At 64.3% G+C, this 53,525-nt stretch carries 58 protein-coding genes (2 of these 58 cut by a window edge); 28 read left to right on the top strand and 30 right to left on the bottom strand.

The genetic code is table 11. From position 1 onward, the window contains the following. From J4P02_RS27010 to J4P02_RS26975, 8 genes are all read right to left on the bottom strand, one after another. Positions 1-539 carry the 5' end (the start) of a TPM domain-containing protein gene (locus tag J4P02_RS27010; RefSeq protein ID WP_426196120.1) on the bottom strand. Its footprint begins 691 nt before the window's first position, so 539 of the gene's 1,230 nt are visible here — the first part of the coding sequence; it begins with the start codon at positions 537-539; its stop codon lies beyond the left edge, outside the window. A gap of 155 nt (positions 540-694) precedes the next feature. Continuing rightward, positions 695-2,101: an aldehyde dehydrogenase family protein gene (locus J4P02_RS27005; RefSeq protein WP_426196118.1), complete on the bottom strand. Its 1,407-nt coding sequence runs from the start codon at positions 2,099-2,101 to the stop codon at positions 695-697. A 10-nt stretch (positions 2,102-2,111) separates the two neighbouring features. Beyond that, the gene (locus J4P02_RS27000; protein ID WP_426196116.1) at positions 2,112-3,155 is read right to left on the bottom strand and encodes a homoserine dehydrogenase; all 1,044 of its coding nucleotides are present in this window, start codon (positions 3,153-3,155) and stop codon (positions 2,112-2,114) included. A 177-nt stretch (positions 3,156-3,332) separates the two neighbouring features. Further along, positions 3,333-3,770, bottom strand: coding sequence for an Lrp/AsnC family transcriptional regulator (locus J4P02_RS26995; RefSeq protein WP_426196114.1), 438 nt, complete (start codon positions 3,768-3,770; stop codon positions 3,333-3,335). A gap of 22 nt (positions 3,771-3,792) precedes the next feature. Next, a complete protein-coding gene (thrC, locus tag J4P02_RS26990) occupies positions 3,793-5,169 on the bottom strand; it encodes a threonine synthase (RefSeq protein WP_426196112.1) in 1,377 nt (458 codons plus the stop codon). Positions 5,170-5,185: 16 nt separating this feature from the next. Next, positions 5,186-6,076: a LysR substrate-binding domain-containing protein gene (locus J4P02_RS26985; protein ID WP_426196110.1), complete on the bottom strand. Its 891-nt coding sequence runs from the start codon at positions 6,074-6,076 to the stop codon at positions 5,186-5,188. 41 nt (positions 6,077-6,117) lie between these two features. After that, positions 6,118-7,554 (bottom strand): amino acid permease, encoded by a 1,437-nt coding sequence (locus J4P02_RS26980; protein ID WP_426196108.1) that lies wholly within the window; start codon positions 7,552-7,554, stop codon positions 6,118-6,120. Between the two features lie 152 nt (positions 7,555-7,706). Beyond that, positions 7,707-8,981 carry a cystathionine gamma-synthase family protein gene (locus J4P02_RS26975; RefSeq protein WP_426196106.1) on the bottom strand — a complete coding sequence of 425 codons (1,275 nt, stop codon included), beginning with the start codon at positions 8,979-8,981 and terminating at the stop codon, positions 7,707-7,709. Between the two features lie 224 nt (positions 8,982-9,205). Here J4P02_RS26975 and J4P02_RS26970 point away from each other — a divergent pair, with 224 nt between their 5' ends. Further along, positions 9,206-9,742 carry a DinB family protein gene (locus tag J4P02_RS26970; RefSeq protein ID WP_426196104.1) on the top strand — a complete coding sequence of 179 codons (537 nt, stop codon included), beginning with the start codon at positions 9,206-9,208 and terminating at the stop codon, positions 9,740-9,742. Here the strand turns inward: J4P02_RS26970 and J4P02_RS26965 are convergent, their stop codons facing one another. Then, the gene (locus J4P02_RS26965; RefSeq protein ID WP_426196102.1) at positions 9,743-10,051 is read right to left on the bottom strand and encodes a hypothetical protein; all 309 of its coding nucleotides are present in this window, start codon (positions 10,049-10,051) and stop codon (positions 9,743-9,745) included. Between the two features lie 116 nt (positions 10,052-10,167). Between J4P02_RS26965 and J4P02_RS26960 the strand changes: the two genes are divergently transcribed. The 3 genes from J4P02_RS26960 (at position 10,168) to J4P02_RS26950 (ending at position 11,272) form a co-directional block, all read left to right on the top strand. Further along, positions 10,168-10,428 (top strand): YceK/YidQ family lipoprotein, encoded by a 261-nt coding sequence (locus J4P02_RS26960; RefSeq protein ID WP_426196100.1) that lies wholly within the window; start codon positions 10,168-10,170, stop codon positions 10,426-10,428. Between the two features lie 38 nt (positions 10,429-10,466). After that, a complete protein-coding gene (locus tag J4P02_RS26955; protein ID WP_426196098.1) occupies positions 10,467-10,868 on the top strand; it encodes a YceK/YidQ family lipoprotein in 402 nt (133 codons plus the stop codon). 116 nt (positions 10,869-10,984) lie between these two features. Further along, positions 10,985-11,272, top strand: coding sequence for a hypothetical protein (locus J4P02_RS26950; protein ID WP_426196096.1), 288 nt, complete (start codon positions 10,985-10,987; stop codon positions 11,270-11,272). A gap of 54 nt (positions 11,273-11,326) precedes the next feature. Here J4P02_RS26950 and J4P02_RS26945 read toward each other — a convergent pair whose 3' ends face one another. Further along, positions 11,327-12,100: an EAL domain-containing protein gene (locus J4P02_RS26945; protein ID WP_426196094.1), complete on the bottom strand. Its 774-nt coding sequence runs from the start codon at positions 12,098-12,100 to the stop codon at positions 11,327-11,329. Positions 12,101-12,313: 213 nt separating this feature from the next. Between J4P02_RS26945 and J4P02_RS26940 the strand changes: the two genes are divergently transcribed. Next, complete coding sequence (locus J4P02_RS26940) at positions 12,314-13,315, top strand: AraC family transcriptional regulator (protein WP_426196092.1); 1,002 nt, start codon at positions 12,314-12,316, stop codon at positions 13,313-13,315. A gap of 46 nt (positions 13,316-13,361) precedes the next feature. Here J4P02_RS26940 and J4P02_RS26935 read toward each other — a convergent pair whose 3' ends face one another. Further along, positions 13,362-13,883 carry an SgcJ/EcaC family oxidoreductase gene (locus J4P02_RS26935; RefSeq protein ID WP_426196090.1) on the bottom strand — a complete coding sequence of 174 codons (522 nt, stop codon included), beginning with the start codon at positions 13,881-13,883 and terminating at the stop codon, positions 13,362-13,364. 173 nt (positions 13,884-14,056) lie between these two features. On the opposite strand from J4P02_RS26935, the gene J4P02_RS26930 reads away from it, so the two are divergent. The 4 genes from J4P02_RS26930 to J4P02_RS26915 are packed head-to-tail and all read left to right on the top strand — an operon-like array spanning position 14,057 to position 18,655. After that, a complete protein-coding gene (locus J4P02_RS26930; protein ID WP_426196087.1) occupies positions 14,057-15,217 on the top strand; it encodes a sensor histidine kinase in 1,161 nt (386 codons plus the stop codon). Continuing rightward, entirely contained in the window at positions 15,214-15,882 is a 669-nt protein-coding gene (locus J4P02_RS26925; RefSeq protein WP_426196085.1) for a response regulator, read from the top strand. The genes J4P02_RS26930 and J4P02_RS26925 overlap by 4 nt, the downstream gene beginning before the upstream one ends. Further along, entirely contained in the window at positions 15,879-18,206 is a 2,328-nt protein-coding gene (locus tag J4P02_RS26920) for an ATP-binding protein (RefSeq protein WP_426196083.1), read from the top strand. Before J4P02_RS26925 ends, J4P02_RS26920 begins: the two co-directional genes overlap by 4 nt. Further along, the gene (locus J4P02_RS26915) at positions 18,203-18,655 is read left to right on the top strand and encodes a response regulator (RefSeq protein ID WP_426196081.1); all 453 of its coding nucleotides are present in this window, start codon (positions 18,203-18,205) and stop codon (positions 18,653-18,655) included. The genes J4P02_RS26920 and J4P02_RS26915 overlap by 4 nt, the downstream gene beginning before the upstream one ends. Positions 18,656-18,721: 66 nt before the next feature. Here J4P02_RS26915 and J4P02_RS26910 read toward each other — a convergent pair whose 3' ends face one another. Next, complete coding sequence (locus J4P02_RS26910; protein WP_426196079.1) at positions 18,722-19,519, bottom strand: AraC family transcriptional regulator; 798 nt, start codon at positions 19,517-19,519, stop codon at positions 18,722-18,724. An 85-nt stretch (positions 19,520-19,604) separates the two neighbouring features. Here J4P02_RS26910 and J4P02_RS26905 point away from each other — a divergent pair, with 85 nt between their 5' ends. The 3 genes from J4P02_RS26905 to J4P02_RS26895 all read left to right on the top strand — a co-directional run bounded on the left by J4P02_RS26905 (position 19,605) and on the right by J4P02_RS26895 (position 22,530). Next, positions 19,605-20,603: a bile acid:sodium symporter family protein gene (locus J4P02_RS26905; protein ID WP_426196077.1), complete on the top strand. Its 999-nt coding sequence runs from the start codon at positions 19,605-19,607 to the stop codon at positions 20,601-20,603. Positions 20,604-20,707: 104 nt separating this feature from the next. Continuing rightward, positions 20,708-21,736 carry a hypothetical protein gene (locus J4P02_RS26900; protein WP_426196075.1) on the top strand — a complete coding sequence of 343 codons (1,029 nt, stop codon included), beginning with the start codon at positions 20,708-20,710 and terminating at the stop codon, positions 21,734-21,736. Positions 21,737-21,909: 173 nt separating this feature from the next. Further along, positions 21,910-22,530: a LysE family translocator gene (locus J4P02_RS26895; protein WP_426196072.1), complete on the top strand. Its 621-nt coding sequence runs from the start codon at positions 21,910-21,912 to the stop codon at positions 22,528-22,530. Positions 22,531-22,542: 12 nt separating this feature from the next. On the opposite strand, the gene J4P02_RS26890 is transcribed toward J4P02_RS26895, so the two are convergent. Next, positions 22,543-22,785, bottom strand: a complete 243-nt coding sequence (locus J4P02_RS26890; RefSeq protein WP_426196070.1) for a hypothetical protein — start codon at positions 22,783-22,785, stop codon at positions 22,543-22,545. Positions 22,786-22,882: 97 nt separating this feature from the next. Beyond that, positions 22,883-23,761 (bottom strand): putrescine utilization regulator PtrR, encoded by an 879-nt coding sequence (gene ptrR, locus J4P02_RS26885; RefSeq protein WP_426196068.1) that lies wholly within the window; start codon positions 23,759-23,761, stop codon positions 22,883-22,885. Positions 23,762-23,861: 100 nt separating this feature from the next. On the opposite strand from ptrR, the gene J4P02_RS26880 reads away from it, so the two are divergent. Both J4P02_RS26880 and J4P02_RS26875 read left to right on the top strand, forming a co-directional pair. Next, complete coding sequence (locus tag J4P02_RS26880; protein ID WP_426196066.1) at positions 23,862-25,253, top strand: aldehyde dehydrogenase family protein; 1,392 nt, start codon at positions 23,862-23,864, stop codon at positions 25,251-25,253. Between the two features lie 282 nt (positions 25,254-25,535). Then, the gene (locus J4P02_RS26875; protein WP_426196064.1) at positions 25,536-27,719 is read left to right on the top strand and encodes a TonB-dependent siderophore receptor; all 2,184 of its coding nucleotides are present in this window, start codon (positions 25,536-25,538) and stop codon (positions 27,717-27,719) included. A 598-nt stretch (positions 27,720-28,317) separates the two neighbouring features. On the opposite strand, the gene J4P02_RS26870 is transcribed toward J4P02_RS26875, so the two are convergent. The 3 genes from J4P02_RS26870 to J4P02_RS26860 form a co-directional block, all read right to left on the bottom strand. Beyond that, the gene (locus tag J4P02_RS26870) at positions 28,318-28,800 is read right to left on the bottom strand and encodes a DUF4265 domain-containing protein (RefSeq protein ID WP_426196062.1); all 483 of its coding nucleotides are present in this window, start codon (positions 28,798-28,800) and stop codon (positions 28,318-28,320) included. Positions 28,801-28,883: 83 nt separating this feature from the next. Further along, complete coding sequence (locus tag J4P02_RS26865; protein WP_426196060.1) at positions 28,884-29,570, bottom strand: hypothetical protein; 687 nt, start codon at positions 29,568-29,570, stop codon at positions 28,884-28,886. Further along, positions 29,570-30,538: a hypothetical protein gene (locus J4P02_RS26860; protein WP_426196058.1), complete on the bottom strand. Its 969-nt coding sequence runs from the start codon at positions 30,536-30,538 to the stop codon at positions 29,570-29,572. The genes J4P02_RS26865 and J4P02_RS26860 overlap by 1 nt, the downstream gene beginning before the upstream one ends. Before the next feature lie 347 nt (positions 30,539-30,885). On the opposite strand from J4P02_RS26860, the gene J4P02_RS26855 reads away from it, so the two are divergent. The 3 genes from J4P02_RS26855 (at position 30,886) to J4P02_RS26845 (ending at position 34,003) form a co-directional block, all read left to right on the top strand. Further along, a complete protein-coding gene (locus J4P02_RS26855; RefSeq protein WP_426196056.1) occupies positions 30,886-31,269 on the top strand; it encodes a nucleotide pyrophosphohydrolase in 384 nt (127 codons plus the stop codon). A 24-nt stretch (positions 31,270-31,293) separates the two neighbouring features. Continuing rightward, entirely contained in the window at positions 31,294-33,168 is a 1,875-nt protein-coding gene (locus J4P02_RS26850; protein WP_426196054.1) for a DNA/RNA helicase domain-containing protein, read from the top strand. 442 nt (positions 33,169-33,610) lie between these two features. Continuing rightward, positions 33,611-34,003, top strand: a complete 393-nt coding sequence (locus J4P02_RS26845) for a DUF6124 family protein (protein ID WP_426196052.1) — start codon at positions 33,611-33,613, stop codon at positions 34,001-34,003. Between the two features lie 77 nt (positions 34,004-34,080). Here the strand turns inward: J4P02_RS26845 and J4P02_RS26840 are convergent, their stop codons facing one another. Both J4P02_RS26840 and J4P02_RS26835 read right to left on the bottom strand, forming a co-directional pair. Further along, on the bottom strand, positions 34,081-34,272 hold the full coding sequence (locus J4P02_RS26840) for a type II toxin-antitoxin system RelE/ParE family toxin (RefSeq protein ID WP_426196049.1): 192 nt from the start codon (positions 34,270-34,272) through the stop codon (positions 34,081-34,083). Between the two features lie 89 nt (positions 34,273-34,361). After that, entirely contained in the window at positions 34,362-34,628 is a 267-nt protein-coding gene (locus J4P02_RS26835; RefSeq protein ID WP_426196047.1) for a CopG family ribbon-helix-helix protein, read from the bottom strand. Positions 34,629-34,809: 181 nt separating this feature from the next. Here J4P02_RS26835 and J4P02_RS26830 point away from each other — a divergent pair, with 181 nt between their 5' ends. Then, positions 34,810-35,295, top strand: a complete 486-nt coding sequence (locus tag J4P02_RS26830; RefSeq protein ID WP_426196045.1) for a hypothetical protein — start codon at positions 34,810-34,812, stop codon at positions 35,293-35,295. A gap of 105 nt (positions 35,296-35,400) precedes the next feature. Then, entirely contained in the window at positions 35,401-36,441 is a 1,041-nt protein-coding gene (locus J4P02_RS26825; protein ID WP_426196043.1) for a hypothetical protein, read from the top strand. Between the two features lie 23 nt (positions 36,442-36,464). On the opposite strand, the gene J4P02_RS26820 is transcribed toward J4P02_RS26825, so the two are convergent. The 8 genes from J4P02_RS26820 to J4P02_RS26785 all read right to left on the bottom strand — a co-directional run bounded on the left by J4P02_RS26820 (position 36,465) and on the right by J4P02_RS26785 (position 44,406). Continuing rightward, positions 36,465-37,238 carry a 1,6-dihydroxycyclohexa-2,4-diene-1-carboxylate dehydrogenase gene (locus J4P02_RS26820; protein WP_426196041.1) on the bottom strand — a complete coding sequence of 258 codons (774 nt, stop codon included), beginning with the start codon at positions 37,236-37,238 and terminating at the stop codon, positions 36,465-36,467. Between the two features lie 406 nt (positions 37,239-37,644). Then, a complete protein-coding gene (benC, locus tag J4P02_RS26815; RefSeq protein WP_426196039.1) occupies positions 37,645-38,658 on the bottom strand; it encodes a benzoate 1,2-dioxygenase electron transfer component BenC in 1,014 nt (337 codons plus the stop codon). 10 nt (positions 38,659-38,668) lie between these two features. Beyond that, complete coding sequence (benB, locus tag J4P02_RS26810) at positions 38,669-39,157, bottom strand: benzoate 1,2-dioxygenase small subunit (protein ID WP_426196037.1); 489 nt, start codon at positions 39,155-39,157, stop codon at positions 38,669-38,671. Then, positions 39,154-40,518, bottom strand: coding sequence for a benzoate 1,2-dioxygenase large subunit (benA, locus tag J4P02_RS26805; protein ID WP_426196035.1), 1,365 nt, complete (start codon positions 40,516-40,518; stop codon positions 39,154-39,156). Before benA ends, benB begins: the two co-directional genes overlap by 4 nt. Before the next feature lie 377 nt (positions 40,519-40,895). Further along, complete coding sequence (locus J4P02_RS26800; protein ID WP_426196033.1) at positions 40,896-41,852, bottom strand: AraC family transcriptional regulator; 957 nt, start codon at positions 41,850-41,852, stop codon at positions 40,896-40,898. A gap of 122 nt (positions 41,853-41,974) precedes the next feature. After that, entirely contained in the window at positions 41,975-42,904 is a 930-nt protein-coding gene (catA, locus tag J4P02_RS26795; RefSeq protein WP_426196031.1) for a catechol 1,2-dioxygenase, read from the bottom strand. Between the two features lie 52 nt (positions 42,905-42,956). Next, complete coding sequence (gene catC, locus J4P02_RS26790; RefSeq protein WP_426196029.1) at positions 42,957-43,247, bottom strand: muconolactone Delta-isomerase; 291 nt, start codon at positions 43,245-43,247, stop codon at positions 42,957-42,959. A 10-nt stretch (positions 43,248-43,257) separates the two neighbouring features. After that, positions 43,258-44,406 (bottom strand): muconate cycloisomerase family protein, encoded by a 1,149-nt coding sequence (locus tag J4P02_RS26785; RefSeq protein WP_426196027.1) that lies wholly within the window; start codon positions 44,404-44,406, stop codon positions 43,258-43,260. A 125-nt stretch (positions 44,407-44,531) separates the two neighbouring features. Here J4P02_RS26785 and J4P02_RS26780 point away from each other — a divergent pair, with 125 nt between their 5' ends. The 3 genes from J4P02_RS26780 (at position 44,532) to J4P02_RS26770 (ending at position 46,910) form a co-directional block, all read left to right on the top strand. Beyond that, positions 44,532-45,440, top strand: a complete 909-nt coding sequence (locus J4P02_RS26780) for a LysR family transcriptional regulator (RefSeq protein ID WP_426196025.1) — start codon at positions 44,532-44,534, stop codon at positions 45,438-45,440. Positions 45,441-45,570: 130 nt separating this feature from the next. Further along, positions 45,571-46,071 (top strand): RDD family protein, encoded by a 501-nt coding sequence (locus tag J4P02_RS26775; RefSeq protein ID WP_426196023.1) that lies wholly within the window; start codon positions 45,571-45,573, stop codon positions 46,069-46,071. A 134-nt stretch (positions 46,072-46,205) separates the two neighbouring features. Then, the gene (locus J4P02_RS26770) at positions 46,206-46,910 is read left to right on the top strand and encodes a YoaK family protein (RefSeq protein WP_426196021.1); all 705 of its coding nucleotides are present in this window, start codon (positions 46,206-46,208) and stop codon (positions 46,908-46,910) included. A gap of 15 nt (positions 46,911-46,925) precedes the next feature. On the opposite strand, the gene J4P02_RS26765 is transcribed toward J4P02_RS26770, so the two are convergent. Beyond that, on the bottom strand, positions 46,926-47,675 hold the full coding sequence (locus tag J4P02_RS26765) for an SDR family oxidoreductase (RefSeq protein WP_426196019.1): 750 nt from the start codon (positions 47,673-47,675) through the stop codon (positions 46,926-46,928). 168 nt (positions 47,676-47,843) lie between these two features. Here J4P02_RS26765 and tusD point away from each other — a divergent pair, with 168 nt between their 5' ends. From tusD to J4P02_RS26735, 6 genes are all read left to right on the top strand, one after another. After that, positions 47,844-48,236: a sulfurtransferase complex subunit TusD gene (tusD, locus tag J4P02_RS26760; RefSeq protein ID WP_426196017.1), complete on the top strand. Its 393-nt coding sequence runs from the start codon at positions 47,844-47,846 to the stop codon at positions 48,234-48,236. A gap of 1 nt (position 48,237) precedes the next feature. After that, positions 48,238-48,600 (top strand): sulfurtransferase complex subunit TusC, encoded by a 363-nt coding sequence (tusC, locus tag J4P02_RS26755; RefSeq protein WP_426196015.1) that lies wholly within the window; start codon positions 48,238-48,240, stop codon positions 48,598-48,600. Further along, a complete protein-coding gene (gene tusB, locus J4P02_RS26750; RefSeq protein WP_426196013.1) occupies positions 48,600-48,896 on the top strand; it encodes a sulfurtransferase complex subunit TusB in 297 nt (98 codons plus the stop codon). The genes tusC and tusB overlap by 1 nt, the downstream gene beginning before the upstream one ends. After that, on the top strand, positions 48,893-49,228 hold the full coding sequence (locus J4P02_RS26745; protein ID WP_426196011.1) for a TusE/DsrC/DsvC family sulfur relay protein: 336 nt from the start codon (positions 48,893-48,895) through the stop codon (positions 49,226-49,228). Before tusB ends, J4P02_RS26745 begins: the two co-directional genes overlap by 4 nt. Continuing rightward, positions 49,225-50,226, top strand: a complete 1,002-nt coding sequence (locus J4P02_RS26740; RefSeq protein WP_426196009.1) for a glycosyl transferase family protein — start codon at positions 49,225-49,227, stop codon at positions 50,224-50,226. Before J4P02_RS26745 ends, J4P02_RS26740 begins: the two co-directional genes overlap by 4 nt. 88 nt (positions 50,227-50,314) lie before the next feature. Then, positions 50,315-51,316, top strand: coding sequence for a glutathione S-transferase family protein (locus tag J4P02_RS26735; RefSeq protein ID WP_426196007.1), 1,002 nt, complete (start codon positions 50,315-50,317; stop codon positions 51,314-51,316). 82 nt (positions 51,317-51,398) lie between these two features. Here J4P02_RS26735 and cysG read toward each other — a convergent pair whose 3' ends face one another. After that, on the bottom strand, positions 51,399-52,793 hold the full coding sequence (gene cysG / locus J4P02_RS26730; RefSeq protein ID WP_426196005.1) for a siroheme synthase CysG: 1,395 nt from the start codon (positions 52,791-52,793) through the stop codon (positions 51,399-51,401). Beyond that, positions 52,794-53,525: the 3' portion of a serine--tRNA ligase gene (gene serS, locus J4P02_RS26725; protein ID WP_426196003.1), read on the bottom strand. The gene runs 549 nt beyond the window's last position; only the last 732 of its 1,281 coding nucleotides appear in the window; the start codon falls outside the window, past its right edge — the gene reads right to left on this strand; it ends in the stop codon at positions 52,794-52,796.

Genomic DNA, 53,525 nt, shown 5'->3' with positions numbered 1-53,525 from the left:
TCCGGCGACAGCGCCGGCAGCTCACCACCCTCCACCAGCACAATCAGGTGATCCAGGGCACTATCGATGCCCCCGGCAAAATCCCCCTGGCGAAAGGCCGGGGCCAGGTCCTGGGCGATGATCTGCCCGGCCAGCAGGTCGGTGATCACCGGTTCCAGGCCATAGCCCACCTCGATGCGCATCTGCCGGTCGTTCTTTGCCACCAGCAGCAGGACGCCGTCGTCGACCCCTTTGCGCCCCAGTTTCCAGGCGCGAAACAGTTGGTTGCCCAGCGCCTCGATGCTCTGCTGGCCCAGGTTGGGCACCAGCATCACCGCGATCTGCGCCCCGCGCCGCTGCTCCAGGGCCGCCAGTTTGTGCTCCATGCGCTGTTGCGTAGCGGCATCCAGGGTGCCGCTCAGGTCGATCACCCGCCGGTCCAGGGTCAGTTTCAGGGCTTCAGTGGGCGCCGGCTCGGCCAGCGCCAGCAGCGGCAACAGCAGCCCGATAAACAACACCCGCCACAGCCCACGTCCTTGTTGCCAGTACCGCTTGATCATCGCCCCACTACCCGCGTCGCTCATTCTCAAGGGGCGAACTCTACCACCGCCCTCGGCGCTGCCGATGGGCCGCTGCCTGATGCCAAGAAAAAAACACCGGGCAGGTGACCAAACCTGCCCGGTGCCCGACGACCTGTCGTATTGCCGCGCCCACCTCAACCCAGGCGGTTCAGGCACACCACCTTGGGCTGGGTCATTTCCTCATAGGCGAAACGCACGCCTTCGCGGCCCAGGCTGCCGTACTTGAAGCCACCGAAAGGCATGGCATCGAAACGGTAGTCGGAGGAATCGTTGATCATCACCCCACCCGCCTCGATGCGCCGCGCGGCGTCCAGGGCCTGGCCCAGGTCGTTGGTGAAAATCCCGGCGTGCAGGCTGTACTCGGGCTGGTTGGCCAAGGCGATGGCTTCGTCCAGGTCGCTGAACGGCTGCAACACCACCACCGGAGCGAACACCTCGTCCTGCCACAGGCGGCTGCCGTGGTCGACATGCTCCAGCACCGTGGCGGAGTAGCAGGAACCCTGGCGCTGATGCCCGCAAAGCAACCGCGCGCCCTGCTGCAGGGCCTGCTCGACCACCTGCTGGGCATTCTGCGCCGCCTGCAGGCTGATCATCGGCCCGATATCGGTGGCGTCGTCCAGCGGGTCGCCACAGACCTGGGCCTGGGCCAGCTCGACAAAGGCCTGGCGAAACGCCTCATACACAGAGGCCTGGACCAGCAGCCGCTGGGTGCCGATGCAATTCTGCCCGGCCGCCCAGAAGGCCCCCGACACGCAGCTCTGCACCGTGGCCGGCAGATCGCAGTCGGCCAGCACTATCACCGGGGCATTGCCGCCCAGGTCCATGGCCAGCTTCTTCAGCCCAGCGTTGCGGGCGATGCGCTCACCCGTGACAAAGCCGCCGGTGAAGGAAATCATCCGCACCTCGCGCGCCGCCACCAGCGCCTGGCCCAGCTCGGCGCCGCCGATGGCCAGGGTCACCACCGATTCCGGCAACCCGGCCTCACGCAGGTACTGCACCAGCTTGATGGCCGAGAGTGGCGTCAGCTCCGAGGGCTTGAGCAGCACCCCGTTGCCACCGGCAAGCGCCGGGCCCAGCTTGTGCGCCACCAGGTTCAGCGGGTCGTTGTAGGGGGTGATGGCCAGGATCAGCCCCAGGGGCTCCCGGGAGAACCAGCCCTGGCGGTTTTCCGAACCTTCGTAGGCATCGAAGGGCAGCACTTCCCCGGCATTGCGTCGGGCTTCCTCGGCCGACAGCTTGAGGGTGTTGACGCAGCGCTTGACCTCCTTCTGCGCCTGCTTGAGGGTCTTGCCGGCCTCGTCGACGATCAGCCGGGCGAAGTGCTCGGCATCACGCTCGATATTCAAGGCCGCCCGTTCCAGGATCTGCGCCCGCCGATAGCGCGGCAGCGCGGCGCAGGCCCGTACGCCCTCCCGGGCCTGCTGCAACAGTTGCGGCACGGCGCTGGCATCGGTGCAGGGCACCGTACCCAGCAGCCGGCCATCGAAGGGGCTGCGTACTTCAAGGGGTTCGGCGACCAGCGCCAGGCATGGCGAATTCATGGGCAGGCTCCTAGCGGCTGAGGCGCGATTGATGGATATGGATGATGTCCGAGAGCAAGGCAAAGGCCGTCTCGATGCGCCCGGCCCCCGGCCCGGAAACCGTGACCGCGCCCAGCAGGCCGGTGTTGAACGACACGGCATTGACCGCCCCACCAATCCCCGCCAGTGGGTGTTCCAGGGGCAGCAGCCGCGGTTCGACACTGGCCTGCAGCGAGCCGTCGGGCAAGCGCCGGGCCGCGCCGATCAGCTTCCAGCACGCACCGTCGGCCCGGGCCTGCTGCAGGTCCTGGGCGGTCAGGCCGGAGATGCCGCGGCAGCTGACATCGCTGACCTGCAATTGGGCACCGAGCAGCTCGTTAGCCAGGATCACCACCTTCAGGCGCACATCGAAACCCTCGACATCCGCTGTCGGATCGGCCTCGGCATAACCCAGGGCCTGGGCCTCGGCCACCGCTTCGGCAAAGCCCAGGCCCCCTTCCATGCGGCTCAGGACAAAGTTCGACGTGCCATTGAGAATGCCCTCGAAGCCCAGCAATTCGCTGCCGGCCAGGGATTGCTTGGCCAGGCGGATCACCGGGGTGCCGCTCATCACCGCGCCTTCGTATTCGAAGGCCACCTGGTTGCCCTGGGCCAGGGCCTTGAGCTCGGCGCCGTGCAGGGCGATCGGGCCCTTGTTGGTGGTCACCACGTGCTTGCCCTGCTCCAGGGCCCAGCGGCAGAAGCTGGTGGCTGGCTCGCCGTCCACCGGGTTGGTGAAGGTGGCCTCGGCGATGATGTCGGCGCCAGCCTCCTTGATCACCTGCTCGTTGAGCGCTTCCACCTGGCCGCCAGGCAGTTGCGCCAGGGCGCCCTTGCTTGCGGGTAACCGGCTCAACAGGCCGGCATCCAGGCCTTGGGGAGCAATGATGGAGCCGAGGAACAGGTCGCTGACACCGACGATTTTCAGGCTGAAGCCCAGCTGTTTTTTCCACGCCTGATTGCGCTCGGCAATCAGTTGCGCCAGGGCCCGATTGACCCCGCCAAAGCCCACCAGGGCGATCTTGTATTCAGTCATTTTTATTGTGTTCCATTCGGGTTGAGAAGCTGATGGACACAAGGTTAGGGGCCGGGCCCGGGCAGTGAAATAGGCCGTTTTGCTGTATTTCTTGAGCATTTTGACCAGCCCTGGAGCCAGCTGAACGGGCATAAAAAAAGCCAACGACAGTTGGCTTCTTCACCCCGGGCAAGGCCGCTACATCACCGCGGACAGAACAAAGGACGTCACGGTGTTTTCCACCCCGGGCAAGGCGGCAATCTCGTTCCACACCCGGTGCACCCGCTCTGGTGTCGCCGCGCTGACCCGCACCAGCACATCGAATTCACCGCTGAGCACTTCGCACTGGACGATCTCCGGCATCTGCCGCAGCGCCTGCAACACTTCGGCGCCGCGCATGCGGTCGTAGCGGTAGACGAAAATCAGCGCGTTGATCCGCGTGTCCGGCCCGCGCCCCTGGCCGGCACGAATGGTGTAGCCCTGGATCGCACCATCGCGCTCCAGGCGCTCGATGCGCTGGCGCACGGCATTGCGCGACAGGTTGACCTTGGCCGCCAGCTCCGCATGGGCGGCCCGGGCGTTGAGGGTCAGTTCGGCGATAATGCGCTCGTCCAGCGGGTCCAGAATCCGCTTCATGCAGCCTCCCAAGCAACGCTCATCAGAGGGCCATCAGGCAGTGCCGCAGCGCGGCGCAATCATCCGCGGCCAGGGTCTGCCACTGGTGCATTGACGGTGGCGCCACAGGCTCGACCGCCAACCCGGGTATGCCCAGCGACTGCAACAGGCGCACCGACTTGGCCGGGGCGATTTCCCCCAGGGTGACCATCGGCGCCACCAGGCTGCGGCGGTACAGGCGCGCCGCCAGCACCCCGGTGGCGGCATGCGGGTCGATGACAGAGCCGGTATCGCGATACAGGCTGACGATTTCCCGACCGGTTTCCTCATCGCTCACCGCATAGGAGTCGATGATCATCCGCGCCTGCAGCCAGAACTCGTTGCCCAGGCTCATCTCGCCGCTGTCTTCGAAGCGCTGCATCAAGGCCGCCACCCCGTGCGCGTCATGGCCATAGAGCTCCCAGACAAAGCGCTCGAGGTTGGCGAACAGCGACAGGTCCATGGCCGGCGACAGGCTCTGGCTGGCCTGGGCGCGGCAGTACTGATTCTTCAGGAACAACTGGTGCAGCGCGTCGTTGCGGTTGGTGGCGACAATCATCTGGGTAATCGGCAGGCCCATCTTCTGCACGATATAACCGGCATACACCTCGGCAAAACTGGCCGCCGGCACACTGAAGCCGATCGGCCTTTGCCCGCCCCCCAGTTGCAGCACGGCATGGAAATACAGCACCAGCTGGGCCATCACCCCGACCCAGTTGCTGGAGTTGAACCCGATCACCTCGCGCTCGGCCAACGGCCAGTCCCGCAGCAGCCGGGTGACCAGGGTCTGGCAGTCATCGAAACTGCCGGCCACGGCAAAGCGCCACAGGCCCGGGTAATCCGCCGCCAGCAACTGCTGCCCCTGCTGCTCGGGCACGCCGTGCTGCGGGTAGACCACCAGCAGCTGAGTGTGCGGGCAGCCCTTGAAGGCCTCGATGGCCGCCAGCCCGGTGTCGCCATTGGTCGCCCCTACCAGCACCCCGCGGCGCTGCCGGCGTTCGAGGAAATAGCCCACCAACTGCGCTTGCAGGCGCGCGGCAAAATCCTTGGCCGAACCCGTGGGCCCGTGAAACAGCTCCAGCAGCCATTCGTTGCGATCGATCTGCCGCAGCGGCGCCACCGCACGATGGCTGAAACCGCTGTAGGCGCGCTTGAGCAGGGCCTTGAAATCCGCCTCGGGCAGGCACTCGCCCACAAACGGACTGAGCACCCGGAAGGCCAGCTCGGGGTAATCCAGGGTCGACCAATGGGCAATTTCCTGGGGGCTGAAGCACGGCAGCTCCACGGGCACATAGAGCCCGCCATCAGCCGCCACGCCGGACAACACCACGGTTGCGAAATCCACCGTTTCGGTGGCACTGCGGGTACTTACATAACGCATGCTTGGCTCCGGCCAGTCATTTGTGGCGATGGGCCTGCTCCACCAGCCAAGTGGAGAACTCTTGCGCATCGGGATGGGGCTCGGCGTCGGCGCCGCGCACCAGGTAGAAGGATTCGCTGGCCTCGATGCGCTGCTGGAAAGGCTCCAGCAAGCGCCCGTCGGCGAGCATGTCGGCCACCATCGAGGAGCGCGCCAGGGCCACGCCCTGCCCCAGCTCGGCCAGGCGCAGGGTGGAGATCAGGGTGTCGAATTGCAGGCCGCGGGAAGCATCCACCTGCAGCGCGCCGGCACGCTGCAACCAGTAGCCCCAGCCTTCCTCGTAGCCCAGCACATGCAGCAACTGATGGCGCGCCAGGTCGTCCGCCACCTGCAACGGCAGGCGCGCCAGCAAGCTGGGGGCGCAGACCGGAAACAGCGTGTCCCAGGTCAGGCGCTGGGCCACCAGCCCCGGCCAGTGGCCCTGGCCCCAGCGGATTTCCAGGTCGTCCTCGCCATCCAGCTCCTTGACCCAGATATTGCTGATGTAGCGGATATCCACCTGCGGGTGGCGCTGCTGGAAATCCGCCAGCTTGGGCGCCAGCCAGTGGACGAAGAACGCCAGGCTGCCACGCACCTTGATCGGCCGGTGCTGGTGCTGGCCGAAGATCTCGTTGGTGCCCACCGCCAGCCGGGTGATGGCGTCTTGCACCACCGGCAGGTAGGAGCGGCCCTCCTCGGTCAGGTCCAGGCCCCGGGGCAGGCGCTTGAACAGCGCCACCCCGAGGTGGCTTTCCAGCTGGCGAATCTGCTGGCTCACCGCGCCCTGGGTGAGGCACAGCGCCTCGGCGGCGTGGGTGAAATTCAGGCAGCGGGCCGACACCTCGAAGGCACGCAACCAGTTCAGCGGGGGCAAGCTTTTCTGCTTCATCGCCTGGTTCTCTTGGACACCCTGGGCGCCGGGCGCGCCCGTCAGCCCTGCACGGCATCGGACGGCCGTGCCAGAGGTGCCAGGGCCAGGCGCCGCTGACGGCTGCTGCGGGTAATGTAATACACGAAGTAGCACCAGGCGATGAAGGGCACGCCGAAGTACAGGGCCACCCGCTGCTCCGGATCGAAGCCGATGCCGACGCAGGCCAGGGCGCAGCAGAACAGCGCCCCCAGGGGCACCCAGGGATAACCGCGAACACGGAACTTCAGCTGGTTCACGTCTCCGCCGTTGGCCACATAGTGCCGGCGGAAGGCGATCTGGCTGGCGGCGATGCTCATCCACACCACCACCACCGCCAGGCCGGAGATCGACACCAGGGCCAGGTAGATGGTGTCCGGGGCGAACACGCTGCTGAGCAAGGACGCCGCGCCACCGGCCATGCTCACGATAATCGCGTTGAGCGGCGTGCCCATGCGGGTCAGGGCCGAGAATTGCTTGGGCAAGTGGCCCTGGTCGCTCAAGGTCCAGAGCATCCGCGAGGCGGCATAGAGCCCGGAGTTGGCGGCCGAGAGCAAGGCGCTGATGATCACGAAGTTCATGATGTCCGCCGAGTAGGGAATGCCGATGTAGGTGAACACCGTGACGAACGGGCTTTCCACCAGCCCCGCCTGTTCCCGGGGCAACAGGGTGGCGAGGACGAAGATGGTGCCGACGAAGAAGATCGCCAGGCGCAGCACCGTGGTGCGGATCGCCCGCGGCACGTTGCGCTGCGGGTCGCGGGTTTCACCGGCGGCAATGCCGATCAGCTCGGTGCCGGAGAAGGCGAAGGACACCGCCAGCAAGGTCATGGCGATGGGCATGAAACCGGTGGGAAACAGCCCCTCGCGGGTGAAATTGCTCAGGCCGATGCTGTGGGCCTGGTCGATATGCAGCAGGCCGAGAATCGCCCCGCCGCCCACCACCAGGAACACCAGCACGGTGATCACCTTGACCAGCGACAGCCAGAACTCGGTTTCGGCGAACAGCCGCACCGAGACCACGTTGGACAGGAACACCACCACGGCGAACAGCGCGCTCCAGATCCATACCGGGGTGTCGGGGAACCAGCGAGCCATGAGGATACCGGCGGCGGTGAATTCCGAGCCGATGGCCACGGTCCAGGTCAGCCAATACAGCCAGGCCACGGTGTAGCCGGTGCCGGGGCCGAGAAAGCGCGTGGCGTAGGTGCTGAAGGAGCCGGTCTCGGGCATCTGCACCGCCAGCTCCCCCAGGCACATCATCACCATGTACACCATCAGCGCGCCGATGATGTAGGCGATCACCGCGCCCAGCGGGCCGGCCTGGTTCACCGTGTAGCCGGAGGTGAGGAACAGCCCCGTGCCGATCACCCCGCCAAGGGCCAGCATGACGATGTGGCGGGTGTGCATTTCCTGCTTGAAACCGCTGTGCGAGTCGGTCTGTTGTTCTTGTAGGGACATGATGGTTCTCATGAAAGTTGTCAGGGCAAGTCTCAATTTCTGCGACTGTGGAAATGGGCAGAAAACAAATCGGATGCCACCAGGTTTTTATTGTTATTCCTCTTCATGAAGCCCCCACTGGCTGCCTTGCTGTGGGGGTGTTGCGCGCTCTTTCAGTGGGCGACCTCGGCCCGAGTATCCAGGGAAGGGACGGCGCCAGGCGCCGCATCATGTTTGAGGGATTGGCGCAGCCAGGCGAAGGCCTGTTGCAGGTCGGCCAGCAGGTCATCGGTGTCTTCGATGCCCACCGACACCCGCACCAGGCCTTCGGAGATGCCCAGGGCCTGACGCTCCTCCAGGGTGTTTTCCACATGGCTGGTGGTGCGCGCCGGGCCGTAGATGGTTTCCACCGCCCCCAGGTTGCCGGCGCAGTGGGCGTAGCGCAGGCGCGGCAGCAGCACCTTGACGCTGTCCATGCCGCCCACCAGCACAAAGCTGACGATGGCGCCGAACCCGCGCATCTGCGCACAGGCCACGGCATGGTTCGGATGCCCGGGCAGGCCCGGGTAGTTCACCGCTTCCACCAGCGGCTCGCTGAGCAGGAACTGCGCCAGCTGCGCGGCGCTGTGCTGCTGTTGGCGCATGCGCAGGGCCAGGGTCTTGATCCCGCGGATGATCAGGTAAGCGGAAAACGGATCGAGGCTGGCGCCGTTGATTTCCCGGTAGTGCCGCACCTGGTTCATCAAGGCTGCGCTGCCGCAGGCCAGGCCGCCGAGCACATCGCCATGGCCGCTGAGAAACTTGGTGGCGCTGTGGATCACCACGTCCACCCCCAGGGCCAGGGGATTCTGGTTCAGCGGCGTGGCGAAGGTATTGTCCGCCACCACCAGGGCGCCGACCTTTTTCGCCGCCGTCACCAAGCGCTGAATATCGACAATCTTCAGCGTCGGGTTGGTTGGGGTTTCCAGGTACAGCAGGTCGCAGCCCTGGGCGATCTCGGCCTCGATCTGCTGCTGGTCGAAGGTTTCGCAGAGGGTCACGGCCACGCCCATGCGCGGCAGGAATTCCTCGAAGATCTTGTTGGTGCCGCCGTAGCTGTCCTTGGTCGACACCACCCGCTGGCCATGGCGCAAGAAGCTGTAGAGCACACCGCTGATGGCCGCCATGCCGCTGCTGAAGGCCACCGCGGCTTCGGCGTTTTCCAGGCTGCAGAGCTTGGCTTCCAGGGTTTCCACCGTGGGGTTGCTCATGCGGCTGTAGATAAAGCCCGGGGCCTTGCCCAGGGCCACGTCGTACCACTGGTCGATATCGTCGTAGCCATAGGCGGCGCTGGCGACGATCGGGGTTTGCGTAGCGTTGTAAGGGTGACGCACCTGCTCGGCGCCCCAGACCACTCGCGTGGCGATACCGGGATTTTCCAGGCCTGCGGTTTCAGCTTTCTTGTTCATTGCGACGGCTCACCATAAAGGGTGCGCGGCCTGTTGCCGCGCTGGGTCTGGCGGCCAATATAGAGAAAAGCCCAAGCCCCGAGAAACGATGTTATCGGGGCCAAAGGGGCGGTTTTTTTAATGGCTCGAAAGCCCTCGGCAATTGCCCTTGCGCGCAGCCGGCCAGCCTTGCCAAGCTGTTGCCTGCCTGATCGAGCCCCCTTGGAAAAACACCGGGAACCGCCATGAACCGCAACGAGCACCTGTGCCTGCTGGCGCACTACAACCAGTGGATGAACGCCAAGTTGTACCAGGCCGCCATGACCCTGCCCGATGCGCAGGTCGCCCTGGAGCGGCAGGCGTTTTTCGGCTCGATCCTCGGCACCCTCAACCACTTGCTGGTGGGCGACACCCTGTGGCTCAAACGCTTCGCCCAGCACCCGAGCCAGCACCCGGCCCTGGCGCCGCTGCAACAGGTGGCCAACCCGCAGGATCTCAAGACCCTGCTCTACCCCGACATCCGCCAGCTCTGGCAACAGCGCCAGTGGCTCGACCAGTTGATCCTGGATTTCAGCCAGTCCCTGAGCGCGGCCGAGCTGGACAGCAGCCTGCCCTACCACAACACCCAGGGCGTGGCCGCCGAGCGCAACCTGTTTGCCTTGCTGGTGCATTTCTTCAATCACCAGACCCACCATCGCGGCCAGGCCAGCACTTTACTGAGCCAGGCCGGGGTGGATATCGGCAGCACCGACCTGCTGGCGCTGATCCCCAACGTCCCCTGATCAGCCCGCAGCCCAGCGCTCGCGCAGCAAGGGCAATGCACGCTCACGCCAGAAGCCAGGGGCAATGCCACCGCTGGACATGCCGCCATGGGCAAAGGCGGCGACGCCAAAATGCTCCTGGGTGCCCAGGGGCCGGCCGGTCAGTTGCTCGAACGCCTGGGCGATCAGTTCATCGAGCTGCTCGACCGACTGCGGCCAGGGGCTGGCGGCAAGGTATTCGGCCATGGCCTGCCACAGATAGGGGTCGCCACGCAGGCCCCAGCTTAAAGGCGCCTCGGCAAAGAGTGCTGCGGTGGTGCGAGCGGTCATCGATCAGTCCCCGATTATTTTTCCCGGCCAATCTAGCGTCCCCCGCGACCTTCTGCGACCATGCGCGCGGAAAAACCTGGCCAAGGAATGCCGTTATCAAAGCCCTTCCCGCTGTATTGCTGCTGTCCCTGCTGGGCTTGTCCGGTTGCGGCACGCTGATCGCCCGTACACCTAACTCCCACGCCCACTACGACTACTACAAAGGCACCCAGGCCAATATCGAACTGCTAACCATGCGTGGTTCCAGCGGTTACGAAGGCTACGCCACGGTGTTCTGCTGGATCAGCATCGTCTGCCCGGTGGTGGCCATCGCCAGCCTGCCGGTGGATGTGGTGGCCGACACCGCGCTGCTGCCCTACGACGCCATCAACGACTAAGACGCCGCTCGGTGTCGACTCTTCCCGTTTTCTATGGAATGCCCATCATCCGAATCATCACTCGGCTGCTCCTGCTCAATACCCTGCTGCTCTCCGGCTGCGGCACCTACATGACCCGCGGCGACGCCCTGGATTTTCGCGACGACCGCTATTACCGCAGCGTCAAGACCAACGCCCAGGTGCTCACCGGCTACGACATGGGTTATGCCCGGATGATCACCGGCGGCTGCTGGGTCACGGTGATCTGCCCGATCCTGATGGTCGCCAGCCTACCCCTGGATGCCGCGGCCGATACCCTGCTGCTGCCCTACGACGCCTTCCAGCCGGAGCGGCCCAAGCGCAATCTGCATGTGGACATGAAGCATCCGCCCGAGGATATGGGCCCGCCCTTAGTGGGCACGCCCCTGGGCAGCGAGGCACCCGCGCCCGCCGCCCAATAGCGGCCGCTGGATCAACCCCTGCAACCCTGTGCTGCCCTGTTCCTGGAACCGCCATCATCCGCCTCATCACCTGGCTACTGCTCACTGCCCTGCTGCTCAACGGCTGCGGCACCTACATGGCCCGCAGCGACATGCCGCAATGGCGTGACGATCGTTACTACCGCGCCACCAAGACCAACGCGCAGATACTCACCGGCTACGGGGTGGACTACGGGCGCATGGTCACCGGTGGCTGCTGGGCATTGGTGGTGTGCCCGATCCTGCTGGTCGCCAGCCTGCCCCTGGATGCGGCGGTGGATACCCTGTTGCTGCCCTACGACGCCGCCCAGCCGGAACGACCCCGGCGCGACCTGGAACCGAAGCCGGAGTACCCCCTCGACAGGGAACCGCCGCCGGCCACCTGAGGGCAGCGGCAGTGAACGACAGCCAGCGATTGCCTGGGTCAGACCGGCTGCGACCTAGGCCTGGCTCGACAGCCGCTGCTCGGCCGGCATCTGCTGCAAACGACAAGGCCGGCCCAGGCGATCCACCTGCGGCCGGCCGAACCAGTAGCCCTGGCCCCACTCGCCGCCACAGGCGGTGGCCAGGCTCTGGTCGGTGGCGGTTTCCACGCCCTCGATAATCACGCAGGGCGCCAGGGTCTTGCACAGTTGCACCAGGTGGCCGAGGGTCTGGGCGCTGTTGAACTCGCCCCGGGCGCGCTGGATGTAACCCTTGTCGATCTTGACGATGTCCGGCCGGGTCTGGCGGATGAATTCCAGGGTGCCCAGGCCCGCGCCAAAATCATCGATGGCCACTCGGCAGCCCAGTTCCCGCAGGCCCAGCACGAACTCGCTGGCGGCCTCGATGCTCGGCGGCGTGGCGCTCTCGGTGATCTCGATCACCAGCCGCGCGGCCACCCCCGGCCACTCCCGCAACAGCGCCAGGATGCCTCGCCAATAAGCGTCGAGAATCGCGCTCTGGGCGGAGATATTGCAGCCCAGGCGCAGGCGCTCGTCGCGCTGCAGGCAGTCGATCACGCAGAGCACCACGCTGCGGTCCAGCTCACGCATCACCTGGTGCTTTTCCAGCAGCGCGAGGGGGTAGACGGCGCCGCCCAAGGCATCCACATGGCGCAGCAAACCCTCGTGGTAGAGCACCCGGCTACTGTCCGGCAGCCACACCACCGGTTGGAACGCCAGCATCAGGCGGCCCTCGGCCAGTTCGCGATAAAAGTCCCTGATGCTTTGCATGACAGATCCATAGACAAGACAACGGCAGCCCCGCCAAGGGGGCCCTGCCCAACCATGATCGACCCTGGATCGACCCCGGCGGAAGTGTTCCCGGAGACCTTTCGCTTGTCCTTGGAAACCCCGCTCTTGGCTTAATCGTCTGTGGCCTTGGGTTTATTGCAATCATGCCGCAGGCCTCACCGACATCATCTAGCCACTAGTTCAGGAAGACCTATGCACAGAATGACCAGCGCCAGTTTTCGGGTGCTTGCCGATGTCATGCAGGAGGGCGGCGCCAATGTCGACGCCCTGCTCCAGGCGTTCGGCAGCAGCATCCAGGACGTTGATGAAAACCCCAAGGGCGTCAGGCTGGAACTGGTCTATCAAATGATGCGCGAGGCCACCCGACGCACCGGCAATCCGGACCTCGGGCTGCTGGCCTACCATAAGGCCCACCCGGCCAATCTCAAGGCGTTAGGTTATGCGCTGATGTCCTGCGCGACCCTGGGCGCAGCCCTGCAACGCCTGGTGGACTACCACGCGCTGCTCAGCAACGGCTTCTGCATGTGCCTGGAGCGCAAGCCCCAGGCCTTGCGCCTGGTGGCCTTCGATGTCACCGCCGAGCCCTCGCTGATGCCCCGCGCGGTGATCGATGCCGGCGCCGCGCAAACCCTGGGCCTGCTGCACTGGCTGCTGCCCCAGCACAAGCCGCGGCCCCTGGCGGCGGCCTTCAGCTACCCGGAGCCGGCCGACACCCGCGCCCTGCGCCAGTTGCTGGGGGACAACCTGCAGTTCGATGCCGCGCACAACAGCCTGACCTTCAGCAGCCAGGACTGCGCCATCGCCCTGCCCAGCGCCGACCCGGCCCTGGACGTGCTGCATATGGAATACGCCCGCAGCCGGCTCAACGCCCTGCTCAGCGGTTCGATGACGGCGCGAGTGCGCCGGGCCCTGTCCGAATGCCTGGCCCGGGGCGCGCCCAGCGACCTGCCGCATATTGCCGAGATGGTCGGGGTCAGCACCCGCAGCCTGCAACGGCGCCTGGGCCATGAGGATGTGCATTTTTCCGCGCTGCAGGACGAGGCGCGGCTGATGCTGGCCCACAGCTTTCTGCGCAACTCCATGCGCAGCGTCAAATACATTGGCGCGCTGCTGGGCTTTCGCGATCAGAGCAGCTTTCACAAGGCCTGCATGCGCTGGTTCGGCATGACCCCCGGGCGCTACCGCGAGCAGTGATACCGGCGCCGGGCCTGAGCCCGGCGCCGCGCTTAGGAGGCAGGTGTCAGTGGCTGGCTTGCAGCTGCGGCTGGGCTTGCGGCATGGCCGAAGAGTGATGGTTGAGGATCTTCCACTGGCCGTCGAGACGCTCGTAGAGGAAGGTGTAGCGCGCCTGCACCTGGCGCTGCTTGCCGTCGGCACCGGTCAGGGTGAAGGTGTAGACGCCGCTGTCCATGGCCGCGTCCGGGCTCAGGTGGCGGATCTCGCGGTAGTTGATCTGGCCCACGGGCTTGGACGCCATGAAATGCTCGAAGTAGTCCTGGATCTGTGCCGGGGTGCTACGCACCAGGTTGGACACCGTGGGTTGCAACACTGCGTTGGCGGCGTAGAGGTTGACCACCGCCTGCGGGTTGCCCGTTTGCAAGGCGCTGTTCCAGCGATCGAACAACCCGGCGATTTCCCGGTCCTGCACATTCTGTGGCTGCTCGGCCACGCTGCGGTACACGTAAGGGGTGGCTTCCAGGGCCTGGGCCAGGGGCGCGCCGAGCACCAGGAACAGCGCCAGGGCGGTGGTTTTCAGTTTCATTCACGGACTCCAGTGGGTTTCAATAGGCCCCACTGTGCCCGGGGCTCGCTCGGCCGCCATCGGCCAACCGGAGCCATCGGCCTATGCCATTCGGCAGATAGGCGCGCCCGGGGGCCCAGGGTCTAATGACCGCCGCCCCGTCCCTTGCCGTGCCGTTCGCCTGGAGTCCGCCGATGTCCACCCCGCCCCACGACCCCGCCAGCGCCCTGGCCCTGCGCAGCCATTATCGGCAATCGCAGAGCCGCGCCGCACGCCTGCGCCTGTTGGTGGACACCGGCCAGCAACTGTTGCAACTGCCACCGGCAGAGATGCGCCAGCGGGTGCTGCAACGGGCCTGCGCCTTTGTCGCCATGGACCACGGGCTGCTGCTGGAGTGGGACAGCGACGGCGTGACCCAGAGCTGCGCCGAACACGGCCGCGACGAGTACCTGCAAACCCTGCGCGCCCGGGCCGCAACACCCGCCGACGGGCCGCAGGCGCCGGCCCACCCCGAGGCCGTGCGGGTGCTGCTGCACCGCGCCGACGGCAGCGCCTTCGGCGTTCTGCTGCTGGCCAACAGCGTGCCCATCAGCGCGCCAGACAGCGAAGACCTGGAGTCCCTGCAACTGCTGACCACGCTACTGGCCGCGCACCTGGAAAACCAGCGCCTGGCCACCGACCTCAAGGCCCGTGAGCGCAGCATGTCGGAACTGGTGCAACGGCTGTTCAGTGCCCAGGAAGACGAACGCAAGCGCGTCGCCTACGACCTGCACGACGGCCTGGCACAAAGCCTGGCCGGGCTGCATCAGCGCCTGCAGGGTTTTGCCGGACGCTGCCCGCCCCTGCCCGCGGCACTCCAGGCTGAGCTGCAGGGCATCCTGCAACTGGCCCAGGGCTGCGTGGGCGAAGGCCGGCAACTGATCGGCGGCCTGCGCCCCCATGTGCTCGACGACTTCGGCCTGCTGCGGGCCATCGACCGCGAGGCCGACCGCCTGCGCGACGCCGGGCTGACCGCGCACTGGCAACAACGGGACCCGCAACGCCTGCCCGCGGCGGTGGAAATCGCCCTGTTCCGCATTGCCCAGGAAGCCATCAACAACACCCTCAAGCACGCCCGCGCCAGCCGCGTGCAGCTGAGCCTGACAATTGCCGATGGCCATGCCCAGCTCGACATCAGCGACAACGGCTGCGGCTTTCCCAACCCGCCGGCAGCGAACGCCGAACAGCTGGGCCAGTTGGCCATGCGCGAGCGCGCGCATTTGCTCGGCGGCCACTTCAGCTGCCACAGCCGGCCCGGGGGCGGCACCCGGATCGAGGCTCGGGTGCCCGTGCTGCCGCTGGAGCCAGGCCAATGAGCGCGGTGCTGCGCCTGGTGCTGGCGGACGACCATGAAGTGACCCGTACCGGTTTTGTCGCCCTGCTGGCGGGCAACCCGGAATTCGCGGTGGTGGGCCAGGCCCGGGATGGCGAGGAAGCCCTGGCCCTGTGCGAACAACTGCGCCCGGACCTGGCCATCCTCGATATCCGCATGCCCCGGCTCAATGGCCTGGGCGCCGCGCGCCTGCTGCAACAGCGCCAGCCCGAGATCAAGGTGGTGATCTTCACCATGGACGACAGCCCCGACCACCTGGAAGCGGCCATGGCCGCTGGAGCCCTGGGCTACCTGCTCAAGGACGCCAGCCGCGATGAAGTGATCAGCGCCCTGCAACGGGTGGCCCGGGGCCAGGAAGCCTTGAACAGCAGCGTCAGCGCCCGCCTGCTGCGGCGCATGAGCGAACGCGGCCAGGGCCAGGCGCCCCAGGCCCAGCCCCTTACCGCCCGCGAGCGGCAGGTGCTGGGGCTGGTGGCCGGGGGCTTCAGCAACCGCGAGATCGGCGAAAAGCTCGGCATCACCACCGGCACCGCCAAAGCCCATGTGGAACGGGTGATCGGCAAGCTCGGCGCCGCCGACCGCACCCAGGCCGCAGTGCGCGGCATCGCCCTGGGTCTGGTGAGCGAGCCTGCCGGGCAATGGCCATGAAGCTGCTGCGCGCCCGACGCTGGGCCGACCTGCCGCTGCGCGGCAAGGCGCTGGTGGTGATCTCCCTGCCGCTGGTGATCCTGCTGCTGTCGCTGGTGCTGATCTACAGCACCGAACGCCAGACCGCCCGCGCCGAAGAAGACGTGCGCCGGGTGCTGCAAGTGCAGGGCGATATCCAGGCGGTGCACACCCTGCTGGCCGAAGCCGCGGCCAGCGTGCGTGGCTACCTGCTGACCCGCCGCGAGGACTTCCTGCCCGCCTACCTGCAGGCCCGGCCACAGATCGAAGCGGCGTTGCAGCGCCTGGATCGCAATGTGCGCGATGCGCGCATGCGCGAGCACCTGCAAACCGTCGCCCCGCTGATCCGCACCAAGCTCGACGGCCTGCACGCCTTGCGCCACGGCAGCCCCGACGATGCCGCCAGCATCACCGCGATCCTGATCGACAACAAGCAGGTGCTGGACGTGCTGCGCGAGCAGATCAGCGCCATGCGCATTCGCGAGGACGCCCTGCTGGCCGAGCGCACTGAGGCCGCGGCGGCGATCCGCATGCGCCTGCTGCTGGCCACCCTGCTGGCCGCCTGCTGCGGGCTGTTCGGCGCCATTGTCGCGGTGCTGTTGCTGTCCCGCGGCATCGTCACCCGGGTGCAACAGGTGCAGGGCAATGCCCAGCGCCTGGCCCTGGGCCAGCCACTGCGCCCGCAAGCCCCGGAGCAGGATGAAATCGGCCAGTTGGGCACGCGCCTGGTGGAGGCCGGGCAACTGCTGGCCGAACGCGAACGGGCCCTGCGCGACAACGAGGAACGCCTGCGGCTGATTATCGACGGGGTCAAGGACTACGGGATCTTCGCCCTGGACACCGCCGGCCGGGTCACCACCTGGAACGTCGGCGCCGAGCGGATCAAGGGCTACCGCGAGCAGGAAATCATCGGCCGGCACTTTTCCCTGTTCTACCTGCCGGAGGAATGCCCGCAGCACCCGGACATGGCCCTGCGCGAGGCCACCGCCCACGGCCACTACATGGAAGAAGCCTGGCGCTGCCGCAAGGACGGCAGCCGCTTCTGGGCCAGCGTGGTGATCACCGCGCAATACGATGCCAGCGGCGAACTGCGAGGGTTTTCCAAGATCACCCGGGACATCAGCGACCGCCGGGTGGCGGAAATCGCCCTGGGCACCGCCCGCGAGGAAGCCGAAAGCGCCAGCCGCGCCAAGAGCGAATTTCTCTCGCGCATGAGCCACGAACTGCGCACCCCGCTGAACGCCATCCTCGGTTTCGCGCAGTTGCTGGACATGGATTCCAGCGCCGGCCAGCGGCCCCAGGTGGGGCATATCCTGCGGGCCGGGCAGCACCTGCTGGGGCTGATCAACGAGGTGCTGGACATTGCCCGCATCGAGGCCGGGCGCTTGCCACTGAATATCGAACCCGTGGCCCTGACCACGGTGCTGCACGAGGCCCTGACCCTGGTATCGCCGATGGCCGCCGACGCCGCCATCCAGCTCGCACCCCTGCCGCCCCTCGCGGCGCACAGCGGGGTGATCGCCGACCGCCAGCGGTTGATCCAGGTGCTGCTCAACCTGCTGTCCAACGCCATCAAGTACAACCGTGCCCAGGGCCAGGTGCGCATCGAGCTGGAGATCGACCAGGCGCGCCTGCGCATCAGCGTGATCGACACCGGCGCCGGCATCGCCGCCGAACAACTGGCGCGCCTGTTCAAGCCCTTCGAGCGCCTGGACGCCGCACCCAATGTCGAAGGCACGGGCTTGGGCCTGGCCCTGAGCAAGAGCCTGCTGGAGATGATGGACGGCAGCCTCAAGGTGCAGAGCACCCCGGGCAGCGGCAGCCGCTTCACCCTGGAACTGCCCTTTGTGCAACTGCCCGACGCAGCGCCCGTGGTGCCCTTCGCCGCGCCACTGCCGAGCCTGCCGGCGCCCCCTGGCGCCAGCCCCTACCAGGGCCAGGTGCTGTGCATCGAGGACAACCTGCAAAGCCTGGCGCTGATCGAAACCCTGCTGCAGCGGCGCCCGGGCATTCAGTTGCTGTCGAGCATGCAGGGCCAGATGGGCCTGGACCTGGCGCGCCAGCACCGGCCGCGGATGATCCTGCTGGACGTCAACCTGCCGGACCTGCCCGGCCTGGAAGTGCTGCAACGGCTGCGAGCCTCGGCCGCCACCGCCGCACTGCCGGTGCTGATGATCACCGCCGACGCCAGCGAACGCACCCGGCGCAGCCTGCTGGACGCCGGGGCCACGGCAATCCTCACCAAGCCCCTGCATATCCCGGCGTTCCTCGCCCACCTCGACCACTGTCTAGCGGAGCCTCTATGAGCGCCGATCTGCGCATCCTGATCATCGACGACCAGCGTCCCAACCTCGACCTGATGGAACAGCTGCTGGCCCGCGAGGGCCTGCACAATGTGCTGGGCAGCACCCAGCCACTGCGGGCCCTGGAACTGTTCAACAGCTTCGAGCCGGACCTGGTGATCCTCGACCTGCACATGCCCGAGTTCGATGGCTTTGCCGTGCTCGAACAGCTCAACCGGCGGATTCCGGCCAACGACTACCTGCCGATCCTGGTGCTCACCGCCGACGCCACCCGCGACACCCGCCTGCGGGCCCTGGCCCTGGGCGCGCGGGACTTTATCAGCAAGCCCCTGGATGCCCTGGAAACCCTGCTGCGGATCTGGAACCTGCTGGAAACCCGCGCCCTGTACAAGACCCTGCGCACCCTGGTGCCACCGGAGAAAATCGAACTGCTGCGCCCTGCCCGCCCCTGAGCCCCTCTTGCCCTGTGGCGAGGGAGCTCGCTCCCGCTCGGCCGCACCGCGGCCGCCAACCCGCCCCTACAACCCGCGAAAAAACTCCCCAGGCGTGGCATCAAACTGCTGACGAAAGGCAGCGATAAACGCCGAGGTGGAGTCGTAACCGCAAGCCAGGGCCACATCGGTGACCCGCTCGCCCTGCTCCAGCGGCGTCAGGGCGCCCAGCAGGCGCAGGCGCTGGCGCCAGGCGCGAAAGGTCAGGCCGGTGTCCTTGAGAAACAGCCGGCTCAGGGTTTTCTCGGCCACCCCCAGTTTCTCGCTCCATTGCCCCAGGGTGGTTGGCTGCTCGGGGTGGCCCTGCAAGCTGCGGTAGATGCTGCGCAAGCGCGGGTCGTGGGGCAGCGGCAGCATCAGGTCGAGCTGCGGCGCGGCGGCCAGCTGGTCCAGCAGCACCTGGGCCAGGCGGCCGTCGGCACTGTCCTCGACATACTCCACCGGCAACTCGCTGAAGGCGCGGATCAGCTCCCGCAGCAAGTCGCTGACCGCCAGCACCTGGCAGCTGTCGGTGGCGGCCCAGGCGGTGACGCTGCAATCCAGGTACAGGCTGCGCATCTCGGTGCGCGGCGAGCTGAACACCCGGTGCGGCACCCCGGCGGGAATCCACACCGCCCGTTGCGGCGGCGCGACAAAACGGCCGCCGCTGGTCTGGATCTCCAGCACCCCGGCAATCGCATAGGACAATTGCACCCAGGGGTGGCTGTGGCGCCGGGTCAGGGCCCGATTGGGCAGGGATTCAGTGCGCCCGTACAGCGGCCGCGGCAGGCTCGGCAGCCCGGGAATACTGCGGCGGACGATCTTTTCATGTCCTTTAGGCGGCATTAACTGGCTCCTTGGCGTTAGTCGGTAAATTGCACTCACGTTAGAGTCGCCCCATCGCACTTGGCAACCCCTGGATGATTCCGCTATGGCCCGCTCCCGATTGTTACCCGACAACTTCACCCTGACCCTGATCGGCGTGGTGCTGCTGGCCAGTTTCCTGCCAGCCAGCGGCCAAGTGGCGGTCGGTTTCGGCTGGCTGACCAATATCGCCATCGGCCTGCTGTTCTTCCTGCATGGCGCCAAGCTGTCGCGGCAGGCGATCATTGCCGGGGCCGGCCACTGGCGCCTGCACCTGTTGGTCTTTGGCCTGACCTTCGTGCTCTTCCCAGTGCTGGGCCTGGCGCTCAAGCCGCTGCTGTCACCGCTGGTGGGCAACGAGCTGTACATGGGCATGCTCTACCTCTGCGCCCTGCCGGCCACGGTGCAATCGGCGATCGCCTTCACCTCCCTGGCCCGGGGCAATATTCCGGCGGCCATCTGCAGCGCCGCGGCCTCCAGCCTGTTCGGCATCTTCCTCACCCCGCTGCTGGTGACCCTGCTGCTGAATGTGCACGGCGACAGCGGCTCGACCCTGGATGCAATCCTCAAGATCAGCGTGCAACTGCTGCTGCCGTTTATCGCCGGGCAGATCGCCCGCCGCTGGATCGGCGCCTGGGTCGGGCGCAACAAGAACTGGCTGCGTTTCGTCGACCAGGGCTCGATCCTGCTGGTGGTCTACGGCGCCTTCAGCGAAGCGGTGAATGAAGGCATCTGGCAGCAGATTCCACTGTGGGAACTGGGCGGCTTGCTGGTGGCCTGCTGCATCCTCCTGGCCCTGGTGCTGCTGGCGTCGAGCTTCTTCGGCAAACTGTTTGGCTTCGATCAGCAAGACCGCATCACCATCCTTTTCTGCGGTTCGAAAAAGAGCCTGGCCACCGGCGTGCCCATGGCCCAGGTGCTGTTCGCCGGCAGCACCATGGGCCTGCTGATTCTGCCGCTGATGCTGTTCCATCAGATCCAGCTGATGGTCTGCGCGGTACTGGCCCAGCGCTACGCCAAGCGCCCGGAATCGGTGGCCGAACTGATGGGCCAGGTCGACCCGTAGCCCGCTCTGCAAGGCGGCCCGGCGGCTGGCCGGGCCTGCGCGCAGATGGTGGTGAAGGTCGCGCAATGGCATGATGCCGCGGCGAAAATCATCAAGGACCGCTGATGTTTCCCCATCGAATCAAGGCACCGACCCAGGCCGACCTGCGCCTGCAGGTCGCTGCCCGGCTGGAGGCCGATCCGCAGGCCCGGGTCATAGTCCAGTGGCACAGCGTCGAGCAATACGATTGCCAGCTGCTGGAGCAGATCGACGCCCTCTGCACACGTTTTGGCGAGCGCCTCACCCTGCGTTTCTACGACCACTATTCGAGCAGGGGTCTTGATGCTCGGACCTTGCACGCCCTGCCCAACGTTCACTCGCTGAGCCTGGACGGCCTCGAGACCCTGGAACATTTCCAGGCCATTGGCAGCCTGCACCGGCTCAGGGATTTTGCCCTGGAAGTGTTCCGCGCCGATTTGCCCGGGCTGCTAGCCCTGCCCAACCTTGAACGCCTGCACCACCTGCGGCTCTCCCTGGACCAGGGCCCGGCCATCGACCTGGCGCCGATTACCCGCATGCCCGAGTTGCAGAGTCTGCACCTCAGCCCGCAGAGCCACGACCTGGAGATTCTGCGCCAATGCCCGAGCATCAGTACCCTGAGCCTGCATCGCCTGCCGGCCGAGACCACCCTGGGGATGGTCGCCGGCATGAGCGGCCTGCGCAGCCTGTCGGTGGCGTTCAGCGACCGTGAGCAGATGCCCGAGCTGCATCATCCCCATGTCAGGGAGCTGGAGATCCTGCGGGTGCGTGGCCTCAAGCGCCTGGACCTGGATGGCTTTCCACAGCTTGAGGTGCTGAAGATTGAGGACCAGGCGCAATTGTCTCGGCTGGATCTTTCCGGGCTGGCGCACTTGCGCAAGATGGCCCTGTCCAACCTCCAGAGCCTGGATGCCCTCGAGGGTCTGAAGGGCTCGCCGATCAACGAGCTGCGCCTGATCAAGACCCCGCAACTGGATCTGCACCAGCTGCTCGACCAGCAACTGCCGCCCAGCCTGCAATACCTCAAGCTGAGCAGTGGCAAACGTACCCTGGACAAACAGCTGCAAGCGCGGCAACAGCAACTGGGGATCGCGCAACCCACTGGCCCGTTTTGAACCAGCGGCCTGCCCATAAACCGACGACCTGCCCCTTGTAGGAGCGAGCTTGCTCGCGAAGGGCGCCCACCCTACCCCGTGCGGCGCTTTTGAGATCATCGCGAGCAAGCTCGCTCCTACAGATCGGTGTTAGCCTGAGCGCCTGTTTTTTTCGGGCCTGAGACGGAGAACCCATGTCCATTGCCGATAACCTGCTGGCCTTTACCCTGGCCGCCACCCTGCTGACCCTGACCCCGGGCCTGGACACCGCCCTGGTGCTGCGCACTGCCACCGTGGAAGGCAAGCAGCAGGCACTGCGCGCGGCCCTGGGCGTGAATGCCGGTTGCCTGATCTGGGGTGCTGCGGTGGCCTTCGGCCTGGGCGCGTTGATCGCCGTCTCGGAGCTGGCCTTCAACCTGCTGAAATACTGCGGCGCCGCCTACCTGGCCTGGCTCGGGGTGAATATGCTGCTGCGCCCACGGCAATCCTTCGCCGCCGCCGAAACCCCGGGCAAACGCGGCGCCAACTGGTTTCTCAAGGGCCTGCTGGGCAATGTGCTCAACCCCAAGGTGGGAATTTTCTATGTGTCCTTCCTGCCGCAGTTCATTCCCCAGGGCCAACCGCTGGTGGCCTGGACCTTCGGCCTGGTGAGCATCCATGTGCTGCTGGGGCTGCTCTGGTCGCTGTTGCTGATCGGCGCCACCCGGCCCCTGGCCGGGGTGCTGCGCCGCCCACGGGTGATCCAGTGGATGGACCGCACTACGGGGCTGGTGTTTGTGCTGTTTGCGGCAAGGCTGGCCTTGAGCCGACGCTGACAAACGCCAACCTCAGGCTTGCATCTCACGCCGATAGCGCTGCCATTCTTGCCAGCAGTCCTCGGCGACGAGGTCGCGGTAACCCCGCTCGTTTTCCATTGCCAGGGCAATACTGGCCGGCAGCGTGATGCAGGCGGCCCGATCGCGGATGTCCAGCACTTGCGCCTCGGTGAGGGGCTCGCCCTGGGCGGTCTCGGCGTTCAGCAGCACGGCCACCAACGCGGGTACAAATACAAGGCACAGCTCGTCGTTCATGGCTCAATGTCCAGGGCTAGGCAAAGGCCGGAAAGCCTACACAAATCCCCCCGCACAGCCAATAAACCCAGGCCAGCAAACGCGGAGCGCGGCCGATTCATGCCTCGGCCAGCACCAGGCCACGCTGCTCCAGCAGCTTCACGAAACTGCTCAGGCTTTGCGACACCGTCCCCCGCCGCCACACCAGCCAGGTGCGCAGGAAACGAAAGCGCGGCGACAGCGGCCAGACGCTGACCGTGGCCGCGCCGGGCATGCTTTCCAGCATGCTGCGGGGCATCAGCGCCAGCCCGGCGCCGGCGCTGACGCAGGCCAGCATGCCGTGGTAGGACTCCATCTCGTGGATCTTGCCCGGCACCGCGGCGTCCTGGGTGAACCAGCTTTCAAAGTGATGACGGTAGGAACAGTTGGCGCGAAAGGCGTAGATGCTCTCGCCATTGACCTCCCGCGCCCGGGTGATGGGCCCGTGCCCCAGGGGCGCGATCAGCACCATTTCTTCCTCGAACACCGGCAGCCCTTCCAGGGTCGGGTGGCGCACCGGGCCGTCGACAAAGGCCGCCACCAGGCGCCCGGACAGCACGCCTTCGATCATGGTGCCCGAGGGGCCGGTGGACAGGTCCAGCTCGACCTTGGCGTATTGCTGGTTGTAGGCCGCGAGCAAGGCCGGGATGCGCACCGCCGCGGTGCTTTCCAGGGAGCCCAGGGCGAACGGGCCCTGGGGCTCCTCGCCGGCCACGGTCAGGCGCGCCTCGGCCACCAGGTCGAGAATGCGCCGGGCATAGTCGAGGAAATTCCAGCCGGCAGGCGACAGGCGCAGGCGACTCTTCTCGCGGATAAACAGCTCCACCCCCAGGTCCTGTTCCAGCTGCTTGATGCGCGTGGTCAGGTTCGATGGCACCCGGTGGATCAGTTGCGCGGCGGCGCTGATGCTGCCCTGCTCGGCAACCGCCTTGAAAATTTCCAGCTGGACCAGATCCACAACATTCTCCAAACGTGAACGACTCACTTAATATTATTCAGTTTTCAGCAAAGAAACAGCCCCGTAACCTGCCCCCATTCCCACCTAGCAGGACGGCGCCATGACCCTCGTTTCCAGCCACACCCATGCCCTGTCGATCAACCCCGCCAATGGCCAGCAGATCGGCGCCTACCCCTACCAGTCCGCGGCCGAGCTGGACGCCGCGCTGAACCGCGCCGCCGCCGGCTTCGCCCAGTGGAAACGCCAGGGCATCGCCGCTCGCGCCAGCCGCCTGAGCGCCCTGGCCCAGGTGCTGCGCGACAGCAGCGAAGCCATGGCGCAAATGATCAGCCAGGAGATGGGCAAGCCACTGCCCCAGGCCCGGGGCGAGATCGAGAAATGCGCCCAGCTGTGCCTGTGGTACGCCGAGCACGGCCCGGCCATGCTCGCCCCGGAAGCGACCCTGGTGGAAAACCACAAGGCGCGCATCGAGTACCGGCCGCTGGGCCCTATTCTTGCGGTGATGCCGTGGAACTTCCCGATCTGGCAGGTGCTGCGCGGCGCGGTGCCGGCGCTGCTGGCGGGCAACACCTACGTGCTCAAGCACGCCCCCAATGTGATGGGCAGCGCCTACCTGCTGCTGCAGGCCATGCAGCGCGCGGAATTCCCTGAAGGGGTGTTCGAGCTGATCAACGTCACCCAGGACGGCGTGTCGCAAGCCATTGCCGACCGCCGCATCGCCGCCGTGACCCTGACCGGCAGCGTGCGCGCCGGTATCGCCATCGGCGCCCAGGCCGGCGCCGCGTTGAAGAAATGCGTGCTGGAGCTGGGCGGCTCCGACCCCTTTATCGTGCTCAACGACGCCGACCTCGACGAAGCAGTAAAGGCCGCGGTAATCGGCCGTTACCAGAACAGCGGCCAGGTCTGCGCCGCCGCCAAGCGCCTGATCGTCGAGCAAGGGGTGGTGGCGGAATTCACCCGCAAATTTGTCGAGGCCAGCCGTGCCCTGGTGATGGGCGACCCGCTGGCGGCCGACACCTATATCGGCCCCATGGCCCGCTTCGACCTGCGAGACGAGCTGCACCAGCAGGTGCAGGCGACCCTGGCCGAAGGCGCCAGCCTGCTGCTGGGCGGCGACAAGCTGCCGGGCGCCGGCAACTACTACCTGCCCACGGTGCTGGCGGACGTCACCGACCAGATGACCGCGTTCAAGCAGGAACTGTTCGGCCCGGTGGCCGCCATCATCACCGCCCGGGACGCCGAGCACGCCCTGGCGCTGGCCAACGACAGCGAATTCGGCCTCACTGCGACGATTTTCACCCAGGACCTGGAGCGGGCCCGGCAGATGACCGACGAGCTGGAAACCGGCGGCGTGTTTATCAACGGCTACAGCGCCAGCGACCCACGGGTGACCTTTGGCGGCGTAAAGAAAAGCGGCTTTGGTCGCGAGCTGTCGCACTTTGGCGTACGCGAGTTCTGCAATGCGCAGACGGTGTGGCTGGATCGGCGCTGAAACCCGGGCCGTGCTGAAGGCAGCGGCCTCCCGCCAGGGGCCGCTGCCAGTGTTGCCACCCAAGGCGACTTTCCCCTCACAGGCCTGTTCAGGCTTTACCCCTCGCCCGCAGCTTGTATGATGGCGCCCTGCCAAAAAGCTGCCCGGCCGGCCTGATACGCCTGCCCCCTGCCCCACTCGGGCACCCCGCTTTTTCCCCGATTTCAGCATCCGCCAGCCAACGCACCCGGGCCCTTGCAGGCTGTGGGCACGACGGATCGCGGCCAGCCTTTAGGAATGTGCATGAACAGGATTCCCCACCCTCGCGCCCTGGACACCGGCACCTCGGGCCTGACCCGCAACCTGCTGGGCCTGCTGCTGGCCGGCAGTGCCTCGGTGGCCAGCGCCGGCACCACGCTGCCGACCCAGACCGTCAGCAGCGAAGAGAGCTTCGGCTACCGCGCCGACAGCGCCGCGGTGGGCGGTTTTGGCGAAACGCCGCTGCTGGATACCCCGGCCGCCATCAGCGTGATCAACCAAGAAATGATCAAGGACCAGCAGGCGCGGCTGCTCAGCGAGGTGCTGAAGAACGACGCCTCGGTGGGCCAGAACTATGCGCCGGTGGGCTACTACGAAAACTTCACGGTGCGCGGCTTTGCCCTGAACGCCGCCAGCAGCTACAAGATCAACAACCGCACCGTCAGCGGCGAGCAGAACGTGGCCCTGGAGAACAAGCAGCGGGTGGAGTTGCTCAAGGGCCTTTCCGGCCTGCAAAGCGGGGTTAGCGAACCCGGTGGCCTGATCAACTACGTGACCAAGCGGCCCACGGATGTTCGCTCGGTCACTGTCTCTACCGACGATCGCGGCAGCGGTTATCTGGCCACCGATGTGGGCGGCTGGTTCGGCAGCGAGCAGCAGTTCGGCCTGCGCGCCAACCTGGCCCATGAAGACCTGCACTCCTATGTGGAGCACACCAATGGCCAGCGGGATTTCGCCTCCCTGGCCTTCGACTGGAACATCAGCCCCGACGCCCTGCTGCAACTGGATATCGAGTACCAGAACAAGCAGCAGCGCTCGGCCCCGGGCTATCAGCTACTGGGCGGCAGCGCCCTGCCCCATCATGCCTCGCCGAAAAAACTCCTGGGGCACCAGAGCGGCTCGAAGCCGGTGACCAATGAATCGCTGAATATCGGCGGCCATTTCGAGTACCGCTTCAATGATGACTGGAAGGGTAATCTCAGTGCGTCCCGCAGCAAGGTAGTGATCGATGATTACAGCTCGTTTGCCTGGGGTTGTTACGACTGCGGCGTACCCGGTAAAGGCAACTTCTTCGGTTACGACGGCAAGTACGATATCTACGACTTCCGTAGCCCTGACGACACCCGGCGCAACGATGAAGTGCAGGCAGTGCTCAATGGCCGCTTCGACACAGCGGGCCTGGGCCATGAGTTGAGCGTGGGGACCAGTGCGTTTCGTCGCGTGGTGGATAATCGCGATCAGATCATGCACCGCGTCGGCAACGACGACGGCAGTGGCAATATCCACAGCGAGCCCGGAAACTTTGCACGCTACAACGGCCCACTCGGCGACTCTCATCGACGCCTGGACAGCCGCCAGTACGGCCTGTTCCTCAGCGACCGCATCAGCTTCAACGATCAATGGCAGACGGTTCTTGGCGGACGTGAAGTGCGCCTGGATGAAAAGGCCTTCAACAGCCAGAACGGCACGGAGCGCCAAACCCAACGCTATGTATTCCTGCCCCAGGCCGCCTTGATCTACAAACCGATCAGCGACCTGTCGCTGTACACCCAATACAGCAAGGGCCTGAGCCTGGGAGGCCAGGCGCCGTGGTTCGCAGAGAATCAATTCGAAACCCTGGCCCCCACCCTCTCGCGGCAGATCGAAGCCGGCATCAAGTACGACTGGCAGCGCATGAGTTTCAGTGCCGCGCTGTTCCAGATGCGCCAGGCCTACCAGTACTCGCGCCCGGATGCCGACGGCAGGTTCACCTACGTCCAGCAGGGCCAGCAAAAGAACACCGGCCTGGAGCTAGCGGCCACTGGCTGGGCCAGCCAACGCCTGCAGATTGCCGCCAGCGTCGCGGCGATCCGCTCCCGGGTCGAGGGCACTGGCACCCCGGCCTACGAAGGCCACCAGGCCCTCAATGTGCCTAAACTACGCGCCAGCCTGCAGGGCGACTACGCCCTGCCCTGGCTCGACGGCCTGGCCCTGCTGGGGGGCATGCAATACAGCGCCAGCCAATACGCCGACCGCGTGGGCAATGTCGAGACCGGCGCCTACGCCATCTTCAATATCGGCAGCCGCTACAGCACCCGCATTGATGGTTACGACACTGTGTTTCGCCTGACCGTGGACAACCTGTTCGACAAGCGCTACTGGCGCGACACCGGGGAATACATGGGCGACGACTACCTGTTCCAGGGCGCGCCGTTGAGTGCGAGGTTGAGTGCTTCGGTGAATTTCTGAGGCAGACGGCCCATGGTTATGGGGCCGATCGCCACCTGCGGCAGCGGCTGCAACGGCCGCGAAAGCCCGGGCGTTGCGGCTTGCCGGAAAAGCTGCAACGCCGACACAGGCTGGCCAGCTGAATCTCGACCAGAACACCTTGCGTACCGACCGCCAGCCCCCGACGCCGACTCGCTACACATAGCGTCACCGCGCCCACAGCCTTGGCGGCATTCATCTGCGCCACCGCCTTCAGCAAATCCTCCTGAAATTGCAACATCTCCTGGCCCATGGCTGACGACCTCTCTGCGTGGAATACACCCTGGCGTCGATTAGCCCAATAAGAATGGGTTGCCGATGGTTATCCCACAGAATGCCAAGGCAATCAGCGTCTTCAGCCTGGCTTACAGAAAAGACAGACGCTTCCTACAGCACGGCTGGGTAGCAGTAATAGCGACATGAAACACCTGAAACCTCACCCGCTTGCCCTGCAGACGGGAGCGCTCCAGAGCCTCCGTTTCTTAAGGTGCATCGCTACGCAATGACTCGAAGCTGCCAACCTACTTGATCGGTTACTTGGTCGGTTACTTGGTCGCTCTGGCTCCAGCTCCAAGGATGATCAAACGTCCAACCACCAGTTCAACAAGGTCTCGTCCTCATCATCATCGAGGTTCTTATAGACATTGGCGTAGTACCACTCGATCCCGGTTTGCTCACGAAAACCATCAAACACCGCATTGATCCGCTGCATGCCATTGGTTGCCGGCACAGCGAAAGACAGCGTCCCCTCAAACAGCCCATCCAGGGTTCCGCCCAGCTCACCAACGACCTGTTTTTCCAGCGCGCCAACCACCGCCGGATCAATGCAATCGGCATAGATCTGAATGCAGAAATTACCGCCCCGCTTCAGAACCTCAGCCGGCGCATCGGGATTGCGGATTGAAACGATATCGCCCCGCGCCAGGTTCTGCGCCAGGCCCGGCGAGGACAGCAGCTCAAAGGTGTACTGATCGATCTGCCGCGCCAGCAGTTCCTCGCGCACGGCGCCGCCGTCATCGGCCATATACACCTGGATCAGTACCGGTGATTGCTTGTCGTTCATTGAAGCTCCACTGCTTGCCTATTCAACACAGGGCCTGCCTGCGATAACCATTTATGCCCACCCGGAAACACCCCCTCCCCGGCTCAAGGCAAGGGCGCAAAGTGCCCGCCGCCCTCATTCCAGCGAAACCCCGGCAAGGTACAGTCCTTGAAGCTCATGCGCAGCGCCTCGCCTTCGCCCTGCACCTGCAAGGTATCCACCCCCAGATTGCGACACCCCGGCGACGCCAGCGTCAGCGTGTTCAGCAGCTTGCCACTGGTCTTGTCCATGATCTCGACCGCGAGGATTCGCTGATTGTTGCCCTGCATCGGCACCTGGAAATACCAGCGCGGGGTGGAGGCACTCTGCAACAGCCGGGTAACCGGTTGCGGCCAGGAGCGATCCGAATCCACCAGGGCCACCAGCTTCAGCGCCATGGGCAAGGTCTTGCCGGTGCGGTAACTGGTCCAGGTGCCGCGCACCTGTTCCTGCTGGCGGTAGTTCATCAAGTCGTTGAACTGCAAGCGCGCCACCGGCAAACCCTGCTCGTCCAGCTCATCCATGGCCATCACCTTGTTGCTGTAGCTGAAGGTCGGCTTGAGACGGATCGGCGTGCGATAGCGCTGATAGAAATAGGTGCCCTGGTACAGCGCATTCTGGCTGCCAAAGGTCATGACAATCGGCAGCTTGCCAATGGTGCCCTCGTACACCCCTTCGGACGCCTGGGCCGGCAGCAGCCACGCCGCCAGCAACAGCAGCGCCAGCCCTCGCAAACAATCAAGCAGACGCATCAGAAACGCTCCTCGCCGGATGACAGGTACTGCAGCCGCTCGGGGCTGATCACCCGGTAGTAGTCCCAACGCCGGGTGCGTTTTTCGTAATCGGTAAAGCCCTGCTGGCTGAACTCCATCTGGCCGCTGGGGGAAAAGCGCAGATCACCTTCCGCGGCGAACTGCTCCATCTGCGGGTGCCGCAGATACACTCGGCTATCGCGGTAGAACAGGTAGTACTGGGTGGGCGAGCACCACTGCCGGCCATCCGCCTCGGTCAGGCGATAGCTCTGGGCGCGGAAATCCATGCGTTGCTCTTCCTGGAAATGGCCGAAGCTCAGGGTTTGAGTGCCCACCGAGGCCATGCACCACGATCCCTGGATCTCCTGCACCTGCCGGCCGTTGTTGCGACTGATCACCCGGATACTGTCCACCCGCCCGACCTCCTCCCCGGCCTTGCGCGAGGCATGCACAGCGAAATAGAAATCCCGGTCGAACACCGGCTGCAACAACTCACCGTCAAAGGCCTCCCGCTGACTGCCGCCAAAGCGCATCACCCGCTGCAACTGCAACGGCTGCTGGGTGCCCGTGCGCAGATCCACCAGCGAACCCTGCAACGACTCCGCGCCCTCGGTGAAGGGCTGCAAGGATACGGCCGTCGCAGGGAGGGTTGGGTTGTCCATGATGTTGATCAGCAGCGCGGAGCCGGGGTGGAAAGGTGTGGACTCCAAGGCCATCGGCAGGCGCTCGGATTCGGTAAACCAATAGCCGGACATACCGCCGCCGTATTGGGAGTCGTAGGTTAGGGCCAGTTCAACCGGGGTGGAGCCGAGGGTGCCGCGGTAGGTGGTGGTGGGGTTGGCTTGGGCGGTGGGGGCCGCCAGAACGATGCCCAACCAAAGCGCAGGCGTCAGACGGAAAAGGAAGTGTCGCAGGTAACGCCGTTTACCAGCCTTTTTTTGCGTACTGCCGCCAATGGGCCGGGTCATGCCTGCGCTCCTTGCGATGGGGAAAAGGGGCGCAGGATAGCAAAAGTTAGGACGTCAGCCCTGGAATAGGTTTGTTTTCACGCTGCTAAAACCTTTACAGGTTAAATAGCGCTGTATTCAAACAGCACAATCATTTTTAGCCAACATCCTCTGGCAGCACTGTCCCATTTGGTGTTGTTTGCTTTAGAAAACGGATACGTTTTGGAGGCTGAACAAGCTCCGAACCGTAATTCAACGAGTACCGGTAAAAAACCTTACTCAAAATTCGAAATCTCCTACAATCTTCCTTCCCATTTCTGACACAGCTCTCAGTCGCGCCAGCTGTAGTCAAACTACGAGGCAAGATTGTGAGCACTGTAGTTGCCCCCACTGAAACACTAATCGACACCCATCACCTAGCAACTGCTCTACAGCGCTTCGCCGACGACCGCGACTGGCAGCAGTTCCACTCCCCCAAAAACCTGCTCCTAGCCCTCACCGGAGAAACCGGAGAACTCTGCGAAATCTTCCAATGGATGAGCGAAGCCGACGCTAAGGAAGCAGCCAAGCGTCCAGAAACGGCTCAAGCCGTGAAAGACGAATTGGCCGACGTACTCATGTACCTCGTGCGACTAAGCACTGTGCTAGGCGTCGATCTCAACGAGGCGGTGACAAACAAACTCGCGATGAACGGCCAGAAGTACCCCGTCGACAAAGCCAAAAGCACCAGCAAGAAGTACGACCAACTCTGACCCCTTGGGCTCTAAGGACCACTTGTGATCGTTTACTCGGCGACCAAACAACAATTCCTCGATGTTTGCGACAACAACGATATTGAAGAGGTGATCCTCAAACACTTCAAAGAGGCCACAGGCAAGAAAGTGGCGGCCTCAGAGATCCGGTCTTGGCAGGGTTCACTCACTTACATGGCCAAGGTCCTAAGAGACAAGGATCTACCGGAGGATGCCGGAGTAGCCATTGAGCTACATATTCCGCAATCCATGAAACGCATCGATTTCTTGCTGACAGGCCACGACCAAAACCAGGGTAAAAATGCGGTGTTGGTGGAGCTGAAGCAATGGAGCAAAGCCAGCGCCACCAGTAAGGATGCGATCGTAAAAACCGCGCTGGGTGGCAGCCATGTTGAAACCATTCATCCGTCCTATCAGGTTTGGTCTTACGCCACTTTGTTGGAGGGTTTCAATGAAGCCGTTTATGACAAAGGCATCAAAGTCCACCCATGCGCCTACCTGCATAACTATGTCAGCGATGGTGTTATCAACTCGGCTCACTACGATGCCTATACCAGCAAGGCGCCTTTATTCCTAAAAGGTCCTGACGAGTTGACGAAACTGAGAAGTTTCCTCAAACAGCACATCTATTACGGTGACAACCAAGACGTTCTTTATGAGCTTTCTAGCGGTAAGAGCCGCCCCTCCAAAGCGTTGGCTGAAGCACTGAGCGGGCTGATGGAGGGCAAGCCTGAGTTCGTTTTGATTGATGATCAAAAGACCGTCTTCGAGTCGGTACTCGCCGCGGTCACAGAAGCTTCTGCCGATGCTCCTAAGGTCTTGATCATTGAGGGTGGTCCAGGCACTGGGAAAACGGTGGTAGCCATCAACCTCTTGGTACAGCTCACCGCTTTACAGCTGATGAGTAGGTATGTCTCGAAAAATGCCGCCCCTCGTGCTGTGTACGAGAAGAAGCTGGTTGGCACTATCAAGCCCACTAGGTTTTCCAGCCTGTTTTCCGGCTCGGGGGCCTACACCGAAATCAAACCTGATTTTTATGACGCGCTGATCATTGATGAAGCCCACCGACTAAATGAGAAAAGTGGCTTTTATGGCAACGAGGGTGAAAACCAGATTAAGGAACTGATTGGGTCCGCTAAATGCTCAGTATTTTTTATCGACGAAGATCAGCGCGTAACCCTGAAGGATATTGGTAGCAAACAAGCGATTCGCGCTTTTGCTAAGGCTCGAGGGGCAACGGTGGAGGAATACACCTTGTCTTCTCAGTTCCGTTGCAGTGGTTCTGATGGCTACTTGGCATGGCTGGATGACGTACTGGGAATTCGCGAAACCGCGAATCCATTACTCGATGCCAGTGAATACGAATTCAAGGTGTTCGATTCACCACAGGCGATGCATGAAGCAATCGAACAAAAGAACCACGGAAACAAGGCGCGTGTCGTCGCAGGTTACTGCTGGCCATGGAGCAGCAAAAAAGATCCTAAAGCCAAGGATATTGAAATCGGTGAGCACTACGCCCGCCAATGGAACCTGGATCAAGATGGCAGCTTGTGGATCATTGCGGAAAAATCCGTGGATCAAGTCGGCTGTATTCACACCTGCCAAGGGCTGGAGGTGGATTACATCGGTGTGATCATCGGGCCAGACTTTGTCGTGCGAGATGGAAAGGTAGTGACATCCCCCAAAGAACGAGACAAATACGACAAGTCGATTCGTGGTTGGAAAAGGCTGATGAAGGAACAACCCGACTTCGCGCAGCAAGAGATTGATCTCATCATCAAGAATACCTATCGGACCTTGATGACTCGAGGAATGAAGGGCTGCTACCTGTACTGTACCGACCCAGAAACGGCGCAGTATTTTTCTAGTCGACTTGCAAAGGATGGGGCAGGTTTGTAGGCGTCATTAGTCTCGTTCGATGTACCAGTGATGGCGAATACAATCCCGCATCACTGGAAACCCAATGGAAGCTAGATACCTCACTCAATGCCCTCTGGGTGACATATTCACCACCCAATTCATAACCCCGCGTAAGGTTAGTCCCTTTCTATTGAGCGACTTTTCCTAGAGAATCCAACCCGCTTGCGCCTGATACTTTGGCTGGCTAGGCTCGGTTCATCACTGCATATCAGTGATCGGGTTTAGCAGCTCGAAACATCACATTGGGCGCATCGATGTCACCTATCGGCAGAGTTTTTCTTCTGCTTTTTATGGTGGCTGTGCGCAGGGCACCTTCGGGTGCGCCGGTTTCCAATGTGACCGGCCTGCTAACCTGCGTACAGCTGCCACTCCTTCGTTTAGCAGCGATAACTGGCAGCTCCATTCACATTGGAGATGCACCATGAAAAAGCTCGTTCCCGATCCGCCCCTGTCCTTACCTGGACAATTCAGAACCCCCGAACACGATATCGACACCCAGCGCATTCGCTTGGCCTTGGCGGCGCATAGCGCTGAAACTTCGATCATCAATAGCCTGAAAGACACCGTGCCTACGCCCGTAGGTCATCAATCCATGTTCAGCGTCCGCCCCGGTATCAATGCCGAAGAAGCGTTGGTGCATGTGTCGTTGCTATTGGACTGCGCGGTACAGGTCAGCGATGAAATCACCGAACGCGCCAGCGGTGTGGAGCGCGGGTTGATTTGGTCGATGATTCATTCGGTGGAAATGGCTAGAGCGGTGGTGGATTCGTTGTTGGATGCCAATAGACCGGCAGAGAACATTCAGCAAATCTGAGGAAGGAGAAAACGGGGTAAGGCGTGACTTACCCCGTTCCCATCTGACTGAAGCACTAAACAGCGTGCGACTAAAACTCAGTAACCGGCTTCTTTCTGATGCCGAAAGGCAAGTATGTAAACAGCGTCATCCGCACGCTCATGCCGGCAGAGTGCAACATAACCCGAATCACCGAGCTCGATGATCAGCTCGCGCAGCTCCGGCAGTTCTGGAAATGGGCGACCGATTTCCGGGGCTTCCTCCTGTTGAGCGATTTGCCGCTCAATCACTTGGGCAGCTCGTTAAGCGATCAGCAGGCCTTTCTGGACAAGAAACGGGCGACAACAGTCCAACCCTTGCGCAGCACCTTCGGTGAGAATCAATCGTGGCACTTAGGAAGCTCCGACTCAGTACCCCAGGTACTGAGCCAGGCCCGAGTTTCTTGGCCGGTCAGATGACGGCCCGTTTCCTGATACGCCGCCCACGACGCCAAGGCTTCTTGCTTGAAGCTCTCACGGGCTTCCTCGCGCTCAACGTACTGCGCTATCGCTTCGCGCATAATCCAGTGGGCCGAACGTTGACGCAGTCCCGCCAGATGCTGAATGCGTTTTTTCAGCTCGTCATCAATCTTGATAGAAGTGGCCATGACTGAACCCTCGTTATCGAAAGGCATTACCTTTCGATAAGGTATCGGGCACCCAACCCAGCTGTCCATGCACCGACGGAGCGGATAATGTCACCATTCCCCCCATCACCACGAAGGAACGCCCATGCCCATCCCGGACCGGATGAAACCCTTACGCCCAACGCCGAAAAAGCGCGCGTTAATGAAGGCTCTGCTAACCGAAATATTGGGCAAGATCTGGGATAACCAGGAACGGGAAAGCCCCGAGATCAGCGCGCTGATCGAGCAGTGGAACAGTCATGCCAGCCGCCCCTTCGAGTTCCACGAATTTCGCGCTATGCACAGCCATACCGATGCGCAGAACTTTATTCGCACGGCCTTTCACCAGGAGAAATACATCGACGATTTAAGCTTCGTCGAGGCCTGCGCCCTGACGGATTTCATCTGCCAGTGCGAAGGCACCGAGTCGGATGTGGACTATGCGCTGAGCCTGCTGGAAACCAACTTCCCCGAGGCCAATGCCTCGGACCTGATTTTCTGGTCCAACGAATGGTTTGACGACCCGGATATGCTGCACGCGGAAATCAGCACGGCAGAAATAGTCGGCTACCTGATGGCGAAATCCTCGCGGCCATTGGCCGATGCTCCGCCGATTACCCTGCCCTACGCCATTCCCGGGGAAGGCTAAACGCGAGCTTCAGGTTGTTCAGGGCTGAAGCCCATTTAGCTCGCCGCAGAACCACAGCCATCCGCTATGATGCACCGCCATCAGACAACTGGAAGTCCGATCCCCATGCTCAAGCCGCCACCCCTTCTGGCCCTCCTGGCCCTGGCCGGCGTTGCCGGTTACGCCAGTGCCGCACCCGCCGACCTTGCCGGGGTGTGGCAAGGCACCCTGGGCAAATCGGCGATTACCGTCTGCTTCAATGCCGCCCCCAACAGCAACGGCAGCTACTACTACCAGCGCTTTTTCACGCCGATCCAGCTGACTCAGGCCCAGGTCGGCGAAGCCTGGGCCGAGGTCGGCAACACCGGTTTCTGGCAGCTGGACGCGCCCCAGGGCGATAGCCTGCACGGCACCTGGAGCAAGGCCCCGGGCGCCGCGCCCTTACCCTTGGCGCTGACCCGTACCAGCACCGAAGGCTGTGGCGGCGACGCCTATAACGCGCCGATGGAAGCTGCGCCGCTGGCGGTCAAGATGCAGAACAAAAGCTTCGGTGAACACCGCTATCAGCTCAGAACCCAAGGCGCCCAGGTCAGCCTCAGGCTGGAGGGCGATAGCCCGGCACTGAAGCACATCAGCCGTCAGCTGGAACGCCTGGCCATCAGCCCCGAGGGCCAGGAGGAGTTTTTCAGCGAGCGCCGTGAATACCTGGGCCGCAACGGCTCCGGCTACACCAGCGAAATCAGCGTCGAGCCCCACTACTGGTCGTCGCAGTGGATCACCGTCAGGTTCTATCGCTGGGCCGCCGGCACCGGGCGCAATGGCATCAGCTGGGGCCTGCACAGCTGGAACCTGCAGACCGGCGAACGGGTCGATCCCTGGACCTGGCTCGGCGGCCGCCAGCAGTGGCATGACGCCTACTCCGGCGAGGTGAAACTGGCGCCCGCCTTCGCCACCTGGCTGGAACGGCAAAGCCCCAAGGACCCGGACTGCCCGGCCGTCAGCAGCTACTCGAGCTACGACCTGACATTCAACACCCAGGGCTTGAACCTCTCGACCCCCGCCTACGGCGACGGTTGCGACAATGAGCTGAGTTTCACCTGGGAGCAGTTGGCGCCGGTGCTGTCGCCACAGGGCAAGGCGGCGCTGCCGAGTTTGCGCAGGCCTTGAGCGGCGCAGTTTAGCCAGCAGGCTCAGCCCTGGTCCCCGCCCCCCACTGGCAGCACCGTTCCAGTGATATAGGACGCCTCATCAGAGGCCAGGAACAGAATCGCAGCGGCCTGTTCGTCGACGCTGCCGTAGCGTTTCATCAGGCTGCTGTCCAGGGTCTGATTGACTATCTGCTGGTACCAGACTTTCTCCTCCACGCTTTGCTCGGCGCTGTTGCGCGCAATGCGTCGTGGCGGTGCCTCGGTGCCGCCGGGGGCGGTGGCGTTGACCCGCACCCCGCGGCCGGCGGTTTCCAGGGCCAGGCAGGCGGTGAGCGCATTGATGCCGCCCTTGGCCGCGCCGTAGGGCACGCGGTTGAGGCTGCGGGTGGCGATGGACGAAACATTGACGATGGCGCCACTGCCCTGCTCCAGCATCTGCGGCAAGGCGGCGTGGCAACACCAGAGTGTGGGGAACAGCGAGCGGCGCACTTCGGCTTCGATCTGCTCGGGCTGGTAGTGCTCGAAAGGCTTGGCCCAGATGGTGCCGCCGACGTTGTTGATGAGGATGTCGAGGCGGCCGAAGTGGGCGATGGCGGCGGCCATGATGCGGCTGCATTCGGCGTACTGCTCCAGATCGGCAGTCAGGGCCAGCACCGGGTAGCGCGGGCTGAGTTCGGCGGCCAGTTCGAAGATCAGTTCCGAGCGGTCCACCAGCACCAGGCGGGCGCCCTCCTCGGCCAGGCGTTCGGCAACGCGGCGGCCGATGCCCTGGGCGGCGCCGGTGACCAGGGCGACTTGGTTGGGGAAGCGGTTCATGGGGACCTCGTCAGTGCAAAAGGATGGGGAGGACGCTGCTCAACGTGGGAGCCGGCTTGCCGGCGAAAGGGCCCCTGAGCCTTGCAGCGTTCTTGCGGGCGCCTTCGCTGGCAAGCCAGCTCCTACACCAACCAGCGCCTACCGGACGAGATGCCTGGCAGATTTATCGTAGGAGCCAGCTTGCCGGCGAAGAGGCCCTTGAGCCTTGCAGCGTTCTTGCGGGCGCCTTCGCTGGCAAGCCAGCTCCTACACCAACCAGCGCCTACCGGACGAGGTGCCTGGCAGATTTATCGTAGGAGCCGGCTTGCCGGCGAAGAGGCCCTTGAGTCTTGCAGCGTTCTTGCGGGCGCCTTCGCTGGCAAGCGGAACGCCGCCCGGCCAGCTCCTACACAAGCTCGCGCGTGCTTCAGGCAGCGCTGGCGGCGAATTTCTCGTAGTAGAAATTCGCCGGGGCTATGCCCTGCTCGCGAATGAACTGGCTCACCGCTTCCACCATCGGCGGCGGGCCGCACAGGTACACGTCCACATCGCCCTGGTTGAGGTGCGCCGGTTCAATGTGCTGGGTTACGTAGCCCTTGCGCGGGTACTGGCTGTCGGGGCTGGCCACGCAGGCGCTGAAGCTGAAGTGGGGGATGCGCGCGGCAAAATCTTCCAGGCGATCCAGTTCCACCAGGTCGAAATCATGGGTCACGCCATAGATCAGATGCAGCGGATGCGCGCTGCCCTGCTCGGCGATTTTCTCCAACATCGCGGTGAACGGCGCCAGCCCGGTGCCGCCCGCCAGCAACAGCAAGGGCCGGCGGATGTCCCGCAGGTAGAAGCTGCCCAGGGGCCCGGCCAGGGTCAGGCTGTCGCCGGCTTTGGCAAGCCCGGTGAGGAAGCTGCTCATCAGGCCGCCGGGCACATTGCGGATCAGGAAGCTGACCTCGCCATCGCGCTGCAGCGAGCTGAAGGAATAGGCCCGGGTCTGCCCGCTGCCAGGCACGCCGAGATTGACGTACTGCCCCGGCAGAAAGGCCAGCTGGTTCAGCGCTTCGCCCTTGATCGACAGGGCAATGGTGCTGGCAGACAACTGGCGCACAGCGCTGATGCTGGCCTGGAAGGTGGCCTGGCCGGCGCGACAGACCTGGGACGCGGCCGGCACCCGCACCACGCAATCGCTCAAGGCGCGCATCTGGCAGGTGAGGACAAAACCCTGCGCGGCTTCGTCGGCGCTCAGGGCGTCGTCGATATAGTCCTCGCCCAGCTCGTAGCGCCCGGCTTCGGCAAAGCACTTGCAGGTGCCGCAGGCGCCGTCGCGGCAGTCCAGGGGAATGTTGATGCCCTGGCGGTAGGCGGCGTCGGCCACGGTTTCGCCGGGGTTGGCGGCGACGAAACGGGTCACCCCGTCTTCGAAGTTGAGTGCGATTTGATGGCTCATGATGCTCGCCTCAGAGGTGGTAGATGTCGACGACCTGGCGAACGTAGTCGTTCTTCAGGATGACTTTCTTGGCCAGAATCCGCGGGTTTTCACCGCGCACATCGAGGGTGTAGAAGCTGGTGCCGAAGTAGCTGTCCACGGTCTTGTAGCGAAAGCTCAGGGTGTGCCAGTTAAAGCGCAGCTTGCAGCAGCCGTCGCCGTGCTCCAGCAGCTCGATATTGCTCAGGTTGTGCGAGGTGCGGGTGTCGGGAATGCTCGCGCTGGAGCGCTCGGTCTTGATGCGGAATACCCGGTCTTCGAGGCCGCTGCGGTTGCCGTACCAGATCAGCGAGATCTCTCGCTGCGGGTCCTCGGTGAGCTGGTCGCTGTCATCCCAGGAAGGCATCCAGAAGGTTGCGTCCGGGGCGTAGAGTTCCAGCCAGCTGTCCCAGTCCTTGTCGTCCAGGTAGCGGGCTTCGCGGTAGAGGAAACCCCGCACGGCGTCGTAGGAGATGGTCATTGCACGGCCTCCACGTCGATCTTGCGTGATTCTTCAAGCGCCAGGGCCGCCAGCAGGGTCTGCTGCCAGTATTTGTGCTGCATCACGAACAGCCCTTCGTCCTCGGTGCGCACGCCGCTGAGGATCGGCTGCAGGTCGATCTGCTGCGCCGCCTCGTCGGCACCCTGCACCCAGTGTTCGGCACCGCGGGACATGTCGTTCCAGGCGCTAACGCTGCCCTGGTAGCCCATCTGGCAGGAGCGGAATTCCTCCAGGTCGTCGGGGGTGGCCATGCCGCTGACGTTGAAGAAATCTTCGTACTGGCGAATCCGGCTGGCGCGGGCCTGGTCGCTTTCACTCTTGGGGGCGATGCAGTAGATGGTAATTTCCGTGCGGTCCACGGAGATCGGCCGGGCGATGCGAATCTGCGAGCTGAACTGGTCCATCAGGTAGAGGTTCGGGTAGAGGCACAGGTTGCGCGAGTTCTCGATCATCCAGTCGGCCCGGGCCTGGCCGAAGTCCCGCGCCAGCTCATCGCGGCGCTCGTACAGCGGGCGGTCCTCGGGGTTGGACCAGCGGGTCCAGAGCAGCATGTGGCCCTTGTCGAAGGAGTAGAAACCACCGCCCTGCTTGGCCCAGGTGCCGGCGCTCATGGTGCGGATATCTTCCCCGGCCTCGCGCTGCTTGCGCTGGTTCTGGGTGGCGGCGTAGTTCCAGTGCACTGAGCTCACGTGGTAGCCGTCGGCGCCGTTTTCGGCGGTGAGTTTCCAGTTGCCTTCATAGATGTAGCTGGAGGAACCGCGCAGCACTTCCAGGCCGTCAGGGGACTGGTCGACGATCATGTCGATGATCTTCGCCGACTCCCCCAGGTGCTCGGCCAGGGGCAGCACCTCGGGGTTGAGGCTGCCGAACAGGAAGCCGCGGTAGGACTCGAAACGCGCGACGCGGGTCAGGTCGTGGGAGCCTTCGCAGTTGAAGCTCGATGGATAACCCGCGGCGGCCGGGTCCTTGACCTTGAGCAGCTTGCCGGAGTTGTTGAAGGTCCAGCCGTGGAATGGGCAGGTGAAGGAGGCCTTGTTGCCGCTCTTGTGCCGGCAGAGCATGGCGCCACGATGGCTGCAGGCGTTGATAAAGGCGTTGAGCTCGCCGTTCTTGTTGCGGGCGATGAACACCGATTGCCGGCCCATGGTGGTGCTGTAGTAGTCGTTGGGATTGGGGATCTGGCTTTCGTGGGCCAGGTACAGCCAGTTGCCCTCGAAGATGTGTTGCATCTCCAGGTCGAACAGCCGGGGGTCGGTGAACATCTCCCGCTTGCAGCGGTAGACGCCCTGTTCGGGGTCTTCTTCAAGCAGGGCGTTCAGGTATTCGGGTCGCAGGGTCATGGCCGCCGCCTCCATTGTTTTTATTCAGGCAGGGCCATGCTAGGACGGGGCTGGAGGCGGCAATAGCCGTTGCCTGCAGAGCTGTAGCCGTTTTCTGCAAAGCCAATGAATTACGCTGAACAACGTTTTCTTGTAGGAGCCGGCTTGCCGGCGAAGGGGCCCTTGAGCCTTGCGGCGTTCTTGCGGACGCCTTCGCTGGCAAGCGGAACGCCGCCCGGCCAGCTCCTACGCGGTGTGTGGGGTGTGTTGTGGCGAGGGAGCTTGCTGCCGCTCGTTCGGCCGGCGTCCCGGGGCGCAGCAAACGCAATACCTGGCAGGTGAATGTTGGGGCCGCTGTGCGGCCCAGCGGGAGCAAGCTCCCTCGCCACTTTGGGGAATCAGTGGCGGCGTTTCAGGGTGTCGGAGGGCAGTTCGCCGTATTGCTGGCGGTAGCTTTGGGCAAAGCGGCCCAGGTGCAGGAAGCCGAAATCCAGGGCCAGTTCGGTGACGTTGCGCACCGGGCTCGTCGGGTCGCTGAGGCAGGCGTGCACCCGTTGCAGCTTCTGCTGGCGGATGTAGCTTTTCGGCGTGGTGCCGGCGTTGCGTTCAAACAGGCCGTACAGCGAACGCAGGCTCATGCGCGCCTGTTGCGCCAGTTCCTCGCAACCGATGTCGTGCTTGAGGTTGCGCTCGATGTAGTGGGCAATCCGTTCGAAGGTCGCCGCCGAGGCACCCAGGGTGCCGCGCTGGACGTTGGTCTGCATCAGCCCCAGCAACTTGCCCGCAAGAATCTGCGCGTAGTGCTCCTGCACCCTGGGCAGGCTGTCCAGGGTTTCGGCTTCCTGGCACAGCAAACTGAGCAGGGGCAGGAAACCTTCCAGGTCTTGCAGGCGATAACGCGGCTGGAGAAACCGCACGCCCGGCCCCGGGTACTGCCAGCGCTGTTCCTCGCACACCGCCTCCAGCAGGCGGGTGGGGATCTTGATAATGAATTTTTCGCAGTCGTCGGAATAGGTCAGGTCCACCGGGTCGTCGGGGTTGATCAGCAGCAGCTCCCCCGGGGCGAAGCTGTGCTCCTGGCCCGGGCCGCGCCACAGGCAATGGCCGCGCAACAGCACTTGCAGGTGGTAGATGCTTTCCAGGGCCGGCGAGGTGACGCGCACGCTGCCGCCGTAGCTGATGCTGCACAGATCGAGGCTGGCCAGGGTGCGGTGCTGCAGGCTGGCCTGGGGCTGGCCGGCCCGGGGCAGGCGAATGCAATGGCTGCCCACGTGCTGGTTGACGTAACCGGATACGGCATAGGGATCGGCTTGAACAAACACGCTGCTGCGCTCACTCAACAGATGCATGTGCATGATCGGATCACTCTGAAGGTTGTGCTCGGTTCTGCGTCCAGGTTGCGTGACGCAGGCTGGTCACCACGGCAAAAGCCACGGGCCGCACCAGGCGCCCGTGGCTCATTGCTGCCCTATGTCGCTCAGGCCTCCAGGGCGCGCACCCGTTCGTGGCGCTGCTGTTCTTCGGGCTGGGCCGAGGATTGCAGGGTGAAGTCGAAGTCGATTTCGGCAAAGCGCCCGCTCACGCCCAGGGCCTTGGCTCGGGCCGGGTCTTCGCTGAACGTGATCTTGGCGATCAGCTCGTCGCGGGTGGCGTAGGCGAAGTCGTCGTGCAGGTACTGGTCGCCGTCGAGGTTGATCTGGGTGGTCAGGTGGCGATGGTCGTCGGCGGAAATAAAGAAGTGGATATGCGCCGGGCGCTGGCCATGGCGGCCCAGCTGGTCGAGCAGTTGCTGGGTCGGGCCATCCGGCGGGCAGCCGTAGCCGGAGGGCACGATGCTGCGAAAGCGATAGCGGCCCTCGGCATCGGTGACGATGCGCCGGCGCAGGTTGAATTCCGACTGGCTGCCGTCGAAGTAGGAATAGGTGCCGCCGGTATTGGCATGCCACACATCGACAATGGCCCCGGCCAGGGGTTGGCCGGCGGTGTCTCTTACCTGCCCTTGCATAAACAGAACCACCCCCGGATCGAGGCCGTCGTCGAGGCGCGCCTGACCCTGGCTCAGCGGTGCGCCGGCCACGTACAGCGGGCCTTCGATGGTGCGCGGGGTGCCGCCGGTCTTGCCCGCCTGTTCATCGGCGGCGTCCATCAGCAGGTCCAGGTAATGCTCCAGGCCCAGGCCCGCGGCCAGCAGCCCGGCTTCCTGGCGGGCGCCGAGCACGTTGAGGTAGTTGACCGCCTTCCAGAACTCTTCCGGGGTGATGTCCAGGTCTTCGATGATGTTCACCGAGTCCCGCAGGATGCGGTAGATGATGGCCTTGGCCCGGGGGTTGCCGCCTTCGCTGAACTGGCCGCTGGCTTCTTCGAGAAACCGCTGGGCGCTGGCAGTGTGGGAAATACGCACGTTCATGATCGATCCTCATCTTGTATTTATTAGAGTGGCTAACGCTCTGGCAACGGACTCAGCGGTCATCCTCATGAATCGAGGAAGGATGCCTGCACATAGCGTCGACTTCGATAGCCATGTACGGATACAGCGGCAATTGCATCAGGGTGTCGTGCAATTCCTGCACGCTGTCGACGTCGAACACGCTGTAGTTGGCGTACAGCCCGGCGATGCGCCACAGGTGGCGCCACTTGCCCTCGGCCTGCAGGCGCTGGGCCAGGGCCTTCTCGTCGGCCTTGAGTTGCGCGGCGCGCTCGGGGTGCATGTCGAGCGGCAGGTTCACGGTCATTTTCACGTGGAATAGCATGGCTCCCTCCTCAGGTGTGATGCAGCACGGGGGTGGTTTTGTCGCGACGGAAGAACGCCAGGCGCTCTTCGTCCAGGCTCAGGCCCAGGCCCGGCCGGGTGGAAACGTGCAGGTGGAAATCCCGGTACAGCGGCGGCTCGGCGAGGATGTCCTCGGTCAGCAGCAGCGGGCCGAACAGCTCGGTGTCCCAGGCAAGTGCGTTCAGGGTGAGGAAGGCGTGGGCCGAGGCCAGGGTGCCGATGCCGCCTTCGAGCATGGTGCCGCCGTACAGGCCGATGCCCGCCGCCTCGGCAATCGCCGCGGTGCGCAGGGTGGCGCGGGGGCCGCCGTTCTTGGCGATCTTCAGGGCGAACACCGAGGCCGCCCCTTCCCGGGCCAGGTTGAAGGCGTCTGCCACGCACTCGATGGATTCGTCGGCCATGATCGGCGCCGGGCTTACGGCATTCAGGCGCACCATGCCGGCGCGGTTGTTGCGGGAAATGGGCTGCTCGATCAGGTCGATGCCGTTGTCGCCGAGGATGCGGCAGGCCCGCAGCGCCACCGCTTCGTCCCAGGCCTGGTTGACGTCGACCCGCACGCTGGCACTGTCGCCCAGAGCCTTTTTGATGGCGATTACATGGGCCAGGTCGCGCTGCACTTCGCCGGCGCCGATCTTCAGCTTGAAGATGCGGTGGCGGCGCAGTTCGAGCATCTTCTCGGCTTCGGCGATATCGCGGGCGGTGTCGCCGCTGGCCAGGGTCCAGGCCACTGGCAGGGCATCGCGCACCCGACCGCCCAGCAGTTCGCTGACTGGCAGCCCGAGGCGCTTGCCCTGGGCGTCGAGCAGGGCGCTTTCGATCCCGGACTTGGCGAAGGTGTTGCCGCGAATGCTCTGCTCCAGGCGCAGCATGGCGGCGTTGATATTGCTGGCGTCCTGGCCGATCAGCAGCGGCGCGACGAAGCGGTCGATATTGGTCTTGATGCTGTCCGGGCTTTCATTGCCATAGGCCAGGCCACCAATGGTGGTGGATTCCCCCAGGCCTTCGATGCCGTCGGCGCAGCGCAGGCGGATCAGCACCAGGGTCTGGTTCTGCATGGTGTGCATGGCCAGCTTGTGCGGGCGGATGGTCGGCAGATCGACGATGATCGTCTCGATCGATTCAATGGCAGAAGCGTGCATGTCCATACCCGTCAGGTTCTTGAAGTTCTGCAACCGATTCTGTCGCGGCTTTTTCCGGGGTTCCAATATAGAATTGGTCTGGCTTGATACCTTGAAGGTATGCACCTAATCACTGGGGAACTGTCATGGAACTGCGTCATCTGCGCTATTTCCAGGTGCTGGGGGAAACCCTCAATTTCACCCGGGCCGCCGAGCGCCTGCACATCGCCCAGCCACCCTTGAGCCGGCAGATCCAGCAACTGGAAGACGAGCTGGGGGTGCTGTTGCTGGAGCGTGGCCGGCCGCTGCGCCTGACCGCCGCCGGGCGGTTTTTCTACGAGCATTCCAACCGGGTACTGGAGCAACTGGGCAAGGTCTGCGACAACACCCGGCGCATTGGTCTGGGGCACAAGACCTGGCTGGGCATCGGCTTTGCGCCGTCGACCCTGTATGGCGTGCTGCCGCAACTGATCCGCCGCCTGCGCAGCAACCAAATCCTGGAGCTGGAACTGGGGCTGTCGGAAATGACCACCCTGCAACAGGTGGAAGCCTTGAAGGCCGGGCGCATCGATATCGGCTTCGGGCGCATTCATATCGACGACCCGGCCATCGTGCAGAAGGTGCTGACCGAGGACCGGCTGGTGGCCGCCCTGCCCGCCGGCCACCCACTGCTGGGGCAAGTGCTGAGCCTTGAACAATTGGCCAATGAGCCTTTTGTGCTGTACCCGGCCAACCCGCGCCCGAGCTACGCCGACCATGTGATGGCGCTGTTCAGTGCCCGCGGCCTGAACCTCAAGGTGGCCCAGTGGACCAACGAATTGCAGACCGCCATTGGCCTGGTGGGCGCCGGCATCGGCATCACCCTGGTACCGGCCTCGGTGCAGGTGCTGCACCGCGATGACATCGGTTTTTGCCCGCTGCTGGAAACCGAAGCCACCTCGCCGATCATTCTCAGCCGCCGGGTGGGCGAGCCCTCGCCGGGACTCACCCACTGCCTGCACCTGATTGCCCAGTTGCGTGCCGAGATCGGCCGCGACGAACCTTCCATCAGCTGAAAGCAAGAGCGCCGGCGCTGCAGGCATTGCTTGCCACAGCTCTGTAGACTCCGGGCAAAACCACTGCGACACCCCGCCCTGGCGGGATTACACTGCGCCCGATGTGCTGGAAAAAACTTTGGAATCGACCATGGAAGTCTCAAGAACCCAACTGATCCTGCGCCGCGCCGCCGCCTTTATGCTCGACCAGGTGCTGGCGGTGGTGGTGTATTGGCTGCTGTCCCTGAGCCTGCACGGGGTGCTGGCGTTGCAGCCATTCCAGCAGATGCTCGACCTCGAGCAACAGACGGGGCGGGAGCCCTACCTTCATTCAATGCTGTTCATGCTGGTTTGGCCCTTGTACTTCATGGCCTGGGAGTATTTCTTCAAGGGCCGCACGCCCGGCAAGTGTGCCCTGGGCCTGGTGGTGATCAACGCCGCCGGGACGCCGCCGACGCTGATCCAGGTAGTGATCAGAGGCGCCACCCGCTATCTGGAGGCCGCGTTCGCCTTTGTCCCGCTGATGGCCTGCGCGGAATCAAGCCGCTGCCAGAGAATCGGCGATATGCTCGCCCGCACCTACGTGATCCCGCATAAGGATCTGCAGCAGGTGCGCAGTGCAATCCCAGAGCAGCCCCTGTCCCAGGCTTGAAACCTGAAGACTCTCCGTTCCCCTCGAGGAGCGCCAATGCGCCGCGCCAGCAAACAGCCCTGAGACCCATATCGCGCCCTGCATCACCTTGACCCGCACCCGTCCCCCGCAGTCCCTGTTCAGGAGAACCGACGATGCTGCCTTCCACCTCCACCCCTGCCGCCAGCCCCAAGCTGCAACGCTCGCAGAAATGGCGCGGGCGGATCGGCCTCGGGCTGGTGGCCTGCCTTTCGGTGCTGGCCGGCATGACCGACGCCATCGGCTTTATGGCCACCGGGGATTTCGTTTCATTCATGAGCGGCAACACCACGCGCATGGCGGTGGCCATCAGCGAAGGCCAACTGGGCCTGGTGCTGCGCCTGGCCCTGCTGGTGCTGACCTTTGTTGCCGGTAATGCCCTGGGGGTGGTGATCAGCCGCCTGGCCGGGTATCGCGCCCTGCCCTTGCTGCTGGGTATAGCGGCATTGCTGTGCGCAGCGGCCGCCTGGCCTTTCGAGCAGCAACTGCCGGCGCTGCTGGCGGCCATTGTCGCCATGGGCATGCTCAACGCGGCGGTGGAAGAAGTGAACGGCCTGCCCATTGGCCTGACCTATGTCACCGGCGCCCTGTCACGCTTTGGCCGTGGGCTGGGGCGCTGGCTTCTGGGCGAGCGGCGCAACGGCTGGCGGGTGCAACTGGTGCCCTGGAGCGGCATGTTCGCCGGAGCGGTGCTGGGGGCCTTGCTGGAACAGCATCTGGGGCTCAAGGCGCTGTATGCCAGCGGGCTGTTTGCAGCGCTGCTGGGCCTGGTTTCGTTGAAGATTCCACGGCGCTGGCAGCTGGGCTACAAGACCCGCTGACATGCAGCGCGACAGTCAGCTGAACAGGCCGCCGCTGTCGGTATCGATCACGATCGACGACAGGCTGATATGCCGCGGTCGGGTCAGGGCGAAGATCACCGCTTCCACTACATCGCGGTTGGTGCCCTGCTCGCCCTTCTGCCGCGCCGGGACCTGCTGCCAGGCCTCGTCCAGCGGCGAGACATCTTCCAGGTACGGCGGGTGCACGCACAGCGAACGCACCGGCGTGCCCTTGAGCATCTGCCGCAGGCCATCGGCCAGGGCCAGTTGCCCATGCTTGGCCGCATAGAACGGCAGCGACACGCTGTGCAGCGGTGCATTGGGCAAGCCGCTGATGGAGCCGATGGTGACGATGTCTGGCTGGCTGGACGCTTTCAGCGTCGGCAGCAGGCCCTGGGTCAGGAGGAAGGTGCCACTGAGGGCGGCGTCGATCACCCCGGTGACTTCGGCGGCGCTGTGGGGCTGCTCGCTGGCCTCCAGCCACATGGCGCCGTTGTTGATCAGGATGTCCACTTGCGGATGGCGTACGTGGATCTCCGCCAGGGCCGCCTTGACGCTGTCGCTGTTGGCCAGGTCCACCAGCACCTGATCGGCCGCGCGACCGGTGCGCACCTCGATGGCCGCGCTGACCTCGGCCAGGGCCTGGCGGTTGCGCCCGCAGAGAATCAGCTTGCAGCCCTGGTCCGCCAGGCTGATGGCCAATGCCGCGCCCAAGCCGCGGCCGGCACCGGTGACCACCACTACCGCCGAACTCAAATCCGTCATTCCTTGCTCCTTGTCCCTGGTTGAATGAAGGCGCGAGTCTATCCCCGGATGCCGGCTCGGGGGTTGGGCAAAGCTTTACCCGATATGTCCCGCGCCCGGGCGAATGGGGTTTAGCCGATCCGTGGAGAAAGCTTTATCATGGCCGCAGTTTTATCCATCGAGTCCGTCATGAAGTTCGCCATTGCCCTGTTCTCTGCCGCCCACGCGCCGTCTTCGCGCCGCGCCCTGCTGTTCGCCCAGGCGGCGCTGGCGGGCGGGCACCAGATTGTCCGGCTGTTTTTCTACCAGGACGGCGTGCATAACGCCGCCAACAGCATCGTCACCCCCCAGGATGAGCAGGACCTGCCCAGTGAGTGGCGCGAGTTCGTCGAGCAGCACCAGCTCGATGGCGTGGTGTGCATCGCTGCGGCCCTGCGCCGGGGCCTGTTGAATGCCGACGAAGCCCAGCGCTACCAGCGCCCGGCGGTGAATGTCGAGGCACCCTGGGAACTCTCCGGGCTCGGCCAGCTGCATGACGCGGTGCAGGCCGCCGACCGCCTGATCTGTTTTGGAGGGGCGTGAAATGGCCAAATCCCTGTTGTTGATCAGCCGCCAGGCGCCCTGGTCCGGCCCCGGTGCTCGCGAGGCCCTGGACATCGTGCTGGCCGGCGGCGCCTTCGACCTGCCCATCGGCCTGCTGTTTCTCGATGACGGCGTGCTGCAACTGGCGCCCGGGCAACAGGCCGCGCTGCTGCGCCAGAAGGACCTGAGCGCCAACCTCAAGGCGCTGGCGCTGTTCGGTGTCGATGAGCTCTTTGCCTGCAGCGCCAGTCTCAACGCCCGCGGCCTCGACCCGGCCGCCTTGAACCTTGAGGATGTACAACTGCTGGACGCCCCGGAGCTGGCCGGGCTTATCGACCGTTTTGACCAGGTGATTACCCTCTGATGTCGACCTTGCATGTGTTGTCCCACTCGCCCTTCACCGACACTCGCCTGAGCAGTTGCCTGCGCCTGCTGGGCAGCGCCGATGGCCTGTTGCTGTGCGGCGATGCCGCCTATGCCCTGCAACCGGGCACAGCCATTTGCAACGAGCTGAGCGGCCGTAGCGGCTTGCACCTGTATGTGCTGGAAGAAGACCTGAAGGCCCGTGGCCTGGCGCTGCCGGCCTGGGCCAGGGCCGTGGATTACCCGGGCTTCGTCGAGCTGTCGATCCAGCATGACAAGGTCAACACCTGGCTATGAGCACCCTGACTCTAGGCGCACGCGCCATCGAACTGGACAAGGACGGCTACCTGGTCAACCTCGACGACTGGTCCGCCGAGGTGGCGCAAAGCCTGGCGGCGGCGGAGGAGCTTGAGCTGACCCCGGAGCACTGGGAAATCCTCACACTGCTGCAGGGTTTCTACGAGGAATTCCAGCTGTCCCCGGCCACCCGTCCGCTGATCAAGTACACCGCCCTCAAGCTGGGGCCGGAAAAAGGCAACAGCCTGCACCTCAACCGCCTGTTCAAGGGCACTCCCGCGAAACTGGCCGCCAAGCTGGCGGGCCTGCCGAGGCCAACCAATTGTCTATGAACGAAATCGCCCCCCTGCTGACCCAGACCCCGGACGAGCACCCCTTCGCCCAGTTCGTGCGGATTCTTGGCAAGGGCAAGCGCGGCGCGCGCAACCTGACCCGGGAAGAAGCCCGCCAGGCCATGGGCATGCTGCTGGACGAACAGGTCGAGGACACCCAGCTCGGCGCCTTCCTCATGCTGCTGCGGCACAAGGAGGAAAGCGCGGAAGAGCTGGCGGGCTTTACCACGGCCTTGCGCGAACGCCTGGACGCCCCGCCGATTGCCCTGGACCTGGACTGGCCGACCTACGCCGGCAAGAAGCGCCACCTGCCCTGGTACCTGCTGGCGGCCAAGTGCCTGGCGCAGAACGGCGTGCGCATCTTGCTCCACGGTGGCGGCGCGCACACCGCCGGGCGCCTGTACAGCGAACAGTTGCTGGAGCCCCTGGGGATTCCCCTGTGCCGTGACTGGCAGGCAGTGAGCCAGGCGCTGGACCAGGGCAACCTGGCCTTTATCCCGCTGGGGGACTGGGCACCGCAACTGCAACGGATGATCGACCTGCGCAATATCCTCGGCCTGCGCTCGCCCATCCATTCCCTGGCGCGCCTGCTCAACCCACTGGGCGCCCGTTGCGGCCTGCAGAGCATCTTCCACCCTGGCTACCAGGCGGTGCACCGCGATGCCAGCGGCTTGCTGGGGGACAACGTGATAGTGATCAAGGGCGATGGCGGCGAGATCGAGATCAACCCGGACACCACCAGCCACCTGTATGGCACCAGCGGTGGCGTCAGCTGGGATGAAGAATGGCCGGCGCTGTCGGCGCAGCGCCATGTGAAACCCGCCAGCCTGGAACCCGAGCACCTCAAGGCCCTGTGGCGCGGCGAAGTCGAGGACAGTTACCCACAACTGGCGCTGCTGGCGACCATGGCCCTGGCCTTGCGTGGCCTGGGCACGCCTCGGGAGCAGGCTTTCGAACTGGCGCAGCAGTATTGGGAGGCCCGGGATAGATCGATCTGATCGATACTGGCAGCCGAGTTTTTGCGCTTTTTGTTCGAACCCACAGGAATAGACTGCACCCCAACGCACATTAGCCGAGGAGCATTCCATGGGCCTGTTGGTCGAAGGACGCTGGCATGACCAGTGGTACGAAAGCAGCAAGAACGGCGCCTTCCAGCGAGAGCAGGCGCAACGACGCAATTGGGTGACCGTCGATGGCCGGCCCGGCCCCAGTGGCGAAGGTGGTTTTGCCGCCGAGGCCGGGCGCTATCATCTGTACGTGTCCCTGGCCTGCCCCTGGGCTCATCGCACCTTGATCATGCGCAAGCTCAAGGGCCTGGAAAGCCTGATCGAGGTGTCGGTGGTCAGTTGGCTGATGCGCGAGAACGGCTGGACCTTCGACCGCGGGTTCGGCTCCAGTGGCGATGCCCTGGACGCCTTCGATTTCATGCACCAACGCTACACCGCCGACAACGCCCACTACAGCGGTCGCGTCACCGTGCCGGTGCTGTGGGACAAGCAACAGCAGCGCATCGTCAGCAATGAGTCGGCGGAGATCATCCGCATGTTCAACAGCGCCTTCGACGGCCTGACCGGCAATAGCCTGGATTTCTATCCGCAGCCCCTGCGCAGCGAGATCGACGCCCTCAACGAGCGCATCTATCCGGCAGTGAACAATGGCGTGTACCGCGCCGGGTTTGCCACTTCACAACAGGCTTATGAATCAGCCTTCGATGATGTCTTTGCCGAACTGGATGGCCTGGAGCAACACCTGGGCCAGCAGCGCTACCTGGCCGACGAGTACCTCACCGAAGCCGATGTGCGCCTGTTCACCACCCTGATCCGTTTCGATGCGGTGTACTACAGCCACTTCAAGTGCAACCTGCGGCGGATAGCCGATTACCCGAACCTGTCGAACTGGCTGCGGGAGCTGTACCAGTGGCCGGGCATTGCCGACACCGTGGATTTTACCCATATCAAGGGGCACTACTACGCCAGCCACAGCACCATCAATCCCACGGGGATAGTGCCCAAGGGGCCATTGCAGGATTTCAGCCGCGGCCATGATCGGCAGCGCTTGAGCGGGCTGGGGGTGTGGCGCAGGGATTGAGGGCGCTTGCGCTGGCAAGCGGAACGCCGCCCGGCCAGCTCCTACATCAATGCTGTAGGAGCTGGCTTGCCAGCGAAGCCTTTCAGACGTCTGGCTGGGCGCCTTCGAACCAGGCCAGCTTGTCCCGCAGCTGCACCACTTCACCCACTATCACCAGGGTCGGGGCATGCACTTCATGCTCCGCCACCAGTTGCGGCAGGTTGCCCAGGGTGCCGGTGAACACCCGCTGGTTGCTGGTGGTGCCCTGTTGCACCAGCGCCGCCGGGGTGTCGGCGCTGCGCCCGTGCTGGATCAACTGCTCGCAGATGGTCGGCAAGCCCACCAGGCCCATGTAGAACACCAGGGTCTGCGCCGGCGCCACCAGGTCGCTCCAGGGCAGGTTGCTGGTGCCGTCCTTGAGGTGCCCGGTGACGAAGCGCACCGACTGGGCATAGTCGCGGTGGGTCAGGGGAATCCCGGCGTAGGCCGAACAGCCGCTGGCCGCGGTGATCCCCGGCACCACCTGGAAAGGGATGCCGTGGGCCGCCAGTTCTTCGATCTCTTCGCCGCCGCGACCGAAGATAAACGGGTCGCCGCCCTTGAGCCGCACCACGCGCTTGCCTTGCTGGGCCAGGGTCACCAGTTGCTGGTTGATCTGTTCCTGAGGCACGGCATGATCGGCGCGGCGCTTGCCGACGTAGATGCGCTCGGCATCACGACGGCACAGCTCGAGAATCGCCGGTGCTACCAGGCGGTCGTAGAGCACCACGTCGGCCTGTTGCATCAGGCGCAGGGCACGGAAGGTCAGCAGGTCCGGATCGCCCGGGCCAGCCCCCACCAGATACACCTCACCGGTGGCCGCGGCCACTTGCCCGTCGACCTTGGCTTGCAGCAGGCGCTCGGCTTCAGCGCCCTGCCCGGCCAGTTGGCGGTCGGCGATCGGGCCCTGGAACACGTCTTCCCAGAACGCCCGACGCTGCTGGACGTTGGGCAACATTTGCTTCACCTGAGTGCGAAAACGCGCGGCCAAGCCGGCCAGCTGCCCATAGGTGGCGGGAATCCAGGTTTCCAGCTTGGCCCGGATCAGCCGCGCCAGCACCGGCGCATCGCCGCCGCTGGACACTGCAATGATCAGTGGCGAACGGTCGACGATGGCCGGGAAGATCACGCTGCACAGGGCTGGCGCGTCCACCACATTCACCGGCACGCAGCGCCGATGGGCATCGGCGGACACCTGGGCATTCAGGGATTCGTCGTCGGTGGCGGCAATGATCAGGCTGCAGCCATCGAGGTCGGCCTCAAGATAGCCGCGCCGCAGGGCCTCACCGCCGCTGGCGACGATCAGTTCCTGCAACTGCGCTTCTATTTCGGGTGCAACCACTCGCAGCTGCGCACCGGCATCGGCCAGCAGCCGGGACTTGCGCAAGGCAATCTCCCCGCCGCCAACCACCAACACACGACTGCCGCGAAGCTTGTGAAACAGCGGCAGATATTCCATTTAGCCGATGACCTCGACGCCGCCCATGTAAGGCTTGAGCACCTCTGGCACACGGATCGAACCGTCGGCCTGCTGGTAGTTCTCCAGCACTGCCACCAGGGTGCGGCCCACGGCCAGGCCGGAACCGTTGAGGGTGTGCACCAGCTCCGGCTTGCCGGTTTCCGGGTTGCGGAAACGCGCCTGCATGCGGCGCGCCTGGAAGTCGCCACAGTTGGAGCACGAGGAGATCTCGCGGTACTTGTCCTGGCTCGGCACCCAGACTTCCAGGTCGTAGGTTTTGACCGCGCTGAAGCCCATGTCGCCGGTGCACAGCGCCAGTACGCGATACGGCAGTTGCAGCAGTTGCAGGACCTTCTCGGCGTTGGCGGTGAGGCCTTCCAGGGCTTCCATGGAGGTGGAAGGCTCGACCACCTGGACCATCTCGACCTTGTCGAACTGGTGCTGGCGGATCATGCCGCGGGTGTCGCGGCCCGAGGCGCCGGCTTCACTGCGGAAGCACGGGGTGTGGGCAACGAACTTCAGCGGCAGTTGCTTCGGATCGAGGATCTCGCCGGCGACGATGTTGGTCAGGGACACTTCGGCGGTGGGGATCAGGTACAGATCGGCTTCGCCTTCGCGGGTGATCTTGAACAGGTCTTCCTCGAACTTCGGCAACTGGCTGGTGCCCATCAGCGCCGGTGCCTGCACCAGGTACGGGGTGTAGGCCTCTTCGTAGCCGTGCTCGGCGGTGTG

Source organism: Pseudomonas sp. NFXW11 (assembly GCF_049887815.1).
Classification (GTDB): domain Bacteria; phylum Pseudomonadota; class Gammaproteobacteria; order Pseudomonadales; family Pseudomonadaceae; genus Aquipseudomonas.
The sequence above is the reverse complement of the archived record's forward strand: the minus strand, read 5'-3'. Positions and strand labels throughout refer to the sequence as shown.

Excerpts from the sequence above, each read along its gene's own strand:
- J4P02_RS26865 (WP_426196060.1), bottom strand. The coding sequence starts at position 29,570 with ATGCGTCTGCTTGATTGTTTGCGAGGGCTGGCGCTGCTGTTGCTGGCG.
- J4P02_RS27000 (WP_426196116.1), bottom strand. The coding sequence starts at position 3,155 with ATGACTGAATACAAGATCGCCCTGGTGGGCTTTGGCGGGGTCAATCGG.
- J4P02_RS26955 (WP_426196098.1), top strand. The coding sequence starts at position 10,467 with ATGCCCATCATCCGAATCATCACTCGGCTGCTCCTGCTCAATACCCTG.
- J4P02_RS26985 (WP_426196110.1), bottom strand. The coding sequence starts at position 6,076 with ATGAAGCAGAAAAGCTTGCCCCCGCTGAACTGGTTGCGTGCCTTCGAG.
- J4P02_RS26900 (WP_426196075.1), top strand. The coding sequence starts at position 20,708 with ATGTTTCCCCATCGAATCAAGGCACCGACCCAGGCCGACCTGCGCCTG.
- J4P02_RS26740 (WP_426196009.1), top strand. The coding sequence starts at position 49,225 with ATGAACGAAATCGCCCCCCTGCTGACCCAGACCCCGGACGAGCACCCC.
- benA (WP_426196035.1), bottom strand. The coding sequence starts at position 40,518 with ATGACCCTGCGACCCGAATACCTGAACGCCCTGCTTGAAGAAGACCCC.
- J4P02_RS26845 (WP_426196052.1), top strand. The coding sequence starts at position 33,611 with ATGAAAAAGCTCGTTCCCGATCCGCCCCTGTCCTTACCTGGACAATTC.
- J4P02_RS26965 (WP_426196102.1), bottom strand. The coding sequence starts at position 10,051 with ATGACCGCTCGCACCACCGCAGCACTCTTTGCCGAGGCGCCTTTAAGC.
- J4P02_RS26870 (WP_426196062.1), bottom strand. The coding sequence starts at position 28,800 with ATGAACGACAAGCAATCACCGGTACTGATCCAGGTGTATATGGCCGAT.
- J4P02_RS26975 (WP_426196106.1), bottom strand. The coding sequence starts at position 8,981 with ATGAACAAGAAAGCTGAAACCGCAGGCCTGGAAAATCCCGGTATCGCC.
- J4P02_RS26825 (WP_426196043.1), top strand. The coding sequence starts at position 35,401 with ATGCTCAAGCCGCCACCCCTTCTGGCCCTCCTGGCCCTGGCCGGCGTT.
- tusB (WP_426196013.1), top strand. The coding sequence starts at position 48,600 with ATGTCGACCTTGCATGTGTTGTCCCACTCGCCCTTCACCGACACTCGC.
- J4P02_RS26785 (WP_426196027.1), bottom strand. The coding sequence starts at position 44,406 with ATGCACGCTTCTGCCATTGAATCGATCGAGACGATCATCGTCGATCTG.
- J4P02_RS26895 (WP_426196072.1), top strand. The coding sequence starts at position 21,910 with ATGTCCATTGCCGATAACCTGCTGGCCTTTACCCTGGCCGCCACCCTG.
- benC (WP_426196039.1), bottom strand. The coding sequence starts at position 38,658 with ATGAGCCATCAAATCGCACTCAACTTCGAAGACGGGGTGACCCGTTTC.
- J4P02_RS27005 (WP_426196118.1), bottom strand. The coding sequence starts at position 2,101 with ATGAATTCGCCATGCCTGGCGCTGGTCGCCGAACCCCTTGAAGTACGC.
- J4P02_RS26930 (WP_426196087.1), top strand. The coding sequence starts at position 14,057 with ATGTCCACCCCGCCCCACGACCCCGCCAGCGCCCTGGCCCTGCGCAGC.
- J4P02_RS26775 (WP_426196023.1), top strand. The coding sequence starts at position 45,571 with ATGGAAGTCTCAAGAACCCAACTGATCCTGCGCCGCGCCGCCGCCTTT.
- J4P02_RS26910 (WP_426196079.1), bottom strand. The coding sequence starts at position 19,519 with ATGCCGCCTAAAGGACATGAAAAGATCGTCCGCCGCAGTATTCCCGGG.
- J4P02_RS26765 (WP_426196019.1), bottom strand. The coding sequence starts at position 47,675 with ATGACGGATTTGAGTTCGGCGGTAGTGGTGGTCACCGGTGCCGGCCGC.
- J4P02_RS26860 (WP_426196058.1), bottom strand. The coding sequence starts at position 30,538 with ATGACCCGGCCCATTGGCGGCAGTACGCAAAAAAAGGCTGGTAAACGG.
- benB (WP_426196037.1), bottom strand. The coding sequence starts at position 39,157 with ATGACCATCTCCTACGACGCCGTGCGGGGTTTCCTCTACCGCGAAGCC.
- J4P02_RS26830 (WP_426196045.1), top strand. The coding sequence starts at position 34,810 with ATGAAGGCTCTGCTAACCGAAATATTGGGCAAGATCTGGGATAACCAG.
- J4P02_RS26980 (WP_426196108.1), bottom strand. The coding sequence starts at position 7,554 with ATGTCCCTACAAGAACAACAGACCGACTCGCACAGCGGTTTCAAGCAG.
- J4P02_RS26820 (WP_426196041.1), bottom strand. The coding sequence starts at position 37,238 with ATGAACCGCTTCCCCAACCAAGTCGCCCTGGTCACCGGCGCCGCCCAG.
- J4P02_RS26875 (WP_426196064.1), top strand. The coding sequence starts at position 25,536 with ATGAACAGGATTCCCCACCCTCGCGCCCTGGACACCGGCACCTCGGGC.
- J4P02_RS26735 (WP_426196007.1), top strand. The coding sequence starts at position 50,315 with ATGGGCCTGTTGGTCGAAGGACGCTGGCATGACCAGTGGTACGAAAGC.
- J4P02_RS26915 (WP_426196081.1), top strand. The coding sequence starts at position 18,203 with ATGAGCGCCGATCTGCGCATCCTGATCATCGACGACCAGCGTCCCAAC.
- J4P02_RS26780 (WP_426196025.1), top strand. The coding sequence starts at position 44,532 with ATGGAACTGCGTCATCTGCGCTATTTCCAGGTGCTGGGGGAAACCCTC.
- J4P02_RS26800 (WP_426196033.1), bottom strand. The coding sequence starts at position 41,852 with ATGCACATGCATCTGTTGAGTGAGCGCAGCAGCGTGTTTGTTCAAGCC.
- cysG (WP_426196005.1), bottom strand. The coding sequence starts at position 52,793 with ATGGAATATCTGCCGCTGTTTCACAAGCTTCGCGGCAGTCGTGTGTTG.
- J4P02_RS26770 (WP_426196021.1), top strand. The coding sequence starts at position 46,206 with ATGCTGCCTTCCACCTCCACCCCTGCCGCCAGCCCCAAGCTGCAACGC.
- J4P02_RS26945 (WP_426196094.1), bottom strand. The coding sequence starts at position 12,100 with ATGCAAAGCATCAGGGACTTTTATCGCGAACTGGCCGAGGGCCGCCTG.
- thrC (WP_426196112.1), bottom strand. The coding sequence starts at position 5,169 with ATGCGTTATGTAAGTACCCGCAGTGCCACCGAAACGGTGGATTTCGCA.
- J4P02_RS26920 (WP_426196083.1), top strand. The coding sequence starts at position 15,879 with ATGAAGCTGCTGCGCGCCCGACGCTGGGCCGACCTGCCGCTGCGCGGC.
- J4P02_RS26890 (WP_426196070.1), bottom strand. The coding sequence starts at position 22,785 with ATGAACGACGAGCTGTGCCTTGTATTTGTACCCGCGTTGGTGGCCGTG.
- J4P02_RS26970 (WP_426196104.1), top strand. The coding sequence starts at position 9,206 with ATGAACCGCAACGAGCACCTGTGCCTGCTGGCGCACTACAACCAGTGG.
- catC (WP_426196029.1), bottom strand. The coding sequence starts at position 43,247 with ATGCTATTCCACGTGAAAATGACCGTGAACCTGCCGCTCGACATGCAC.
- J4P02_RS26835 (WP_426196047.1), bottom strand. The coding sequence starts at position 34,628 with ATGGCCACTTCTATCAAGATTGATGACGAGCTGAAAAAACGCATTCAG.
- J4P02_RS26745 (WP_426196011.1), top strand. The coding sequence starts at position 48,893 with ATGAGCACCCTGACTCTAGGCGCACGCGCCATCGAACTGGACAAGGAC.
- tusD (WP_426196017.1), top strand. The coding sequence starts at position 47,844 with ATGAAGTTCGCCATTGCCCTGTTCTCTGCCGCCCACGCGCCGTCTTCG.
- catA (WP_426196031.1), bottom strand. The coding sequence starts at position 42,904 with ATGAACGTGCGTATTTCCCACACTGCCAGCGCCCAGCGGTTTCTCGAA.
- tusC (WP_426196015.1), top strand. The coding sequence starts at position 48,238 with ATGGCCAAATCCCTGTTGTTGATCAGCCGCCAGGCGCCCTGGTCCGGC.
- J4P02_RS26995 (WP_426196114.1), bottom strand. The coding sequence starts at position 3,770 with ATGAAGCGGATTCTGGACCCGCTGGACGAGCGCATTATCGCCGAACTG.
- J4P02_RS26935 (WP_426196090.1), bottom strand. The coding sequence starts at position 13,883 with ATGAAACTGAAAACCACCGCCCTGGCGCTGTTCCTGGTGCTCGGCGCG.
- J4P02_RS26940 (WP_426196092.1), top strand. The coding sequence starts at position 12,314 with ATGCACAGAATGACCAGCGCCAGTTTTCGGGTGCTTGCCGATGTCATG.
- J4P02_RS26950 (WP_426196096.1), top strand. The coding sequence starts at position 10,985 with ATGGCCCGCAGCGACATGCCGCAATGGCGTGACGATCGTTACTACCGC.
- J4P02_RS26880 (WP_426196066.1), top strand. The coding sequence starts at position 23,862 with ATGACCCTCGTTTCCAGCCACACCCATGCCCTGTCGATCAACCCCGCC.
- J4P02_RS26905 (WP_426196077.1), top strand. The coding sequence starts at position 19,605 with ATGGCCCGCTCCCGATTGTTACCCGACAACTTCACCCTGACCCTGATC.
- J4P02_RS26925 (WP_426196085.1), top strand. The coding sequence starts at position 15,214 with ATGAGCGCGGTGCTGCGCCTGGTGCTGGCGGACGACCATGAAGTGACC.